The sequence below is a fragment of the Neobacillus novalis NBRC 102450 genome (genome assembly GCF_001591805.1).
Taxonomy (GTDB): Bacteria; Bacillota; Bacilli; order Bacillales; family Cytobacillaceae; genus Neobacillus; species Neobacillus novalis.
In genome coordinates this window covers 1-57,671 of record NZ_BCVP01000026.1, presented here as the reverse complement: position 1 = coordinate 57,671, position 57,671 = coordinate 1, and the positions used below count along the sequence as shown (strand labels likewise).

At 37.2% G+C, this 57,671-nt stretch carries 55 protein-coding genes, 7 pseudogenes and 1 riboswitch (1 of these 63 running past the window's edge); of the genes and pseudogenes, 38 read left to right on the top strand and 24 right to left on the bottom strand.

The features are described 5' to 3' along the window. Positions 1–2,594, top strand: the 3' end of a protein-coding gene (locus tag BANVL01_RS18925; RefSeq protein WP_066086777.1) for a carboxypeptidase regulatory-like domain-containing protein. It extends 6,526 nt beyond the left edge of the window; only the last 2,594 of its 9,120 coding nucleotides appear in the window; its start codon lies beyond the left edge, outside the window; the stop codon is at positions 2,592–2,594. Between the two features lie 374 nt (positions 2,595–2,968). After that, the gene (locus tag BANVL01_RS18920; RefSeq protein ID WP_066086780.1) at positions 2,969–3,250 is read left to right on the top strand and encodes a hypothetical protein; all 282 of its coding nucleotides are present in this window, start codon (positions 2,969–2,971) and stop codon (positions 3,248–3,250) included. Between the two features lie 211 nt (positions 3,251–3,461). Here the strand turns inward: BANVL01_RS18920 and BANVL01_RS18915 are convergent, their stop codons facing one another. Then, positions 3,462–4,055 (bottom strand): LysE family translocator, encoded by a 594-nt coding sequence (locus BANVL01_RS18915; RefSeq protein ID WP_066086784.1) that lies wholly within the window; start codon positions 4,053–4,055, stop codon positions 3,462–3,464. Between the two features lie 111 nt (positions 4,056–4,166). Here BANVL01_RS18915 and BANVL01_RS18910 point away from each other — a divergent pair, with 111 nt between their 5' ends. Further along, the gene (locus BANVL01_RS18910; RefSeq protein ID WP_066086786.1) at positions 4,167–4,724 is read left to right on the top strand and encodes a helix-turn-helix domain-containing protein; all 558 of its coding nucleotides are present in this window, start codon (positions 4,167–4,169) and stop codon (positions 4,722–4,724) included. A 202-nt stretch (positions 4,725–4,926) separates the two neighbouring features. Here BANVL01_RS18910 and BANVL01_RS18905 read toward each other — a convergent pair whose 3' ends face one another. Further along, on the bottom strand, positions 4,927–6,156 hold the full coding sequence (locus tag BANVL01_RS18905; protein WP_425311863.1) for an MFS transporter: 1,230 nt from the start codon (positions 6,154–6,156) through the stop codon (positions 4,927–4,929). Between the two features lie 462 nt (positions 6,157–6,618). On the opposite strand from BANVL01_RS18905, the gene BANVL01_RS18900 reads away from it, so the two are divergent. Then, a complete protein-coding gene (locus BANVL01_RS18900; RefSeq protein ID WP_066086793.1) occupies positions 6,619–7,200 on the top strand; it encodes a TetR/AcrR family transcriptional regulator in 582 nt (193 codons plus the stop codon). 90 nt (positions 7,201–7,290) lie between these two features. After that, on the top strand, positions 7,291–7,566 hold the full coding sequence (locus BANVL01_RS18895; protein WP_066086798.1) for a hypothetical protein: 276 nt from the start codon (positions 7,291–7,293) through the stop codon (positions 7,564–7,566). Positions 7,567–7,729: 163 nt separating this feature from the next. On the opposite strand, the gene BANVL01_RS18890 is transcribed toward BANVL01_RS18895, so the two are convergent. The 7 genes from BANVL01_RS18890 to BANVL01_RS18860 all read right to left on the bottom strand — a co-directional run bounded on the left by BANVL01_RS18890 (position 7,730) and on the right by BANVL01_RS18860 (position 14,110). Next, on the bottom strand, positions 7,730–8,728 hold the full coding sequence (locus BANVL01_RS18890) for a histidinol phosphate phosphatase domain-containing protein (protein WP_066086801.1): 999 nt from the start codon (positions 8,726–8,728) through the stop codon (positions 7,730–7,732). Then, a complete protein-coding gene (locus BANVL01_RS18885; protein ID WP_066086804.1) occupies positions 8,725–9,519 on the bottom strand; it encodes a DeoR/GlpR family DNA-binding transcription regulator in 795 nt (264 codons plus the stop codon). The genes BANVL01_RS18890 and BANVL01_RS18885 overlap by 4 nt, the downstream gene beginning before the upstream one ends. After that, a complete protein-coding gene (locus BANVL01_RS18880) occupies positions 9,516–10,523 on the bottom strand; it encodes an ABC transporter ATP-binding protein (protein WP_066086809.1) in 1,008 nt (335 codons plus the stop codon). Before BANVL01_RS18880 ends, BANVL01_RS18885 begins: the two co-directional genes overlap by 4 nt. Before the next feature lies 1 nt (position 10,524). Next, a complete protein-coding gene (locus BANVL01_RS18875) occupies positions 10,525–11,304 on the bottom strand; it encodes an ABC transporter permease (RefSeq protein WP_066086815.1) in 780 nt (259 codons plus the stop codon). Continuing rightward, entirely contained in the window at positions 11,301–12,059 is a 759-nt protein-coding gene (locus BANVL01_RS18870) for an ABC transporter permease (RefSeq protein WP_082805070.1), read from the bottom strand. The genes BANVL01_RS18875 and BANVL01_RS18870 overlap by 4 nt, the downstream gene beginning before the upstream one ends. A 124-nt stretch (positions 12,060–12,183) precedes the next feature. Beyond that, on the bottom strand, positions 12,184–13,017 hold the full coding sequence (locus BANVL01_RS18865; RefSeq protein WP_066086823.1) for an alkaline phosphatase family protein: 834 nt from the start codon (positions 13,015–13,017) through the stop codon (positions 12,184–12,186). Then, on the bottom strand, positions 13,007–14,110 hold the full coding sequence (locus BANVL01_RS18860) for an ABC transporter substrate-binding protein (RefSeq protein WP_066086828.1): 1,104 nt from the start codon (positions 14,108–14,110) through the stop codon (positions 13,007–13,009). The genes BANVL01_RS18865 and BANVL01_RS18860 overlap by 11 nt, the downstream gene beginning before the upstream one ends. 398 nt (positions 14,111–14,508) lie before the next feature. Between BANVL01_RS18860 and BANVL01_RS18855 the strand changes: the two genes are divergently transcribed. Further along, the gene (locus BANVL01_RS18855; RefSeq protein WP_066086832.1) at positions 14,509–15,102 is read left to right on the top strand and encodes an NADPH-dependent FMN reductase; all 594 of its coding nucleotides are present in this window, start codon (positions 14,509–14,511) and stop codon (positions 15,100–15,102) included. 625 nt (positions 15,103–15,727) lie between these two features. On the opposite strand, the pseudogene BANVL01_RS18850 reads toward BANVL01_RS18855, so the two are convergent. Next, positions 15,728–16,941, bottom strand: a pseudogene (locus BANVL01_RS18850) (MFS transporter). Positions 16,942–17,499: 558 nt separating this feature from the next. Between BANVL01_RS18850 and BANVL01_RS18845 the strand changes: the two are divergent. Further along, a complete protein-coding gene (locus tag BANVL01_RS18845) occupies positions 17,500–17,946 on the top strand; it encodes an Lrp/AsnC family transcriptional regulator (RefSeq protein WP_066086836.1) in 447 nt (148 codons plus the stop codon). 104 nt (positions 17,947–18,050) lie between these two features. On the opposite strand, the gene BANVL01_RS18840 is transcribed toward BANVL01_RS18845, so the two are convergent. Then, positions 18,051–18,908: a LysR family transcriptional regulator gene (locus BANVL01_RS18840; protein WP_066086838.1), complete on the bottom strand. Its 858-nt coding sequence runs from the start codon at positions 18,906–18,908 to the stop codon at positions 18,051–18,053. Between the two features lie 126 nt (positions 18,909–19,034). On the opposite strand from BANVL01_RS18840, the gene BANVL01_RS18835 reads away from it, so the two are divergent. Beyond that, positions 19,035–20,177 carry a Gfo/Idh/MocA family protein gene (locus BANVL01_RS18835; RefSeq protein WP_066086841.1) on the top strand — a complete coding sequence of 381 codons (1,143 nt, stop codon included), beginning with the start codon at positions 19,035–19,037 and terminating at the stop codon, positions 20,175–20,177. A 131-nt stretch (positions 20,178–20,308) separates the two neighbouring features. Here the strand turns inward: BANVL01_RS18835 and BANVL01_RS18830 are convergent, their stop codons facing one another. Beyond that, the gene (locus BANVL01_RS18830; protein WP_066086844.1) at positions 20,309–21,184 is read right to left on the bottom strand and encodes a LysR family transcriptional regulator; all 876 of its coding nucleotides are present in this window, start codon (positions 21,182–21,184) and stop codon (positions 20,309–20,311) included. 96 nt (positions 21,185–21,280) lie between these two features. Between BANVL01_RS18830 and BANVL01_RS18825 the strand changes: the two genes are divergently transcribed. Both BANVL01_RS18825 and BANVL01_RS18820 read left to right on the top strand, forming a co-directional pair. Continuing rightward, a complete protein-coding gene (locus BANVL01_RS18825; RefSeq protein WP_066086847.1) occupies positions 21,281–22,459 on the top strand; it encodes an MFS transporter in 1,179 nt (392 codons plus the stop codon). A 23-nt stretch (positions 22,460–22,482) separates the two neighbouring features. Next, positions 22,483–23,643: an MFS transporter gene (locus tag BANVL01_RS18820; protein WP_066086850.1), complete on the top strand. Its 1,161-nt coding sequence runs from the start codon at positions 22,483–22,485 to the stop codon at positions 23,641–23,643. A gap of 160 nt (positions 23,644–23,803) precedes the next feature. Here BANVL01_RS18820 and BANVL01_RS18815 read toward each other — a convergent pair whose 3' ends face one another. Next, on the bottom strand, positions 23,804–25,144 hold the full coding sequence (locus BANVL01_RS18815; RefSeq protein WP_066086853.1) for an aminotransferase-like domain-containing protein: 1,341 nt from the start codon (positions 25,142–25,144) through the stop codon (positions 23,804–23,806). 119 nt (positions 25,145–25,263) lie between these two features. On the opposite strand from BANVL01_RS18815, the gene BANVL01_RS18810 reads away from it, so the two are divergent. From BANVL01_RS18810 to BANVL01_RS18785, 6 genes are all read left to right on the top strand, one after another. Continuing rightward, the gene (locus BANVL01_RS18810) at positions 25,264–26,184 is read left to right on the top strand and encodes a DMT family transporter (protein WP_066086855.1); all 921 of its coding nucleotides are present in this window, start codon (positions 25,264–25,266) and stop codon (positions 26,182–26,184) included. Beyond that, on the top strand, positions 26,171–27,055 hold the full coding sequence (locus BANVL01_RS18805; RefSeq protein ID WP_066086859.1) for a DMT family transporter: 885 nt from the start codon (positions 26,171–26,173) through the stop codon (positions 27,053–27,055). Before BANVL01_RS18810 ends, BANVL01_RS18805 begins: the two co-directional genes overlap by 14 nt. Positions 27,056–27,591: 536 nt before the next feature. Further along, a complete protein-coding gene (locus BANVL01_RS18800) occupies positions 27,592–28,227 on the top strand; it encodes a YjgB family protein (protein WP_235845661.1) in 636 nt (211 codons plus the stop codon). A gap of 316 nt (positions 28,228–28,543) precedes the next feature. After that, the gene (locus BANVL01_RS18795) at positions 28,544–30,577 is read left to right on the top strand and encodes an EndoU domain-containing protein (protein WP_066086865.1); all 2,034 of its coding nucleotides are present in this window, start codon (positions 28,544–28,546) and stop codon (positions 30,575–30,577) included. A gap of 22 nt (positions 30,578–30,599) precedes the next feature. Continuing rightward, positions 30,600–30,962: a ribonuclease toxin immunity protein CdiI gene (gene cdiI / locus BANVL01_RS18790; protein WP_066086866.1), complete on the top strand. Its 363-nt coding sequence runs from the start codon at positions 30,600–30,602 to the stop codon at positions 30,960–30,962. A 428-nt stretch (positions 30,963–31,390) separates the two neighbouring features. Next, a complete protein-coding gene (locus BANVL01_RS18785) occupies positions 31,391–31,783 on the top strand; it encodes a hypothetical protein (protein ID WP_066086869.1) in 393 nt (130 codons plus the stop codon). Between the two features lie 311 nt (positions 31,784–32,094). On the opposite strand, the gene BANVL01_RS18780 is transcribed toward BANVL01_RS18785, so the two are convergent. Next, positions 32,095–33,060, bottom strand: a complete 966-nt coding sequence (locus tag BANVL01_RS18780; protein ID WP_066086871.1) for an LCP family protein — start codon at positions 33,058–33,060, stop codon at positions 32,095–32,097. Between the two features lie 319 nt (positions 33,061–33,379). Between BANVL01_RS18780 and BANVL01_RS18775 the strand changes: the two genes are divergently transcribed. After that, positions 33,380–33,772 carry a hypothetical protein gene (locus BANVL01_RS18775; protein ID WP_066086873.1) on the top strand — a complete coding sequence of 131 codons (393 nt, stop codon included), beginning with the start codon at positions 33,380–33,382 and terminating at the stop codon, positions 33,770–33,772. Positions 33,773–34,220: 448 nt separating this feature from the next. On the opposite strand, the gene BANVL01_RS28330 is transcribed toward BANVL01_RS18775, so the two are convergent. Beyond that, on the bottom strand, positions 34,221–34,475 hold the full coding sequence (locus tag BANVL01_RS28330; protein WP_280513641.1) for an ATP-binding protein: 255 nt from the start codon (positions 34,473–34,475) through the stop codon (positions 34,221–34,223). Further along, complete coding sequence (locus tag BANVL01_RS28325; RefSeq protein ID WP_066148040.1) at positions 34,405–34,668, bottom strand: P-loop NTPase family protein; 264 nt, start codon at positions 34,666–34,668, stop codon at positions 34,405–34,407. The genes BANVL01_RS28330 and BANVL01_RS28325 overlap by 71 nt, the downstream gene beginning before the upstream one ends. Positions 34,669–34,716: 48 nt before the next feature. On the opposite strand from BANVL01_RS28325, the gene BANVL01_RS18765 reads away from it, so the two are divergent. The 6 genes and pseudogenes from BANVL01_RS18765 to BANVL01_RS26890 all read left to right on the top strand — a co-directional run. Further along, complete coding sequence (locus tag BANVL01_RS18765) at positions 34,717–35,973, top strand: GerAB/ArcD/ProY family transporter (RefSeq protein ID WP_235845652.1); 1,257 nt, start codon at positions 34,717–34,719, stop codon at positions 35,971–35,973. A 135-nt stretch (positions 35,974–36,108) separates the two neighbouring features. Further along, positions 36,109–37,647 (top strand): spore germination protein, encoded by a 1,539-nt coding sequence (locus tag BANVL01_RS18760; RefSeq protein ID WP_066086883.1) that lies wholly within the window; start codon positions 36,109–36,111, stop codon positions 37,645–37,647. Positions 37,648–37,686: 39 nt separating this feature from the next. After that, complete coding sequence (locus BANVL01_RS18755; RefSeq protein WP_066148036.1) at positions 37,687–38,859, top strand: Ger(x)C family spore germination protein; 1,173 nt, start codon at positions 37,687–37,689, stop codon at positions 38,857–38,859. A 20-nt stretch (positions 38,860–38,879) separates the two neighbouring features. Beyond that, positions 38,880–39,104: a hypothetical protein gene (locus tag BANVL01_RS18750; protein WP_066086886.1), complete on the top strand. Its 225-nt coding sequence runs from the start codon at positions 38,880–38,882 to the stop codon at positions 39,102–39,104. A 54-nt stretch (positions 39,105–39,158) separates the two neighbouring features. Next, the gene (locus BANVL01_RS27870) at positions 39,159–39,314 is read left to right on the top strand and encodes a hypothetical protein (protein ID WP_156487436.1); all 156 of its coding nucleotides are present in this window, start codon (positions 39,159–39,161) and stop codon (positions 39,312–39,314) included. Positions 39,315–39,377: 63 nt separating this feature from the next. Next, positions 39,378–39,953: pseudogene (locus BANVL01_RS26890) on the top strand (L-dopachrome tautomerase-related protein); the annotation flags it as partial. A 21-nt stretch (positions 39,954–39,974) separates the two neighbouring features. On the opposite strand, the pseudogene BANVL01_RS28320 reads toward BANVL01_RS26890, so the two are convergent. Continuing rightward, a pseudogene (locus tag BANVL01_RS28320) lies at positions 39,975–40,187 on the bottom strand (reverse transcriptase domain-containing protein); the annotation flags it as partial. Positions 40,188–40,849: 662 nt separating this feature from the next. Here BANVL01_RS28320 and BANVL01_RS18745 point away from each other — a divergent pair. After that, positions 40,850–41,080, top strand: a pseudogene (locus BANVL01_RS18745) (DUF4111 domain-containing protein); the annotation flags it as partial. A gap of 129 nt (positions 41,081–41,209) precedes the next feature. Here the strand turns inward: BANVL01_RS18745 and BANVL01_RS26880 are convergent. Further along, a pseudogene (locus tag BANVL01_RS26880) lies at positions 41,210–41,359 on the bottom strand (HU family DNA-binding protein); the annotation flags it as partial. Positions 41,360–41,478: 119 nt separating this feature from the next. Next, positions 41,479–41,563: riboswitch (cyclic di-GMP riboswitch) on the top strand. 119 nt (positions 41,564–41,682) lie between these two features. Between BANVL01_RS26880 and BANVL01_RS18740 the strand changes: the two are divergent. The 3 genes and pseudogenes from BANVL01_RS18740 (at position 41,683) to BANVL01_RS18735 (ending at position 42,585) form a co-directional block, all read left to right on the top strand. Next, entirely contained in the window at positions 41,683–41,925 is a 243-nt protein-coding gene (locus tag BANVL01_RS18740) for a hypothetical protein (protein WP_066086889.1), read from the top strand. 263 nt (positions 41,926–42,188) lie between these two features. Continuing rightward, positions 42,189–42,317 (top strand): annotated as a pseudogene (locus BANVL01_RS27435) (DinB family protein); the annotation flags it as partial. 40 nt (positions 42,318–42,357) lie between these two features. Then, positions 42,358–42,585 carry a YczO family protein gene (locus BANVL01_RS18735; RefSeq protein ID WP_066086893.1) on the top strand — a complete coding sequence of 76 codons (228 nt, stop codon included), beginning with the start codon at positions 42,358–42,360 and terminating at the stop codon, positions 42,583–42,585. A gap of 79 nt (positions 42,586–42,664) precedes the next feature. On the opposite strand, the gene BANVL01_RS18730 is transcribed toward BANVL01_RS18735, so the two are convergent. After that, complete coding sequence (locus BANVL01_RS18730) at positions 42,665–42,967, bottom strand: hypothetical protein (protein ID WP_066148033.1); 303 nt, start codon at positions 42,965–42,967, stop codon at positions 42,665–42,667. 163 nt (positions 42,968–43,130) lie between these two features. On the opposite strand from BANVL01_RS18730, the gene BANVL01_RS27430 reads away from it, so the two are divergent. The 6 genes from BANVL01_RS27430 (at position 43,131) to BANVL01_RS18710 (ending at position 46,586) form a co-directional block, all read left to right on the top strand. Then, positions 43,131–43,364, top strand: a complete 234-nt coding sequence (locus tag BANVL01_RS27430) for an HAD hydrolase family protein (RefSeq protein WP_156482363.1) — start codon at positions 43,131–43,133, stop codon at positions 43,362–43,364. 182 nt (positions 43,365–43,546) lie between these two features. Then, on the top strand, positions 43,547–43,852 hold the full coding sequence (locus BANVL01_RS18725; RefSeq protein ID WP_066086897.1) for a hypothetical protein: 306 nt from the start codon (positions 43,547–43,549) through the stop codon (positions 43,850–43,852). Positions 43,853–44,095: 243 nt separating this feature from the next. Continuing rightward, on the top strand, positions 44,096–44,440 hold the full coding sequence (locus tag BANVL01_RS18720) for an ArsR/SmtB family transcription factor (protein WP_066086900.1): 345 nt from the start codon (positions 44,096–44,098) through the stop codon (positions 44,438–44,440). Positions 44,441–44,469: 29 nt separating this feature from the next. Continuing rightward, a complete protein-coding gene (locus tag BANVL01_RS18715) occupies positions 44,470–44,985 on the top strand; it encodes an SRPBCC family protein (RefSeq protein WP_066086902.1) in 516 nt (171 codons plus the stop codon). A gap of 496 nt (positions 44,986–45,481) precedes the next feature. Continuing rightward, entirely contained in the window at positions 45,482–45,688 is a 207-nt protein-coding gene (locus BANVL01_RS27425; RefSeq protein WP_156482362.1) for a hypothetical protein, read from the top strand. Positions 45,689–46,037: 349 nt separating this feature from the next. Continuing rightward, positions 46,038–46,586: a GNAT family N-acetyltransferase gene (locus tag BANVL01_RS18710; protein ID WP_066086905.1), complete on the top strand. Its 549-nt coding sequence runs from the start codon at positions 46,038–46,040 to the stop codon at positions 46,584–46,586. A 647-nt stretch (positions 46,587–47,233) separates the two neighbouring features. On the opposite strand, the gene BANVL01_RS18705 is transcribed toward BANVL01_RS18710, so the two are convergent. Next, positions 47,234–48,454: an MFS transporter gene (locus BANVL01_RS18705; protein ID WP_082805067.1), complete on the bottom strand. Its 1,221-nt coding sequence runs from the start codon at positions 48,452–48,454 to the stop codon at positions 47,234–47,236. A gap of 80 nt (positions 48,455–48,534) precedes the next feature. Here BANVL01_RS18705 and yeiL point away from each other — a divergent pair, with 80 nt between their 5' ends. Beyond that, positions 48,535–49,206: a transcriptional regulator YeiL gene (gene yeiL / locus BANVL01_RS18700; RefSeq protein ID WP_066086908.1), complete on the top strand. Its 672-nt coding sequence runs from the start codon at positions 48,535–48,537 to the stop codon at positions 49,204–49,206. Positions 49,207–49,280: 74 nt separating this feature from the next. Here yeiL and BANVL01_RS18695 read toward each other — a convergent pair whose 3' ends face one another. After that, a complete protein-coding gene (locus tag BANVL01_RS18695; protein WP_066086911.1) occupies positions 49,281–49,850 on the bottom strand; it encodes an undecaprenyl-diphosphatase in 570 nt (189 codons plus the stop codon). A gap of 224 nt (positions 49,851–50,074) precedes the next feature. Between BANVL01_RS18695 and BANVL01_RS18690 the strand changes: the two genes are divergently transcribed. From BANVL01_RS18690 to BANVL01_RS18680, 3 genes are read left to right on the top strand one after another with little or no spacing between them, the layout of a single operon-like run. Continuing rightward, a complete protein-coding gene (locus BANVL01_RS18690) occupies positions 50,075–50,392 on the top strand; it encodes a PadR family transcriptional regulator (protein ID WP_066086914.1) in 318 nt (105 codons plus the stop codon). Further along, positions 50,392–50,946 (top strand): HAAS signaling domain-containing protein, encoded by a 555-nt coding sequence (locus BANVL01_RS18685; RefSeq protein WP_066086919.1) that lies wholly within the window; start codon positions 50,392–50,394, stop codon positions 50,944–50,946. Before BANVL01_RS18690 ends, BANVL01_RS18685 begins: the two co-directional genes overlap by 1 nt. Before the next feature lies 1 nt (position 50,947). Continuing rightward, a complete protein-coding gene (locus BANVL01_RS18680; RefSeq protein ID WP_066086922.1) occupies positions 50,948–51,784 on the top strand; it encodes a DUF4097 family beta strand repeat-containing protein in 837 nt (278 codons plus the stop codon). Between the two features lie 246 nt (positions 51,785–52,030). Here BANVL01_RS18680 and BANVL01_RS18675 read toward each other — a convergent pair whose 3' ends face one another. Together BANVL01_RS18675 and BANVL01_RS18670 are read right to left on the bottom strand one after the other, a co-directional pair. Next, positions 52,031–55,063 carry an efflux RND transporter permease subunit gene (locus BANVL01_RS18675; RefSeq protein WP_066086928.1) on the bottom strand — a complete coding sequence of 1,011 codons (3,033 nt, stop codon included), beginning with the start codon at positions 55,061–55,063 and terminating at the stop codon, positions 52,031–52,033. Between the two features lie 242 nt (positions 55,064–55,305). Then, a complete protein-coding gene (locus tag BANVL01_RS18670; protein ID WP_066086931.1) occupies positions 55,306–56,067 on the bottom strand; it encodes a cell wall hydrolase in 762 nt (253 codons plus the stop codon). 437 nt (positions 56,068–56,504) lie between these two features. Here BANVL01_RS18670 and BANVL01_RS18665 point away from each other — a divergent pair, with 437 nt between their 5' ends. After that, complete coding sequence (locus BANVL01_RS18665; RefSeq protein WP_066086934.1) at positions 56,505–56,810, top strand: hypothetical protein; 306 nt, start codon at positions 56,505–56,507, stop codon at positions 56,808–56,810. A 637-nt stretch (positions 56,811–57,447) separates the two neighbouring features. Here the strand turns inward: BANVL01_RS18665 and BANVL01_RS18660 are convergent. Further along, a pseudogene (locus tag BANVL01_RS18660) lies at positions 57,448–57,671 on the bottom strand (hypothetical protein); the annotation flags it as partial.

Here is a 57,671-nt window from a genome sequence, read left to right as displayed (position 1 = left end):
GGGAAAAACTGCTTATGAACGCCATTGAATGGGCTCTTGCCGAGAAGGCCCCACTTGTAGGAGAACTGCACGGAATCATCCAGAACGAAAAGGGCATCAAGGTAAAAGGAGAGGCGATTATTAAAGAAACGGGCAAAAAGCTGATCTCCGATGAACAGGGAACATTCTTTACAGCGCTTGAAACTGGAACCTACACGGTTTCGGTAAAGGCTTTCGGCCATCACGAAAAAGAATTTACTGTTTCCATAAAGAATGGCCAGGTGTTGAATGAAGCCTTCACGATTCAATCTCAAAATGCCGGCATACTGAAGGGGAAAATCAGCGATGCCGTAACGAAGAATGTGATTGCCGGCGCTGCCGTTGAAGTCCTGGGAACTCCTGCCGTGGTGAAAACCAGTGCTGCAGGGGAATACGAGTTAACGTTGCAGAATGGCTCATATGAGGTTCGCATCAGTGCATCAGGCTACAAGCCAATATTTGAAACAGTTCAGATTGTCGAGGGGCAAACAGCAACACTCAATGTATCGATGGTTGCTTCCCAGAAAATTGCTATCCTTGCCAATCCGTATAATGAAGCGAAAATTGTTCCATTCATAAAGGCGTACGGCTATGACTTTGAATTTTATCCGTACACCGATTTTGAAACGCTGATTGAGAAGATTGGAGATTACAAGCTGATCATTGCCAATGACATCTCAAGTACAATGAAGGACCGTTTTAAGGTATTGGTCGAAAAAGCAAACGAACATCAGACCAGCATGATTTTCCCAGGCCAATACGGTTTCGGTTCCATAAGTGAGCTTTCAAAGGCCTATGGCGACCCGGAAAAAACAACGTCCAATTATGTCGATAAAGAACTCAACATCCGAGTCGACGAGAACCATCCGATTTTCCGTGGCTTTGAGGCTGGTAAGGAGTTTCCACTCCTGCAAAATATTAAGGGAGCCGTCCAATATTCCAGCTTTGAAAATTACAGCGGCACGACGCTTGGAACCTTGACCAATCCGGCAAAGGGACCTGCCGGCGCATCTGTCGCCGTGAAGTTCAGTTCGCCAAATAGCGTACACATTCTGTTGTCGGCACTGCATATCGGCAACTACGGCGACCCTGAGGAACGCTGGACAGAAAATGCGGTGCAGCTATACCTGAATGCCATCGATTATGCGTTGATTGCAAGCCAGGGTGAAATCAAAGGAGTGGTGACAGATGCCCAGGGCAAGCCGATTGCCAATGCGCTTGTCTCAATCCCGGGCACGAACGTCAAAACCACAACGAATTCTGCAGGAAGCTACCGGATTGGCATTGGAACCGGCAAATACGATGTGAAGGTTCAGGCACGAGGCTTTACTGAACAGACCGGCCAAGTAGAAATTATGAAAACCGGGAGCAGCTTTGAATTGAATTTTGTACTGAAAGCAATTGAGGGCTCCAACCTGAAGGGAATGGTTGTCGACAAAAAGACTGGTACGCCGGTCGCAGGTGCTTCTGTGACGCTTATTCCAAAGGATGATCCGGATTTCAAAGGGAACGCAGCGAGCAGTTCTGACGGATCATTTGTATTCGAAAACCTGCTCCCGGGTGAATACATGATCGAAGTGGTCCAAGATGGCTATCTGCCGGCCAAGACTGAAGTCAAGGTCGGGGAAGAGGATCTGACCGTGAAGCTTGAACTGAATGCCATCGAAGTGGCAGTCCTCGGCGACCTGAACGGCGAGATAAGCAAGTTCTTGAACGACCAAGGGATTTTTGCGGAAGAAAAAGGCTGGGATCTCCTTGGCCAGTTAAACAAATACGAAGCTGTGGTGGTCAACACGAACACCGGCACGAAGGAACAGGTTGACCAGTTGATCAAGAAAAGCGATGAGCATAAAGTCAGCTTAATCTTTACCGGTACATGGGGGATGAAAGACGGCTCGATCCAGCTGCTGAAGCAGGCTCTAGGAGTGCCGGAACAAGATCAGCAGGGCTACAATGAAGGGGCTGTTTATCTGAAAAGCTTGGCGGACCATCCGCTGTTTGCAGGCCTTAAAGCGGATGAAAATGGTTTGATCAAAATCCATCCGGAAAAGAGCCCATATGCCACATTCAAAAATTATAGCGGAACCTCATTGGCAGGATTGAACGTCGACGGTGAGGACAAAGGAAATGCGATTGCGTATGAATTCAGGGGCATAGACCATATGCACCTGCTGCTGTCCTCGTTCACTGCAACCAATATCATCGGTCCGGAACACGGCTGGACGGCAGACGGCAAACGACTGTTTGCCAATGCGGTACGCTGGTCGATGAATGCGGAACAGCAGCTTCCAAATGCACCGGTCTGGGATGTTGACAATCAGAAGGTAAAAAGTGAACCGGCCATTGTTACAGGAAAAGCCGATGCCGGAACAACCGTTCATGTGTATGAACAAGCGGGCAATAAGATTAACCTCCTCGGCACTGTGAAAGCGGCCATAGACGGAACGTTCTCAATCGAGCTGAACCTTCCTAACGGTCAACATACGCTCATTGCTGAGGCGGAAAACTTTGCTGGAAAAGCCAAGTCCACTTCCACCATGAAGCTGATTGTCACCGGAAAACCAGAGAAGAAATAGAGAGAATTAGCATCGTCTTTTTGGGCTTCCCTTAATGGGGAGCCTTTTTTGTGCAAGGGCAGTTCCACTTTTGCTTTAAACAAGCATGAATTTAATGTTACAGGTTGGGTCATGTTACTTCGGTAATAACAGACCCCGAATCCTGGAAGGTATAATCTCTCGGAGGTGCAAGTCCTCCCGTAGGAATATTAGTATAACCTACGAAGACTAAAACCGGCCTATTCTTTTTGTTTTTCATAAAAACATGCATTTATAATAGGTTAAAAGAAAATACTTGGAAGGGAACCTGGAATTGTCTTCATTTCCACAATGATGAAGCATTAAAGAAGAACCGGGAAGACAATAAATTTTCAAAAAGTGGAGGAAATAGATCAATGTATTGTTCAATAGCTGGATTTATCGAGGATTGGAATCAAGAAGCTGCGTTAACTCAAAGCCTAATGGATGTATTACAGAATGGTACTTTGCGGCAACAAGTTTCATCGGACGACCGGACATTAGGGAGAATTGCCTGGCATATTGTAACCAGTACACCCGGAATGTTAATCGAGTTTGGCATCAAGGTCCCTCTAGTCGAAAACGCTAAAACCGTTCCAGAATCAGCGAAGGAAATAGCAGGGGCATTTCGAAGAGTAAGCACCGAGCTTTCGACTTAAGAAATAGGAGCTATCCGATGAAAAGGAAAGCTCCTGATTTTTATTCAATAAAGTGATGCTTCTACTGCTACTTTCTTTTTACTATATGATCTTGGATATGGTTTAGGCTCTTATTTCATGAGCTTCACTGCAACCATCAGTAGTTATCGAATGATGTATGTATTTGCGGCTGTTATTTCACTAGTCTCAGTAGTAATTTATTTCTTTTTCATCACATCCCAGAAAAAAATAAAATCGTAGCCGCAGTATAAACAAGTAACAAAGCCATGATGATATTGAAAACCGTCTGATATTTAGCAATCAACTTCTTGAATAATGACCCAAAGAAGCTCCAACTGAATGTCCCTAAGAATCCAATCACAGCTAACAAGATTACAAATAGAAACTGAGTCAAATAATGGTGATAAAAGGGTGTCACGAATGTGGCTGTGACTGTAATGGCATAAATAGTTGCTTTAGGATTGATGAATTGCAACATAGCGCCTGACTTTATATTGTTATATCGATTATTAAATTGTTGTTCTTTACCAAGTTTGCTCGTAATTATTTTATAAGCTAGATAAAGTAAATAGAGACAACCAAATAATTTCATAATTAACTCGACTTCTGGAAGAACGGTATTTAATGCAACACTAAAATAATTAGCGAATAATAATATTATAAAAAATCCAAAACCAACCCCTATGCAAAATCTGAAAGTCTGTTTCAAACCAAATTTATTAGCGTAATACAACGACATAATATTATTAGGCCCCGGTGTGAAACTTGCGACAAATGCATAAACCAATAGTGACAACATTGACATGATGACTTCACCCCTTGTATGTTATAATGTACAAAAATGCGTTATGTTGATATGTGCTTTAAATTGTACATTATATACGTTATATTGTAAATAAGAAATGGGGGATACGATGTGAAGGAAATACATATGGTGGTTGCTGAAAATATGAAGGTATACCGAAAGGCTAATAAATTAAGTCTGGATAAAGTTTCAGAATTAACAGGTGTCAGTAAAACAATGTTAGGCCAAATAGAACGTGGAGACTCTATTCCAACGATAACGACCATGTGGAAAATTGCTAATGGATTAAAGGTTTCTTTCACTTCACTAATTAAGGAATCAACGAATGATATAACGATCATATCAAAAAACGATTTATTGGAATTGCCAGAGAATGATGGGAAATATAAAGTGTATCCATATTTTCCGTTCGAAGATGATAAGCAGTTTGAAATATACATGGTAGAAATTGAACCGGGGGGGTATTTAGAAGCAGATCCTCATCATGATGGCACAGAGGAATACATTACTGTATTTGATGGGCAGCTCGAATTAACGATATTAGGGCAAACCTTTTTACTCGAAAAAGATCACGCAATCAGATTCAAAGCTAACTGTAAACATGCGTACCACAATCCAAGCAATGAATTGACAAGATTAAATATGACAATTAATTATCCATCCATGTAGATCAGACCATATGTAAAAATTCCAATGGTTTCTCACCCCATTTAATTGAATATGGAAATTGATAATCTTCTTTTAAAAATAAAAAGGTTAGAAAAAAAGGTAAAATAAATGAACGTAAGTTTCTGAAATTAAGTAAAAAGGAGATAGAATTAATTTCTATCCCCTTTTGCATAATTTTTAAAAAATATCATCTACTACGAAATTACTTCTGCGTAATCTCCTTATAGAAACGGTAGGTAGCCATCCAAAATACAAGAGCCAAAGCACTGACAGCGACACCGAATAAACATACCCCTTTCCAGCCATAATTTGCGTATATGTTGGTTGAAATTATGGAACCCGTGGCACTGCCAACAGAATAAAAAACCATGTATGCAGCAGTAAGCCGACTTCTTGCTTCAGGACGGACTGTAAAAATCAAACTCTGATTGGTGACATGAACTGTTTGTACAGCAAGGTCAAGAAGGATTATGCCAATAACTAATAAGAGAATTGAATAGTTAATAAAGTTAATAAAGAACCATGATGCTATTAGTAACACTAATGCTATAACCGTTGTAAGTTGTCCTAATCCTCTGTCAGCTAGTCGCCCAGCCCGTGCTGCAGCTAATGCTCCAGAAACTCCAGCCAGACCAAATGCTCCAATAGCAGTATGTGAAAATGAGTAAGGTGGAGAACTTAACGGTAACACCAATGAAGTCCAAAAAGTACTAAAAACAGTAAAAATCAAAAGTGCCAATATCCCACGAATAAGCAGAATCCTTTCTTGAACAAATAACATGAGAACAGAATGTAACAACTTTGGGTAGGATAGAGATGGACGCTTGTAAACCGTACCCGGAAGTTTTTTGTGTAGTAAGCCAATCAAAATTAGTATTAATATAGCTGAAGAAAGGTAGACAGAACGCCAACCTCCAAGATCAGCCATTATGCCAGCAAACGTCCTTGCCAGTAAGATGCCAATGACAACTCCACTTGTAATGAAACCAACTACTCGTCCACGCTCAGCAGGAACAGCCAACGTTGATGCATATGCGACTAGAGTTTGTGTAACAGTGGCAAGCAAACCTATCACTGAAATTCCAATGAAAAACACTATACTGGTAGGAGCTATACCAACAACAACTAAAGCAACAACTAACAGTAACATTTGACCAATAATCACATGTCGTTGACTTAATAAATCACCCAGAGGGACCAAAAACAGCAGTCCTAATGCATAACAAATCTGAGTAATTGTAATGACGATTCCAATGGTCGAGGGATAAATACTGAATTCAGTAGCTATTGAGTCGAGTAATGGATGGGCGAAATAGATGTTAGCAACAGCCATACCACAAGCTATTGCTAATAATAGTTCTGTATATCGAGACATGGTTGAACTGGATGCGAATTGTAACTCATCCGTTTTTGTAGCAAAATCATCAGCCAATTTTATATTTTTTTCTTTACTAGCCAATTTATTACATCTCCTTTTTATTAATTTTACTGTTCAGTATAATATACTGGTCAGTATAAAATGGTACTTTATAAATATAATCTTAGCTTGTTTAGGTGTCAAGTTAGTTTTGAATGTTATCTATTGTTCATCAAAGAATTTGGTCATTAACATATGAGATTATAAGCACATCCTTAATCATTTCAATTGGAGAGTTTAAATGAAAAAACCACCCAATATTGACAGAAAGGATATAAATGAATAAAATCAAAATATACTGATTGGTATAATATGAGGAGGTTTTAATATGAATGGAAAAGGAAAATTTTATAGGGACGTAGCAAGAATATTGGATTCAAGTGGACAAACTTGGAGTCATTGAACAGATAAAACGAAATCAAAAATAAGATTGCTATCAGTAGAGAAATTCAGTTTTTTTGTGAAGGAGGATTTATCATGGTTCGACAACGTGAATTTGATAAGGAAAAAGCATTGGATAAAGCTATGGAACTTTTTTGGGAGAAGGGATACGCTGCCACATCGATTAGTGATTTAACAGCCATTATGGGAATACAACGACCCAGTTTATACGCAACGTTTGGAGATAAAGAGAAATTGTTTGAAGCTGCTTTGCGTAAATATACAAATTTGCATGCCTCCCTCATTAGAACAAAACTACAAAGCACTACATCTGTGAAGGAAGCATTTCGTAATCTATTTGAAGAATTGATAGAAGAAGAGTACAAGAACAAAGTAAGTAAGGGCTGTTTTTGTATTAATACAATTGTAGAGCTTGCTCCCCACGATGAAAAATTTGAAATCCTTACGAGGGAGCATGAAATGTATCTTTCAGTCATATTTCAAGAAACCCTTCTAAAAGGTATTAAATCAGGTGAGTTAGAAAGCAACCTAGATGTTAAAGCCTTAGCTCAGACATTAGTTGTTGCATTAATTGGAATTACTGTTTTATTGAAATCTCTTCCGGAGCGATCATTCGTAGATAAATCTGTAAATTTAATATTATCGTTAATAAAATAAATTGAAGAAAGTTCGGATTAATGGGGTTATATCTTTAATAAGCATTTTTTCCAAAGCCTCTCGCATAAGAAACGTGTAAAGTTAGCTTTAGTGGCCTCATTTAAAGGAAAGGGAACCTTTCGCCAAAATATAGAGCCTTTTAAGGATTGGTTTACGAAGGTTGAGAGAAAGAAGCTTTGCTTACTGGGAGTTATTTTAAAATTATCACAAAGTTTAAATATTACAGAACGTAATATTGACCATGATTTAAAGATTACACCTCATAAGGATTGCTGGGTAATGGCGATACAAGCTCAAAATTATTACGCACCTGAGCAGTATCAATTGGAAAAGCAAAAAAGCATTTTGAAAAACTATTGGAAATAACGCTGGTTCCTGAATTTCAATTAATTAAATGATAGATAAGTTCGATTTTTTCATGTTTTTTCTAGATATAACGTGACACAGAAACAAGCACCAAAACGACTAAGGACAATATTTTTAGCCGTTTTGGTGCTTTTAAAAATTGGAGGGTTAGCTCTCTGTTTGTTTACCCCAATGACTTCATGATTCGCTTTCTTTTTTCGAATGAAGCGATTTCTGTTATGCCATTTTTCATTAGAGTTTCTGAGTTTTGGTCAATAAATGCTCCGATGTCGTCAGGGTAATGAGAATCGGAGGATGTGGTAAATTTGACATCATTTTTGATTAACACATTTAAAAAGGTAGGACTTGGGCACATTTCTTTTACTGGGTAACGATAAAATAAGCCTGCGTTTATTTCAGTAGCGGTATCTGTTTCCACTAATGCTTTTGCGATTTTTTCATAAAAGGGAATGAGGCGACTTTCTTCTGGCCGGTAGTTGAAAACCTTTAAGTTATCCAAATGGGCAACGAACTGAAACAATTTACTGCGGATTGCCTGTTCAACAAGAGTGAAAAAATCACCATATAGCTCTTCTAAATCATAGTTTGAAAAGAGATTCTGTGTCTCCGGATTATCAAATCCCCAGCCATAGATATAATGAACCGAGCCGATAACATAATCCCATTCAAAACTACCAAGGAGCTCTGTTAATTCCTGTTCGCCCCCTGGAAAATAATCTGCTTCGATCCCAAGACGGAGGGTAACCCCTTCGGATGCCCAACGTTCCTTGGCTACTTTAATTGCTTGAACAAAATCACCCATGGATTCTGTCATAACTTGGTTTAACCAGTTCCGTTGTTTATTGCCAAGTTCGGTATTGCCTATATCTAAGTATTTTTCAAAATAGGCACGGGTTTCTTTAAAACGATATAAATGATCAACAATGCCAACTTCAGTTAAGCCCTTTTTCTTCGCTTCGATTAAGTATAAATCAAGCCACGAAGAATCATACGCCCCTTTTTTGATACGTGTATTTAATCGTTCCATACTTTTATTTAACCACTCAAGAGAGTGCTTGTTTTCGCTGATTGGATGAAAATGGTCTAAAGCCTTATTTGTCCGGTCAAGCCAGCGTAGTGAATACGGGCCTTCCTCTAGATGTAAATGATAATCAACCTTCAATTTGATCCACCCTTTGCTGTAATCCATTGTAACATTGTGTCTAACTGTTGTTGTCTCCATGCTGATGGTATTTCTTTATCCGAAATAATGTAATCGACTGTCGGTAATGGACACATTTTGTAAAAGGATTCGTTATTGATTTTAGAAGAATCCGCCAAGAGCAATACTTGATTCGACCGCTCGATCATCTTAGTGGATACCATGCATTCTTCAAAGTCGTAATCACTGACATAATCAGTCGTGACGCCCCCGCAAGAAAGGAAACATTTATCAAACCTGAACGCATCGAGCATATTACACGTCATCGCTCCGATGATAGATTTTTGTGATGGATTCGTTAATCCACCCAAAATAATGATTTTGCCATCAAATTCTTGATTTTCTAAGCGATTATTCAATTCTTCGGCAACGGCAAGAGAATTGGTCACCACTGTTATTCCTTTTACCCCTGAAATGGCTCTGGCTAAATGGATGGTCGTTGTTCCAACATCAATCATAATCGTATCGCCATCCTGAATGAATGCTGCTGCTTTTTTCCCAATAGCCACTTTTGCCTCAGCGTGAAAATTCATCTTCTTGACAAAATGTGGTTCATTATTGGTTTGATGATATTTCACTGCACCACCATGAACCCGCTTTAATTTTCGATCATTTTCTAATGCATCTAAATCACGCCTGATGGTTTCCGGTGCGACTCCCAAGTCCTGAGCAAGCGAGGCTACTAAGACTTTCTTTTCTTTGTCTAATTGATCTAAGATGTACTGGTGACGCTCCTCTAACAATACGGTCATGATAATGGAATCACATCCTTACGGTTGAGATAAAGTTTTTTAAATTGACCTACTTGTGAATTGTCTTCACCTTTGTTTATTTGCTCGGCTGTGAATCGAACGTTGTCAGCAGAAAAAAGTTCATAGCGAGTAATATTTCCGAGCATCATGATATCACTGATTTGACCTGATAGTTCAAAGCCTCCTGGAACAGGTTCGACACTGAAGGCCTCTGGTCGTATCGCATAAACATCATGGGTAAATGATTCTTCCTTTCCAAGTAATTGTGATAATTGCCGGGAGTTTAACACATTGTAATTCCCGATAAAATTAGCGACAAACTCGGTTGCAGGCTGCGTATAAATTTCGGAAGGTGTGCCGCTTTGGACAATGTGTCCTTCATTCAAAATATAGACATAGTCACTCACAGCCCATGCTTCTTCTTGATCATGGGTTACCAGAATGGTTGTCATATTGAGTTCTTGCTGAATCTTGCGAATTTGCTTTTGCAAGTTTTTTCGAATTTGGGCATCGAGCGCACTTAATGGTTCGTCAAGTAATAAAACCTTAGGTTCTGTTACGAGTGAGCGTGCCAAGGCAACACGCTGTTGCTGTCCTCCTGAAAGTTCGCGGGGATAGGAAGCTTCCTTTCCCGTTAATTCTACTAGTTCGATCATCCGGGCTACTTTTTGTTTGATTGTTTCTTTATCAAGCTTTTTCATCTTTAAGCCGAATTCTATGTTTTCTTGAACGGTCATATTAGGGAATAGGGCATATGCTTGGAATACCATGCCCACTTGCCGATCTTTCGGCTTTAACCGTGTGACATTTTTCCCGTCAATCTGAATGACCCCATCCTCAGGGGTGATTAAACCTGCGATTGCACGTAAAAGAGTACTTTTTCCACAACCGCTGGGACCTAATAATGTGACAAATTCTCCTTCATTAAAAGAGAGAGTTAAATGGTGTAACACCGTTTCATTCTGAAAGGACTTTTCTAAGTTCTCAATTTTTACAAAGCTCATTTTAAACGCTCCCCTCTTTTTTTCGGGTGGCTTTTACCATAATCGCAGTGAGAATGGCAACTAATACAAAGTAGCAAGCAACAACTGCACTGGCAATATGCCCACTCTGATTTAATTTTTGATATAAATAAACCTGTACGGTTTCAAAACTGCCGCCTACCAATAAATTCACTAAAACAAATTCCCCGAATAGAATCGAAAAAGAAAGCAAGGCTGAAACAAGAATACCGGACATGATGCTTGGTACGATTACTTTTAGAAAGGCAATGAAGCGGCTGGCTCCTAATATTTCAGCAGCTTCCATTAAGGAATCAGCATGAATGTTTCTTAAGGAATTTCGTGTACCTTGATACATATAGGGGAGAATTCCAACAAAATAGGCACCAATTGTCACGAGAATCATTGAAACGCCACTACCGGCGTAGGCCCGGATTAACCCTACCGCAAGAATAATTCCTGGCATTGCATAGGTCATGACAATAATAGATTGGATTAATTTCTCCCATTTCGGTGCGTAAAGAACGATGGAAAAGATCGCTGGAACCATAATCACAAGTGATAAAAGGGTGGCGCTTAATGACATAATCAGCGATCGGCCTAATGAGAGCAGAAACCTGCTATCTCCAAATAATTCCATGTACCATTTTATCGTCAATCCTTCAGGCAAAATGGTTTTATGCCAATTGGTGGCAAATGAATAAAGAAACGAACCCAATAATGGAACCAATAAGTACAAGAGTACGATTCCAATGGTTAGATAATGAAGAAATGGTTTTTTCATGATAAATCCCTCCGAATTTTGCGGGATAACCATTCATTAATCAACAGGGCAACGACTAACGTTAACCCTAAAAGGCAGGCAATGGCGCTTCCAAGCTCAGGCTTGGCAAAAATATCACCTGATGTAAGGGCCCCGATTCGGATGGTGACAAGGTTATAGGTGCTTCCTGTCAGGGCATAGGCAGAAGCGTATGCTCCCATCGCATTGGCAAACAGAATACTGAACGTACCTGCGATACTTGGCATGATGACGGGGAGCCCAATTCGAAGCCAAAACTGAAACGTTGTGGCCCCAAGAAGGGAGGCAGCCTCTTTCCATTGTGTTTGAATCCCTTGATACACTGGGAAGAGAAGCATAACAGCTAATGGCAATTGAAAATATATATAGATGAGCACCAAGCCCGACCAAGAATATAAATGGAAAGAGCTTAGTGTTTCCCAGCCAAAATGCTTAAATAATAATGTAAATAAGCCACTGTTTCCTAATAAAACAATAAAGGCAAACGCTAAAGGGATGCCAGCAAAATTAGAAGTTAGGTTCGCAAATACCAAGATTCGATCTTGAATTTTTTTTGAAAACTGGGTAATCGAATAAGTGGCAAAGACAGCGAGCACAATGGCGATTATACTGGAGAAAAAGGAAATCAAGATACTGTTTTTAAATGCCTGATGGTAATAAGCATTTTGAAATACTTCTTTATACTGATCAAAAGTAAAGCCTATACCCCCATTGCCTTGAAAACTGCCAAAGATCATAAAAACCAATGGAACAATCAAGAATAGGAAAACTAATAGAAAGAACGGGATCGTACTCGCGATAAGCAATCCATTTCCACGTTTTCGCAATGATAAAACCCCTTTCTAAATAGAGAAGCACCTTCTAAATAGAAGGCGCCCCTTTTAATATCTGAATGGATAGCTGTTGCATCGCAGCGGCTGGCTTGATATTCAACAGCTCACATGCTAAAGGCGCAATCTGTAGTTGTGGAATTTCCTCTTCATGGATTCCTGGTTTTACCTGATCACTGATGAGAAACAATGGAACATCACGATCAGCAGTGGTTGTACCGCCATGTTGTCCATCATCGTTCATCCCATGATCTGCGGTTAGCAGGATTTGATAACCAGCATCCATCCATTGCGGAAGGACACTTGCCAAAAGGATATCGACGGCTATCGCACGGTTTCGATACTCTTTTGAATCTGCTGTGAATTTATGCCCATCATCGTCAATGTTCATCGAATGAACATATAAAAAATCCGGTTCATACGTTTGGAGAAGATAATTCGCGTCTGCAAATAGGTGTGTATCCGGGTAATGGTCCTCCCAGTAAAAAATGCCTCTTTCAATAGTGTTGTTTGGATTTAATTGAATGCGGTCTGTCATCGGATTAAACGGAGCTGAATTATAGAGCTCGCTTACCCAATAATAAGAAGCTGTTGCATTTGTTAATCCATTTTTCTTCGTTAGATGGAATAAACTTTCTTCTTTTGATAACCGGACCGTTTGATTGGTGGTAATTCCGTTTTGATAAACGGGCGTACCTGTTAGCAATACCTCATAAAGAGGACGGGAAAGGCTTGGCAGCTCAGACTTCACTTTATAGCGAGCTGCTTTCCCTTGTTCAATTAAATGGTGCATGTATCCCATCTGGCTGACGGCTGTATCGTATCGAAGTCCATCAAGCATGATGAAAATGAGCTTATTTGACATTGATTAACACCTGACTTTGCCATAAATCAAGCAATTGTTGAGTAGTTTGTCCCCATGCTATTTGATCGTTTACTGGTTTTACATTTTTGTACATGTCATTTGGAAGCAGTTTTGCTTGTGCATCTTCTGGCAGTTTTACATTTGTGCGAATTGGACGTGCATAGCCGCGTGCTAGGTTTGCTTGGCCTTCATCAGATAAAATATATTCTCTTGCAAGCTTGGCTGCATTTGGATTCTTTGCGTATTTGTTGATAACCGTTGCATAACCAGACATAACAGATACTTCTTTTGGAATCACAACGTCAAACCGGTTTTTATCAATTTGATCACGATAGCCAAGACCATTAAAATCCCAAACAATCGCAACGTCCACTTCGCCTTTTTCTAAAGAAGTTAAGGATGGGTCAGTGGTAACTAAACGTCCTTGTTTTGCTAATTTTTGGAAGAGATCCACTCCCGGTTGGATATTTTTTTCATCCCCGCCGTTTGCCATTGCTGCCGCTAAGACGCCAAATTGGGCTTGGTTTGCTTTTAAAACATCGCCAATGGTGACTTTATAATTTCCGTTCTCAAGATCTTTCCATGAGGTTGGCGTATTTTTTACATTATTTTTATCGGTGATGAATGCGATCGTCCCAGTATATCCAACCATCCAATCGCCTGAATCATCCTTTGCCCAGTCTGGAACATCATTCCAATAGGAAGTTTTATAAGGTAGTGTTAACCCTTTTTCCTTTGCCAGTGGTCCGAAGGCAATCCCTACATCACCGATATCAGCTGTTGCATTATTTTTTTCAGATTCAAATTTTGCTAGTTCCTCTGCACTCGACATATCGGTATCCGTATGTTTAATGCTGTATTTCGTTTGGAGGTCATCCCATGTTCCTTTCCAGTTTGCCCATGAATCCGGCATACCTACGGAAGTTACGACGCCTTCTGCTTTTGCGTTTTTCGTTAATTCTTCGATGGATACAGTGTTACTTGCAGCATCTTTTTTGGTATCTGTGGCTGTAGAACTACTCGAACATCCTGCAAGCAATGAAGCCGATAGGATCCCAATTGAAGCGATTTTGAGCAGTGAATTTTTTCTCATAAAAGCGTTCCTCCAATATTTGTTTTTGTTTATTTTGTTTTGTTTTACAGGTTAATAGTATAGAAACAAAGTAAAGGAGATATTAAACAAACATTAAGAGTTTGTAATTAAATTGTATGAGATTGTAAACCTTGTTTTACGACCACTGTCTGTTGTTTTTGCTAACCCAAAATTACTGTAAGCGGAACAAGGGGTTGGTACCGGCAGCCCCTTGTTCCGCTGTATTGATTACATTTATCATGTCTGTAGGACTTTCAAATTCGCGTTCAGAACAGTATTAAAAGAAGTAACTATAAATAATTAAGAAAAATACGTGGCTGAGTTAATAAAGTTTGCTTGATTAGACAATAATAAGAACGTAAAAATTTTAAAAGAACAGAAAATAGGTGGGTGCTACAATGGGCTTTTTATCCACATTATTTGGAAAATCAATCAAGGAGGAAGAAATAATGACAAATGGAAAACTAAAAATTGGAATAATATTAGGAAGTACACGCCAAGGGCGAGTTAGCCCCCAAGTCGGAGAATGGGTAAAAGGAATTGCTGACAAACGTGGGGACGCAGATTATGAGCTTATAGATATTGCAACCTTCAACTTACCCTTCGTCGGTACAGGTTCTAGCGAAGAGGTAAAACCTTGGGTAGAAAAGGTTGCAAGCTTTGATGGTTATGTATTCATTACCCCTGAATATAACCATAGTGTTACCGGGGTACTAAAAAATGCACTTGATTCAGCATATGCTGAATGGAACAATAAGGCAGCGGGTATTGTTAGCTATGGATCGACGGGCGGTGCTCGTGCAGCAGAACATTTACGTGGAATCCTAGCTGAATTGCAAGTTGCCAGTGTTCGTACACATCCAACATTGTCCTTATTTACAGATTTTGAAAACATGACTACTTTCAAACCAGCAGATTTACATGTTGCTAATGTCAATTCTATGCTAGACCAAGTAAAAGCGTGGAGCGGAGCATTAAAAACTTTGCGATAATTCAATTACAAATTAAAATATATAAAGGAATGATAAGCATGCAAAAATTTGATTTCACAGATAAAGTTGCTATTGTTACAGGAGGCGGAGGAGGAATTGGTCGTGCAGCTTCTTTGGCACTTTGTGAAATTGTGCCAGAGTGGTAGTGGTTGACCTTTCTGAGGAAGCTGGCATGGTATCAGTAAACAAAATCAAAGAAAAAAATGGTGATGCAATATTTAGTATTTGAAAAATTACCTAAAAAAGCCCAAAAACAGATTATTGCAAAGTAGTTATTAGGCCAAAATGGAATACTATGTGCTGTTTCAGCAGTCCGTTTTCATAGCCTTTATTCAATTAAAAGGCGCGTTTCTTAAAATAGAAAGGCAATCTTTTTCGCATAAGCGACTAATAATTAAATCAGCAGGATTATGAATACATAAGATTAGAATGTTTTTTTTTATGAGTTTTTCAATTAATAAAAACTAGATGGTTGTCTTATAAAAGTACCCCTTTAGAAGGGTTTATCTAAAGGGGTATGACTGTGGTAGCTTATTTATTATGATAATATCCTTGTTTTAAAATAGTATACCATAAATATAAATTCCATTATATCATCCTATATTTATAATAAGGTATATCGTGGTTAATAATTGGATTTTTTTGAAGGAAATCCATAAACATTTGCAAGCCATGCAACTAGGAATCCGAGAAGAAGTAATATGAACATTGCCCAGGGGAATGAACTTACACCAAATGTTTCCATGAGAATTGCTCCAACCACACTTCCACTACCGATAGCTAGATTCCATGCAGTAACCAACATAGATTGGGCAATATCCGCACTTTTTCCAGCAGCATCAGCTATTGCAGTTTGAGTAAGTGTTGCTGCTCCTCCAAAAGTTAGCCCCCATACAGCTACTGCAAGATAGATGATAATGGGCTGACTAATTCCAATACCTAATGCCAAAGATGCCAACCCGAATCCAGCTAGGCTAATTAGAACTAACGTACGTAGTATACGATCAATTAATACACCTATAACCCAGATTCCAACTAAAGCTGCTATCCCGAAAATAAGTAAAACCATGTCAACACGTGGAGTAAGACCTGCCTCGGAAAGGTATGGTGCAATATAAGTATAAAGAATGTTATGGGAAAGTATCCATGCTAAAACAACAAACAATATCGGGCGTACCCTGGGGTAACGAAAACTTTGAGAAGAGTTATTCGCTTTTCAGCTGTTTGCCCAGGAAAGTCCGGAAGTTTCCAAAGAACCCATATAATCAACACCAATGCCAAGAGTGACATTATTCCGAAGACAGATCGCCAGCCAACAAGGGAACCGAGAAATGTCCCAACAGGAACACCAAAAGCTAGTGCAAGAGGGGTTCCGACCATCGCAACCGCCATAGCTTTACCCTTGAGTGAGTCCGGTGCCATTAGTCGTGCGTATCCAGCAGTCATCCCCCACAATACGCCTGCAGTTACTCCGGCAAAGAAGCGAGCAATTAACGTCAAGGTATAATAAGAAGAGAAAGCTGTAATCGTATTAAATACAAGAAAACCGCTAATACATAAAAGTAACAAAGGTTTCCTGTGCCATCCTTGTGTCGCAGTGGTTAAGGGAATAGCAGCAATTAGTGAGCCAAGAGCATACGCAGTAACAAGTTGACCTGCGAGAGATTCTGAAACACCAAGGCTACTACTAATCTGAATCAATAAACCAGCTGGAATGGTTTCTGTAAGTATACAGATAAAACCTGACATAGCTAGAGCAATTAAACCGGCCCATGGAAGGCGATCTGAATTGGGCGTGCTATTATCTTTGGGTGTAGTTAAATTGACATTTTGATTCATTTAAAAGCACCTCTTATCAAGAGAATTTAATAGATTAACAGATGTAGAATATTAAGTCTATATTCCAGAAATTTCATATTTTAATATGATTGCATAGAAGAATATATAGGCATTTCTTCTAAAAGAAGAAGTGCCTATAATTAAATTTGAATAAAATAGGAAATAATTTTATTTACCAGAAAACGCATTTTTGTTATTTTCAATCGCTTTGTCTATTACTAAATCAACTCTATTGTTTAATTCCATAATTTCTTTATCTGTTGCTAACATTATTCTTCACATCCTTTTCTATTTTTGAGAACATCTTAATTTTAATAAAATAAAAATCATTTTTACATAGAAGAAACACGGTATATTAATAAAATTAATTATAAAATCAATTATTTTTTTATATTTTACACTGGAATTATAAGTTCAATTAAATGAAACGCTTCCGTATTTATAAATTATAATCAAAAAATAGATATATTCATGAAAAATATATATAATTGAATATATTGCTTTTAAAAATAATGTATCTTTATAAAAGAACTGTGATTTTGAAAAGGGAGTGTTTTTATGGATAGCGTGGATAAAGATATTATCATACATCTACAAGAAGACGCACGGTTGTCGATGACTTCTATTGGCAAACTCATAGGGTTATCTCAACCTGCAATAACTGAAAGGGTAAAAAGATTAGAAGAACAAGGAGTAATAAAAAGGTATAGAGCTGTTGTCTCGAATGAAAAGGTTGGAAAATCAACGGTAGCTTTTATACTTTTCCGTACTACACAGTGCCTTAACTTTGTTGATTATTGCGAGAATTCCCCACAAGTAGTAGAGTGTCATCGGATTAGCGGAGAACATAATTACTTGATTAAAGTAGTAGTTGAATCAACAAAGGAACTCGAATTATTTGAAAATGAAAGTATGATGTATGGAAATTTTACTACTTTAATCACTTTATCATCACCTATAGAACATAAACCATTGCTGCCATCGGATAAAATAACTAAAGAATGAAAGATAAAAGCTGATTTTAAATAACTTAATTTCGGGTGCCAGGCACCAACTCAATTCTGAATAGTTTGCGTGACTGGCACCATATCTGCAAATAAGTATAATTATTAAATATTGTTCATAAGGGAGTTATTTAACTCAATAAACTGTTTTTCTAATGGTGTTAATTCATGGTTTAGACGAGTAATTAGATAAAAGTCGATGTATTTATACAATGATGGGACTTCTAAATAATTATTAATTTTATAACGGTTTGCTATGCGCTTGGATACTAAGGATATTCCCATACCCATCAATGCGAATTGCACTAAAGTTTCAAGTTCGCCCACTTCAATGATTTCACCGTGTTTAATATCTAAGTCTGTAAAAATATTACTTAATATGGAGAGATACAAACACCTATCAGATAATACAAGTATGTTTTTCCCACTTACATACTCATCAAATTTTGTGTTTGGATCTATAGCATTACCTATTATAACCATTTCTTCAAGTCCTGCTTTTTTATAGTTTATTTGCTTATTGTTTAGAGAGCCAATCGTATAAGCAATATCAATATTTCCATGAAGGACTTGTTCTTCAATATATTCTGTTGAACCAGTTTTTAAGGTTACTGATAAATCAGGGTATGTTTCAAATAATTTATTTAACGCACTTGAGAATTGCATCCCACCGACTGATATCATCGTGCCAATACGGAGTTTTTCCTCCTGCTTTTTCATCTTATTTTCCGTTTCTTCCCAAAGAAAAAGTATTTTCTTAAATTGATGATATAATTTTTCCCCATATCTTGTTAATTTTACTCCCTTTGAATTCCTGATGAACAGTTCTTGATTATAATGAGATTCAATCTTTTTTATTTTTGCAGTCATATTGGATTGAAGGTGATTTAGTTCAATTGCAGCTGCTGAAATACTTTTTAACTCCGCCACTGTAATAAATGCTTTCATGTTTTCTATGTCCACTTTATTATCTTCTCCCATCAAAAAAAGTGATATGAACATCAAAAATTAACATTATTAATGATACTATATTTTAATTATACTAAGTTTGGAGATAATGACTACTATAAAATTTTGGAGGGATAATTGATGAAGGATGAAGTAATTAATGTAGGCATTATAGGTGGGTCTTTAAATAATCAGTGGGCTAGTAAAACACATATTCCAGTACTTATAGAAAATCCTTCTTATAGAATCACAGCTATTGGAACCTCTAAAATGGAAACCGCAAAAAAAAGTGCGATAAAGGTTAATGCTAACTCGGCTTTTACAGATCATAAGGAATTAGCTAAATCTAAAGATGTTGACTTGGTAGTAGTTAGTATAAAAGTTCCTTTACACTACGAAGCTTGTATAGCTGCGATTGAGGAAAATAAACATCTCTACTGTGAATGGCCTTTAGGTGTAGATACTGTACAGGCTAAAAAATTGGCGGATTTAGCTAATCAAGCGAATATTCACCATGCTATTGGCTTACAAGCTAGGCAATCCCCAGAAGTTAATTATTTGAAGCAAGCGATAGAAAAGGGGGAAATAGGGAAAGTACTTTCCTGCACTATGCAAGTAGCTACTCAATCTAAGGGGAGAATAACTGACCAAAGTAGTGCGTATCTATTAAAAAAAGAGAATGGGGCTAATTTACTCACCATTCATGGAGGGCATTCTCTCGATGTTCTTTGCTATATTCTAGGTGATTTTAAAGAATTAACAGCTACTATGAATATAAATTATACAGAAGCGATTATAAATGAAACTGGAACTAAAACACCTAAAAATACAGCTGATCAAATATTAATACATGGAACACTCGTTGATGGTACTTCAGCATCTGTTCATATTCAAGCCGGAGTATATCCAGATTTTAATTTAGAAATTAGAGGGGAAAAGGGTATTTTTCGTTTAACACAAAATAATTCTTCAGGTCATGTTCAATTTGGTAATCTCAAAGTCGAAAAGATTACACATCCTAATTATGCATCCTTAAATACTGAAACAGATGATGTTTACTCTGAAGAAGTAAAAGTATCTTCAGTAAAAGATGGTGGTCCAGCAAGATATGTTGAACATGCTTATAATATTCTGGCGAAAGACATATTTGAACATAGACGTCAAATTCCTAATTTTAATGACGCTGTTAAACTACATCAGTTGTTAGATGCAGTTAGAGGATCTGCAAAGAGAGGTAAAAAAATTGTCTTAAATTTTGGGTGCCAGGAAGCGACACAATTCTGAATAGTTTGTGTGCACCATACACTAGATGGAAACACAAAAGCAGATGGAGAAAAACAAGTCGTTTTTCTCCATCTGCTTTATTTTAGGGACTTATTGGACAGCCCCATATATAACAATAAATTAAAGTGAAATTATGAATGACTATAAACCTCGGTTGCTACTTTTAAAAAGGATTGAACTGCAGGGGTTGTGGCTTGTTTTGACATACAAGCTAATGCAACTTTCCTTAAATTTTCTAATGGTAACCTTTTTGTGTGAATGTTTGGCTGCGTTTTTAGAAATAGTTCTGATCCAACTGTGACCCCAAGACCTTCATTCACCATACTTGCAATTGTATTACAATCCTGTACTTCAAAACGTACACTAGGTTGTACCTTCGCCTTCTGAAAAATTTCCTCTATATATGACTGATACATTCCTTTTGGCATTATTAACGGTTCATCTTTCAAATCCTTTACTCGAATAACGTCTTTTTCTAAGAACCTGTGATTTTCTGGAAATGCAACGGCTATTGTATCTTCAAGAAGTGGGATGGTATAAAATTCACAGTCCAAATCATGCTCAATAATAAAACCAACATCAATTGCTCCTGTCTTAAGCCATTCCATAATTTCCTCATAGAATCCCTCAAACAACTTTAATTCAATTTTTGGATATTTTTTATGAAACTTTGAAATGATTTTTGGTAAAAGACATGCGGATGCACTTGTAAAACTTCCAATACGAATTGTTCCTATTTCCAAATTCGCTTGTAATGCTATCTCCTGATTGATATGTTCTATCCTCTTTAGAATTTCACGGACCTGTATTAAAATTTTATATCCTATCTCAGTTAGTACGAGATCCTTCCCTTTTTCTCTAATTAAAAGAGTGACCCCCCATTCATTCTCTAGACTAGCAATTGAGTGGCTAACAGCCGACTGCGTCATGTGGAGGGCTTCTGCTGCTTTTGTGAAACTGCCAAGTTTGATAACTTCAGAAAAAACTTCGAAACGTGGAATGGTCATGAGCTATTACTCATCTCCTATATCTAAAAAAGTAATTTTACTCATGATAGCATTTGTTTTAGACTAGGTAAAGAAAAGTTAGGAGATGAAATGATTATGAATAAATTGATCATATATAATTTAGCATTTGGTGCGTTCTTAACAGGAACGGCGGAATTTGTTGTTTCTGGTATTTTAGAAATTATTGCGAATGATTTGGATGTTTCAATATCAGTGGCGGGACAGTTAATTTCTGTTTATTCCATATCTTATGCATTGGGTGCGTTTTTCTTAGTTCTATTAACTGCAAAATTGGAAAGAAAAGTTGTGCTATTAAGTTCGTTGTTTCTCTTTTTTATTGGAAATATAGTAGCATTTTTTAGTTACGACTTTATTTTTGCAATGTTATCACGGATTATATTGGCTATGAGTGGAGGATTGTTTACTGTTGTAGCTACAAACTATGCGGCTAACTTAGCGGTTCCTAACAAAAAAGGAAAAGCGATGGCCGCAGTTACTACAGGTTTTACGATTTCACTAGCATTTGGAGTACCTATTGGGACATTAACTGCTGCGTATATAGATTGGCATTATATTTATATAATTATCGCAGGGTTTACGCTTTTAAATCTTTTCTTATTAAATAAATTAGTCCCAAAATTAGAAGCAGAAAGCTCAGTATCACTGAAGAAACAGTTATCAGTAATTAAAGATAGGAAGGTTGTAACAGGCCTTTTAACAACTTTATTTTGGATTCTTGGATATACTTTAGTCTTCGCCTACATTTCGCCAATTTTGAGTCAAGGTGCGAATTTTACAATTGAGATGATTAGTACGACATTATTAGTATTGGGTATTTTTGCTTTTATAGGTACTCAGGTAGGTGGGACAATGGCAGACAAGTGGGGGTCATCTAAAGTCATTACCTGTAGTTTAATCGTTCATGGCATATCTTTATTTTTAATGAAACCATTTTTAAGCTCAACAATAACTATTTTGCTTGTAATAATGATTTGGGCCTTGGCTACTTGGACAACCACACCAGCAATGCAGGTTTACTTGATTTCATTGAGACCAAACACATCAGAAATTTTATTAAGTTTTAATACAACAGTGATGAACATTGGTATGTCTATAGCAGCAGGGTTGGGAGGACTAGTAATTGAATACACATCAACATTTAATCTAAGTTGGATTGGTGGAGTGATGATTATACTCGCATTAGCAATCGTGTCTTATTCGTTTGTATTAAATAGAAATGAGCATAAAACGAAAGGCGATTTGTATAATAGTTGATTTATAAAAATGGAGATGTGATCATGAAAAACGTTCTACTTTTAACCATAGGTACGTTTGCTCTTGGATTCGATGCCTATGTGATAGCAGGTTTGCTACCTGAAATAAGTACGACATTTAACATTACTGACTCTCAAGGAGGGCAGTCAGTAACTGTTTTTACTCTTTGTTATGCATTAGCTGCTCCCATATTTGCAACATTGGTTGCTGGTAAATCAATTCGAATTATTTTAGTTATAGCACTTGCAGTTTTCTCCATAGCAAATGGGGCAAGTGCTTTAGTTACTAATTTTTCTTTATTTCTTATTGCACGAGCGATGGCAGGAATTGGAGCTGGGCTTTTTTCTCCTTTGGCATCTGTTGCAGCTTCATCCCTTGTCTCTGAACAAAAACGTGGCCGCGCTCTAGGTTTGACGTTAGGTGGTTTGAGTATGGGGACCGCTCTAGGGGTACCATTAGGGTTAATTATTGCTGAACAAATCGGTTGGAAGGGGACTCTTTGGGTGATTGCGATTATTGGCTTAATGGCCATGATTGGAATACTGTTTTTCTTTCCTAATCTTTCAGCTGAAACTCCACCATCATTACGTCATCGGATTGCAATGATAGCAAATAAGCATGTGTTAGCCATTGTTGGTATCACATTTTTGACAAGCATTGCAAGTATAGGTCTCTATACTTATATTGCATCAATCTTACAAAGTATTAAAGGAATTCATTTGATTACCCCATATGTGTGGGCTTGGGGAATTGGTGGAGTTGTAGGAAGTTTCTCAATTGGACCGCTGATCGACCGAACGGGACGTCCTGCGTTACTCACAGCTGGTCTTTTGGCAGTATTAGCACTCGTCATGATAAGCCTTCCATTCATATTCCATTTTCCTGTATTTGTATTTATTTTGATTTTCCTTTGGGGAGTAATGGCCTGGGCTTTTCAAGCACCCCAACAGCATAGACTTATTCAATTACAATCTAATCATGCTGAAGCTGTTGTTGCACTGAACAGTTCTGCAAATTATTTAGGAGGTGCAGTCGGATCGATGATTGGAGGGGTTGCCTTGTTTGCGGGATTAAGTTCGTCTCAACTTCCTATTGCTTCGGGTTGTCTTTTATTCATAGCTTTCCTGGGGCAATTATTAATCATGTTATCCAATAACAAAGTAAGGAAATTAAAAATTGGTTAATAATAAGACATATAAAGGACGATTTAATTGAATTTGTTATTCTAATTTCCTACTTTTAGAGAAAGTAATTTAATCGATTTCAGTATGAAAGATTAGGTTATACTTTATATCTATTATAAAATCAGCTTCTGTAACGTGCTTTCGGTCAATGTGTAGGCGTTTATATAAAATAGTTTTGCGGGTTCTTTAATGCGCTTGCAACCCTCTTAATGCCTTCTTCAATTAGATGCTCGTCAACATTTGAAACATTCAACTTTAAAATCCTTTCATGGTAAAAGTCATTTAAATAATTTCTTTCAACAGAATCCAAATTGATACGCTGTTTATGCAAATGTTGAATGAATGATTTCATATTTACTTGCTTGGGTAGAACAATATGACCGTGCATAATAATTTCTGATGATGATTCGTACATAGATAAATGATCCTGTATTGATTGATGAAGGATTTTCGCACGTGCTTGATAGATGTTACTAACTTTCGTTTTATTATGTTCAAACATACCATTTTTCAAATAGAGATATAATGCGGCTTGTGAAATCATAGAGCTGTCAATATCCGTTGTCATTTTGAACTTTTGAAAGGTATTAATGAGCGTATGCGGAAGAACCGCTAGACCAACTCTTAATCCTGGAAACATAATTTTTGAAAAACTTTTTAAATAGATGACTTGTTCGTGGAAATCCTCTGCAAAAATAGGATCGTTCTTCGAATTGTATTCAAAATCTGCTAAATAGTCATCTTCTATAATAAACACATTATATTTGTGGGCTAACTGTAAAATTGCCTCTTTTTCTTTTTGGCTGTATGAAGACCCTAAAGGATTATGAAAGCGAGGCATTGTATAAAAAAATTTAATATCTTCTTCATGAAATATTTGTTCTAGTTGATTTAAATCAATCCCTTTAGCTGTACGTTGAATGCCTACTGCTGGCAGTCCATATGTTTTCAGCATATCCATATATAAATGATAGCTTGGTTGTTCAACTAAAATGGTGGAACGATTATTTGGAAAGGGCAAAATACTTAGTAAGGAAAGCGCCTGTTGAACACCTGTAGTAATGAAAATCTGTTCGGAATTTGTGAATACTTGATAAGATTCTAAGAGTTTTTTAGCTTCTGCAATTAGTATGGGCAAACCTTTTGGTGTACCATAACGAAATAAGTCTTCTTGATATGTATCAATTGCTTTATTAATGCAATGTTGAAAGTCTTTATATGGAAAAGCGTGCCATGTTGGAGAAGATGTGGCAAAATCAATGCTGTCAGTGAAAGATGGTGTTTTGAAGACTTGATTTTCTACAACATAATAGCCGCTTTTTGGTATGGAATAAATAATATGTTGTTCCTCTAATCTGTTTAGGGCGGCCAATATGGTGCTTTTACTACAAGAATAAAGCTGTGATAAATTACGAATTGATGGCAGTTTTGTACCTGTCGGAAAATCTCCAGCTTGAATTTGCAGAAGAAGTGATTGATAGATCCATTCATATTTGAGCATACTATGCCTCCAAATACACATCTGTATCGGTACAGATGTGTATTATTTATATCGTTAAAATTGCTAATTTCTCGTACGATAGTGATACCGGCCGGATAAATATAAAGGGAGTTACCAAGATGATTGAAATAAGAAAAGCATATATTGCTGCAACTATCTATGCAATAATTATCGGATTATCTTTTATGTTTGTCAAAGTGACATTAACGGTAGCGATACCACTAGATACATTGGCTCATCGGTTTACAATTGCATGGATCGCTGCCACAGTGTTAATGGTGTTTAAAAAAGAATCAATAAAAGTAACAAAAAAGGATGTACTGCTAATTGTCTTGTTAGCCATCTTATATCCTACACTATTCTTTGCGTTTCAAGTATTTGGACTAGTGCATACGTCATCATCTGAAGCTGGGATTATTCAAGCAACAATCCCAATTTTCACGTTAGTTTTTGCAAGTATCTTCTTAAAAGAAACATCCACACGTGGTCAAAAAATAGCTATTAGCTTATCGGTACTCGGTGTGATGTATATTATGTACATGAACGGGGTAGGGGACAAAAATATAAGTCTACTTGGGAGTGGTTTAATCTTACTTTCAGCACTTACAGCCTCACTATACAATGTATTTGCCAGAAAGTTAACACAACGCTATTCGTTATTCACCATCACATATATAATGACCTTGTTTGGGTTTATTGCATTTAATGGACTAGCACTGACAAACCATTTGATAAATGGTACAGTCCATCAATTTATGCAGCCTTTTGGGCACCTAGATTTTGTGGTTGCCATTTTATATTTAGGTGTACTATCGTCTTTAGGAACGTCATATCTCTCCAACTTTGCATTATCAAAAATAGATGCGTCTAAAATGAGCGTTTTCAGTAATTTTGCTACGCTCATTACAATTTTAGCAGGTGTAATTTTTTTGAAGGAAGAATTTCATCTATACCACCTAGTTGGAACAAATGTTATCATTATAGGAGTCGTTGGTACAAATTACTTTGGTGCAAGGGGCAGATACAATGAAAAAGTATAGCCTCTTACTAGTAATAAGTTGCATTTGGGGTTCTCAATTTTTCTTCATAGAATTAGTAACGAATGATTTAGGTTCGATTACATTGTCCGCTTTGAAAGCACTCATTGGTGCAATTTATTTAACAGTTATTAGTCTGTTCCTACCAAAAGAAAACAACAACACAGATAATTTTAAAAAATATTTTTGGATTGCACTTTTTGAAGTAGTGTTGCCTTTTATTCTCATTGCGCAAGGTCAAAAATATGTTTCAAGCAGTATTGCATCAATGCTCATCGCAATGGTTCCAATCTTCACTTTAGTATTTTTGGCATTGTTCTTCAAAAAGAAAGTAAGGAAGTTAGAAATAGTTAGCATCATTCTAGGATTTATAGGAATTGTTATCTTATCGTGGCCAACTCAAGGTAAGATGAATGTTTCAGGGAATATATTTGGAAATGTGTTACTCATTCTTGCTGCTATGAGTTTTGCGGTGTCTTTGATTCTAATGGAAAAATTGGAAGGTGGTTCTCCTGTCCTCCATATGAGAAACGTTTTGTGGATTGCAAGTATAGTCTTATTACCATTGGCATTTCTTTTTGAACAGCCGTTACAAATGAACATAAATAATACACAAATATTATATATTATCATTCTGGGTATGTTCCACGCAGGAATCGTCTACATGTTGTATAATCTTTTGATTCAAGTAGAGGGAGTGCTATTTGCATCTTTCAGCAATTATATTGTCCCAGTTATTGGCGTAATTTTAGGCTATTTCATTTTAAATGAACCATTACTTTTGAAACATAAGGTTGGCATACTTATCATTCTTTTAGCTGTTTTATTTTCGAATAAGGATATTTTTAGAAAACGGGCTATAAAAGATCATTAAATGGCGAATCTCTTTTCATAAAGAGATTTTAGAGGTTGAAAAAGTTTGGTTACTTTTTTTAGCGTTAAAAATTGCTAGGGTATTAATTCATATTTGTTTTTTTTTCCCTTTAATGATGGTTCAAATCATTAGTCATGTTATTCCAATAAAGGGCGCGATTGTGGAAGATCATAAGCCTAATTCCTAGCTAAAAATCCAGAGGGATTAGGCTCTTTTATCTTTCAAAATCCTTAAAGTTGTAATTCTGCCTTTTTGCTAAATTTACAGATTATCAGTTGAGGCGATTCCCGAAAAGAATTTTGTAATTTATGTAACAATGGATGTCCTCAATTCGTTTTAAATAAATGAAAGGGGGTATATTTATAAGACAATGTTACGTAACTTTCTTCAATGGATTCATTGAATATCCTGGCACTTTCAAGAGGAACTTCATTATATAAAGAAGGTTGAGAGATGAATGATCCGTTTTACTGTTTAAATAAAGTTCTTTAATAATATTACTAAATTGATAGAAAGGATGTAAAACATTGAAAAGAGTGGTAAAAGCTTGTTTTGTTCCATGTCTATTCATGCTTCTAGTTGGCTGTACTAGTAATAAAGAAAGCCAATCTGCAACAACTTCTCCTCCAAAGCAGGATACGCCTAGTCCAAGTCCTAGTACTCCTAATCAAAATCAACAAAATAATGATCCAAAAAATCCTGCCAATAAACAATCAAATCCACAACAAAACACGGTCGTTAATAAAAATGCGACATTGATACACGAAATTGTCTCACTTGCGAAAGTTGGAACGGTCAAAAATTGTAGTTTTCCTGCCGATACGACGGTTATTGATCAGGTAGTTTCAAAGTGGGGAAAAGCGGATCAACAGGATTTTGTTGCAGGAAATCGATATTTCACCTATACCAGTCATGGAATTGTATTCGGTGTAAATAAGGGAGAACAAATCTTTGATGTACGCTCTTATTCAAAAGAGATCCAACAAATCTCATTTGACGAAGTAAAGGCAGTACTCGGCAAACCAAATGAAGTTCACTACAATGGCGCGGACAAAATTTGGGTGTATAACGTGAATGAGAAATACCAACTAAAATTCGTAGGTTCAAAACCATTCATCGACCATATTTCAGTCTTTTGTCCGGCAGATGCAAAAAATCAAATGGCAGGATAATTAAAATCTAATAAACTATTTTTATAAAAGAATACTTCAATTTAATATATTAAGAGCGTGTTTTGATCAAACTTTTTTTCAAAACACGCTCTTTTTTTTACACTTCAAAAGCGTAATAAAACATTTTGTTTAATGTACTTTTCTTTGATCACGACATAGGAATAACGACACTGTCGTTAAAACTATTTGGAAAATTTGACCTATTCAAATTATCAGTGAGTTGGGGTATAGTATGAAACTGTAAGCTGCGGTGATCATCATAAATTTTATTTACATCATGCTGGAATGAAAAAATAATGCATCGGAGTGGTGCAATATGACGAGTCATGTTGAAAAATTTAGAGTAAGCCTAAGGCAGAAGCTCGAGTCGATCTTTCTTGTTTGGAGTGAGTGGATTCGGGCACATCCATTCATTTTACGGGTCTATACGATTTTTTCTTGGATATCGCTATGTGCCTTTGTACTTAGTTTAATTTTTTTGGAAGACTCCAGAAAAATGTTCGTCCAGTTTTTGTGGTCATTTTACGTCCTTTTGCAATTTTGGCTGCTCTGCCGCAGCAAAACTTTATCTTGGAAGAAATATACTTATTTCTTTATGGCGGGGGCATGGTTCATAGTACCATTGACTTCGTTTATTGTCAGTGCCATTACGGCTATTTTCGGTGGGGTGGAACAAGATGTATGGAGTCAAGCATTTTTAACCCCAATTGCTGAAGAAGTGTTAAAACTGATCCCTCTTGGAGCTTATCTATTTTTATCACGACGTGCTTCCACATTGAGTTTAGGCGATTATGCCCTTATTGGGGCGGCAACGGGGGCAGGTTTTCAATTTTTAGAGGAAACCACTCGTCGATTAGTTTCTCGAGGTATTTTCGATTATGGTGTGACATTATTTGAAGGGAAAGTGATCCATTGGGATTTAATCACACTATTTCCTGGATACTTTGAGAAGGGATTTTTGCCTGACAAAATGACTGCTGGACATCCGTTGCTAACTGCTATGGTAGCGTTAGGAATCGGGCTGGCAGTAAGGTTTAAACATAAATTAACGCGGCCTACTTATATTTTTCCTACCATCCTTTTGGTTTGGGCCATTTTTGATCACGCTATATGGAATGCCAGTTACCGGGCTCCGAAATGGTTAACCGGAATTCATGATGTATTAGGAAGCGGCTATGCGGCAAAACCTTTATTTTTAATGATGATCGGTGCTGCATTAATCATCGATTATTGGGAATTGAACCGAGTACGAGAGAAGATTCCCATGCTGGTAGGGGAAACCATTATCAATCCTGTATCCGAATTGTGGAATCTAACCAAAAGTGTTTTTGAGGAAAGACAGCGTTTTGGCTGCTTGCAGCAGTTTTATCGAGAACGGAGAGAACTTGGTTTTACATTGTTACATGGTAAAACAGAAGCTAGGGTACTTTTATCCACCTTAGAAGCAAATGTTCAGAAGTACTACAAAGCATTAATCATCGTCTTTATTGCTTTATTCTCCACTATGTTTCTATCTGACTGGGGAACTACAGCTGGTGGCTCCGAGGCTTGTTTTGCCTGTTTATTTGATAATCTCCAAAACTGGTGGAATGGTTTGTCCACTTCGGAAAAAGGGTTGGTTGTACTGGGTGCTTTTGCTTTAATGTTTCCGTTATTAGGATTCTGGTCGGCAATAGGCGCCGTATCGACTGGAATCGGAATTGCAGCAGATGGCAAGCAGATTGCAGACATCATCCGTAATCCTAAAAAACTTCTGTCACCGGAAACGGTTTTAGCACTTGGAGTTGGTGTATTATTAAGACGAATTCCTTTTGGGAAAGGCCTTGTAAAGCTAAGTGACTCACTTTTACCAAAAATAAAACCATATATAAAAAAAATCTTGAAATCGTTCATTAGAAAGAAAAGAAATTTTAAACCGGGATATGAAAAACATTTAGTGGAAGTAGAAGACATTGTAAGGAAAAAAGGGAAGGGGGTAGTTGGAGGACATAATCTCAATAATTTCGAAAAGGCATTTAAAGAGAGAGGCTGGGACGTAGATGACTGTATTATTTCAAAAAGAAAACACCCATCCATCGACGGAGTGTATGAAATAGAATATCGCTTACCTAAACAAGACATGGCGGGAAAAACACTACCTGGTGAGTTTAAGAAGGTTACACATCCAAAGACAGTTTACGATCCTAACATCATATCAGACGAACAGATATTAAAATGGGGAGAAGAAGCTATGAAAAAAGGTACAGTCGTTGGGAGAAATATTTCAGGACGTTCCTCTAACGGACTAAAATTTCAAGGTTTTGTTGATGATACAGGAAAAATAACTAATTTCTTCCCTACCCTAGATTAATAATTAAGGAGTTGGAAGCATCGTGGAAGATAAGAATAGAAAATTGATAAAATACTTCTATCACCATATGGGAGACGGCAAATTTTTAAGAATCTTAAGTAGTTATGCGAACGGTGAAGGATATGGTACCGAATATGCGAGGTTTGTGTTTGCCGACTATTATGAAAAGTGGGAAGAAGATTATTTTGGTAAAGAAGGAATAGCCTATTATATTGATCGGCCTGCAGTAGAGGAGGATGAAGAAATAATTTTAGATTACCCAACTTTCTATCGATATTTAAAAGAAGATTGTGCTAGTTATCTTGAAAATCATCCCCAAGATAAATCAGCAGTAGAAGAACAATTGAAAAGGATTAGAGAAAGATTTACTATTCAAGAACCTTGATTAGCTTTTGTGCCTTTCAAGGTTTTTTTATGCTTTATTAATCCTGTCTGAATAGCTCCCATAACCGAAGAAAATTATGAACAACCATGAGAGCTGTCCTTGCGGAGCCTTTCTAAAAATAAAACGCTAGGTCCAACTAAAGTTTACGCTTCAAAAGCGTAATAAAACATTTTGTTTTATGTACTTTTCTTTGATTATGGCATAGGAATAACGACACTGTAGTTAAAAAGTACTTTGAAAATTTGACCTATTCAAATTATCTGTGAGTTGGGGTATAGTATGAAACTGTAAGCTGGGGAGTCAACATAAATTTTATTTACATCAAGCTGGAATGAAAAAATACTACATCGAATTTAAGATAAATCCGGTTTGTTGGCGATACTCGATTTTTGCTCAATGGGATTAATGCAGAGAGTGGAGGGGTATTGATGAAAAGAAGAGTAAGAACGATCGCTGCAATATTTGCTGTTTCTTTGCTGGTTGGTTGTAATGATGCAAAAAAAACGGAATCCGTAGAGTTGAAATTAGAGGGGAGCTGGAAGCTTGTCGCTGATTCCCAATCGTCAGCGTGCTTTGCCGAGATGAAATTTCTTGAAAATCCTACTTCTGATAGGGACCCCTTATCCGTTCATGAAACGACGGGTAACTTTACCAAAATATGGATCGGGGAATACGAGAAGGAAGGAAACGATATTCGGGTTATATTGCACGAGCCCAAAGCGGATCCATTCATTATGGCCGCCGACCGCAGCGGAAATGAATTAAAGCTTCAATACGAATGGAAATCGGAAGAATTAGTCTGCTCATACCAGCGCGATTAACAAGGAAGGCAAAGTACAGAGGCGTTGACCTGCACAACAGCAGTAAAGGGTTCCCCTTGTTATGAAAAAGAAGATTAATGAATTTGGAAAGTTTATACTAAAGGGTGGGTGAGCACATCAACATTAGATTTTTTTGTTGTAGTAAATGAGGTCATTTGTAGTACAAAAAAGGATAGATAGAGCATATTTTATTCTGCTCATCTATCCTTTTTAATGTCGGACATTAAATAAGAATTCAATGTTTTTAATGCTTTTAAGAAATACCTTGATTTTTTATAAAACAAATCCAAGCGTTATTTTTATTAACTTATTTATTCTTTTTGTTCTTCATGTTGAGCCACATCTTTTTCTTCTAAAAAATTATCTAAAGCCTCTATATTTTGCTCGAAGTCCACTTCTAATACATCACCAAGCTCTTCATCCCGCTTATTTTCAAAACTGCCATCTTCAGGGATACGCATGGTTTCTATATCTCTACTTTTCTTCGATAACATATCTTTTCCTATCGTCAAAAGGGTGGAACCATCAATATTTGTATCGATGTATTTATTTGTGAGACCTAATAGCTTAGGGAGTTTTACAATACTATGTAGACTTACAGCTTCATCTGTTAATTTTGAAATCACTTCTTGCTGTCTTTGAATTCGTCCGAAGTCACTTAAACGATCATGGCGAAAGCGGACATACCCTAACAACTCTTTCCCATGCAGTTGTTGTTTCCCTTTTTCTAACGTTGTATCTATACCATATGACATCTCATAGGGTATATCTACTTCAATGCCATTTGGTACAAGGAGATCGACCGCTTTTTCGAATCCTTTAAAGTCTACCATCGCATAAGAATGAATATCGAGCCCGAAATTTTCTTTAATCGTTTCCCTTAGTAATTCAGGACCACCAAACGAGTAAGCAGCATTTAATTTTTGCTGTCCATGTTCTGGTACAGAGACCAACATATCACGCATAAGCGAGATAAGTTTTATTTTATGGGTTTGTGGATCATAATGTGCAACCATGATCGTGTCCGTTCGAGCTTGTTTTTCTCCCCGTGAGTCACTTCCTAATAAGAGAACATTGACTGCATCTAGTTTATTTTTCTCCCCGTGAAATGTTTGTTTTCCTTCCACCTTTTTAAGTGGCGGGTTGACAGCTTTTATTGTTCCTCCAATGTATTGAAATAGTTGAAAAAGACCAACTAGAAGAATACTTAAAAGAAGTAAGGCTCCAAAAACTCTCCTCCATCTAACTCGTTTGCTATTCTTTATTGACCGTGTCAAATCTTACATCACCTCTGCAGAATAATCTTTCCAATTTATCATAAAAATGGAGAGGGGGTTTTCTATTCCTCCCCTTGAATTAGTGATTATCCCATACTTAGGTTTCATCCCTTTTAATATCAGATTACATTTTCCTGAATTTCTGATTACATTGTCATCTTTTGCTGTCATTTATCTAGCATTGTAGAAAAGCTGGAATAATTCTTATTAGATTGCTAATATAAAGATAATTCAATAATTAAAGGAACAGATAGTCGAAGTAATTATAAGGTTTTACATAACTAAAACAGTTGCTCAAAAAATTAACAAGGGGGATTGGATGAAAGAGTTTAGGTATACCAAAAGTTTAGGTACAATCATTGGGGTATTGACTATTGTGGGGGCATTCGGATTTGGAATCCTCGCATTCATAGGGTTGGGGTTATCAAAGGCATTAAATAGTGGACATAACACCTCTTCAGAAGAAGCAACAGCAATCATCCTCTTTATCTGTCTAGTTCTAATTGGGTTCATCTCTTTAATGGTTCCGTTAAGGGTTAAAAGGAAAGCGGGGCAAATATTCTATATTGGATTTTGTTTCATTCTTGGCATTGGATTAGTGTCCACTTTTTTGATTTCGTTCGGAGCACTTGGAACTAAAACAGAGATTTTCCTATTGTGTGTGGGCGTTTTATATCTTGGTGTAGGATATTTGGCAAAAAGAAAAAAATAGGTGCAAATTTTTAAAAAAGAGGGGAATGATTTTTTATTAGAATAATAAACGAAAAGAAGGAGGGCCCTCAAACTTAGTAATTCTAAAACTCGTAATATTTATAAATTTTATTAGTACCAATCATGCTAGTTGTATTAAAGTTGCAAATGATAATAAAACAAAATATTAATTTTAAGGTAATAAAAATGAACCAATGGGATATTCGTTTTGAAACTGATCAATTTGTTTATGGAAAAGAACCAAATGCCTTTTTAAAAGATTTTCAAGTAAAGCTCTCATTACCAATCATTCATTACCCATAATTGATAATGGAATTACTATAAAGAAAGTATTAGCACAATAAAAAAACGATTTTATCTTAGTAAAACCATTCATCACTTTGATACGGTTTGCAGTTTCAAATGTTATGGTGAGGGGCAAAATACCCTAAACTCCTCGTGCGCCAGGCCTACTGGTCGCTGGCTTCCCTTTGTTTCATGCTTTGTCTAAATCGATATGATTCTCCATTAAGGAGGAGGATATGAGCCATATGGGTTAGTCGATCTAGAAGAACTGAGGTCATCTTTTCATCTCCGAATATAGAGGTCCATTCTGTAAATTCAAGATTCGAAGTTATCATGACGCTAGCTCGTTCATAACGACCGGCAAAGAATTGGAACAGGAGCTCTGATCCAATTTTCGTGAACGAGTGTTTTCTGGACAAAAAAAGCAGCTTGTTTAAGCCTTCTTTGTCTTTGATTTTCTTCTCTAGACTCTGCTTCTAGTAATGCCAATAGGAATTCCTCATATCTTAAGTTACGATCCTCAGCATCTCTTGCGAGAGAACGATATTGTACAGCAATAGTCGGAATCCGTAGTTGTTTAGTTAAGTGACCTAAAAGTAGTTCAGTTGTCACCTCCGCGTGCCTCCTGTCAAATTGTTTAATGGTACAAAGCGTGAGATCTTGATTTTTCCCATTGTCAGTTCATTTTTTACAGCAATTGCAGCGCCTTGTTATTTTCATCTAATTAGTTTTTTACAGCCTGCATTTTTTATTTTTTTAAAGAGATACTATATAAAAATAAATAAAGAGGTAAGAATTATGCACGATAAAGGGAAGATTACAGCCTATCAAATGGCACTGATGATATATCCAACGATTTACGCCACAGCTGTTCTAATGGTTCCAGAAATTACAGGCCAATATGTGGGACGCGATAGTTGGGCAGCACCCATTTTAGGTTCCTTAAATGGATTTTTTACTGCTTATGTCCTTTATAAATTACATAAGATGTATCCAAATGAATCACTTATTCAATATAGTAAACATATTATTGGGCCCTTTCTAAGTAAAATACTTGGATTATTCTACCTGTTCTTTTTCTTGTATATGTGTGGGTTCATTTTAAAGGAGTATTCTTTTTTCATTGGAATTTCCCTTTTGCCAAAAACTCCAATGATTGCAATTATAGGAAGCGTTGTTATTATGGCATCCCTCGCTATAACTGGAGGAGTAGAGATCCTGGGGAGAGCTTCCCAACTATTCGTTCCTATTTTCATTCTCCCTATACCCATATTTACAATCATGCTTCTTAAAGACTTGGATCCTAAGAATGTTCTACCGATCTTGGAACATGGTTTGTTACCTTTGCTTCAAGGTTCCGCTGCCCCCCAGGCTTGGTTTAGTGAGGTATTCCTTATATCTATGTTTCTCCCCTTTTTAAAAGATCCTGAAAAAGGATTGAAATGGAGTTTTATCTCATTATTTGCGGTTTTGCTTAGTCTTGTTAGTTTAAATTTACTGACTACTTTCCTATTTGGAGAGATGACTGCTAGTTACACTTTTCCTGTTTTCAAGGCTGTACGTATTATCAGTCTTTCTGATTTTTTTGAACATTTAGAAGCGGGAATTATCACTATTTGGATTTTAGGTGCGTATATCAAAATTACAGTCTTCTATTATGCGTTAGTTTTGGGTACCGCACAATGGTTGAACCTTTCAGACTTCAAGCCAATCGTTTTACCATTCGGTTTATTAATATCTCTATTTGCTATTTGGGAATTCGCTAATTTACAGGAACAGTTTGAATTTTCAAAGTTCATCTTCCCGTTTTATGTTCCATTTATGTTAACTGTTCTACCAACAATATTATTGATTATTGCTAAGATACGGACAAGAAATACTATGAAGAAAGAGCCACCACGTATATCAAATTATTAGAAAAGGTTGTTTTTCAAACATTTTATCTCAGGCCCTTCCTTTTCCGTTTGATCTTTTTGATTGAAAATCAATCAGTCTAATAAAAATGATGTTTTAGTAAATAGGAAATTCGCTAACAGAAAGGACTTGTTCAACTTGTTTCGAATTTTAAAAAAACGTCCTCAAAAACAACATCCTTATGAAGGGAGGAGTAACCGAAATCTTCCTCTGTCATCAGAGTTGGATAAAAATCTTCAAATTCTAAAATCCATTTATATGGGTTGCATCGATGTAATCTATCATCCTTTTTTAATTGCTGGAAAAACAAAAGCCCTCCTTGTATATATTGATGGCTTATCTGATACAGAACAAATAGATTCTAGCGTCCTTGCTCCTTTAATGTCTAAAACAATTGATAAATCGATTACCCTTCAAGGTACATGTGAAAAGATACAATTATCAAATATACGAGTTGTCAAGACATATGATGATTGTATAATGAATATTTCTAATGGAAACCCCATCCTTTTAATGGAACATGAGGAACAAGGAGCGGCTTTAGGACTAGCCAAATGGGAAAAAAGGTCCATTAAAGAACCTGAATCCGAAAGCGTAATCCGGGGACCAAGAGAAGGATTTGTGGAAACTTTGGGAGTCAATATTTCCATGCTTCGGCGAAAAATCAGAAGTCCCAACCTTAAAATGAAAAAAATGAATATCGGGAGTTATTCTAATACAAGTGTAATCATTGCTTATATAGAGGGAATTGCTAATCAGTCATTAATAGATGAGGTTCAAAACCGACTACAGAAAGTCGAAATCGACAGTGTTTTGGAAAGCGGATATATCGAGGAATTGATAGAGGATAATGTTTTTTCACCGTTTCCGCAGTTACTTGATACGGAACGACCAGATGTCGCCTCAGCTAACCTAATGGAAGGACGTGTCGTCATATTAGTAGATGGTACTCCTTTCGTTCTAATTGCTCCTGTAAGCTTTTTTTCTTTTTTTCAGGCACCTGATGACTATTACCAGCGGTATTTGATTAGTTCTGTTATAAGAATAATGCGTCTTTTCTTTATGTTAATTTCTGTATTCTTACCTTCGCTTTATGTCGCAGTTTCCAGCTTCCATCAGGAGATGGTACCTACAATCTTGCTATTAAGTATGGCATCGTTACGGGAAAGTGTCCCATTTACTGCCTTGATAGAGGCATTAATAATGGAGATTGTTTTCGAAGCGCTTCGTGAAGCAGGGCTCCGTCTACCTAAACAAGTCGGAGCTGCAGTAAGCATTGTAGGGGCATTAGTTATCGGGCAAGCTGCTGTTCAAGCAGGGCTTGTTTCTCCTCTCATGGTAATTGTTGTGGCGATTACAGGCATTGCTTCTTTTATGGTTCCTCGCTACTCAGAAGGAATTGCTTTAAGATTGATTCGCTTTCCCATCATGATGCTTGCTGGAACGATGGGGCTACATGGATTAGTGCTTGGTTTTATTGGGATAGCCATCCATTTATGTAAATTACGCTCTTTCGGTGTTCCATATCTTTCACCAATAGCCCCAACAATAGGAAGAGAAATGAAGGATGCTTTTATACGTTCTCCTTGGTGGATGTTAAATACACGACCACATTTAACCGGAAGATTTAATAAGTACAGACAGGCTCCCAATCAGCAACCAAAACCAAAAAAGTAGATCAAATTTTCTGGAATTTAAAGGAAGGGACTTGAAAGAATGAATGAAACTTTGTTTCGAATAATGAAAGCTCTTCTTGCCTTCTTACTTGTTCTTTCACAGTGTCTTTTGCTAACTGGTTGCTGGGATAATAAGGAACTAAATCAATTAGCCATCATAGTAGGAGCAGCCATCGATAAAGAAAAAAATAATAAAATTAAATTAACTGTTCAAGTCTTCCTTCCTCAATCACAAAGTGGTGGGCAACAAAGTGGTTCTGGTAAGGCCCAAGTAGAGATCAAATCAGCTGTTGGAACAAACATGGCTGATGCTGCATCCAATCTTCAACGGGAATATTCACGCAGACTTTTTTGGGGACATTGTAAAACATATATCTTTGGCCAATCCCTCTCTGAAATAGGGAACCTTGAAAGACAAATTGACTTCATAGACCGTCACCCAGAGCCTCGCGAGGACTCTCGATTATATGTCAGTGATGGAAAGGCATCTGACATTTTACAGCTATCACCTTCATTAGAAAAATATGTAGGAGATGTGCTTCGAAAGATGTCGGAAATGCATGTTGGTGCAAATATTACATTGAAAGATTTTGAACTGATGGTTACAAGTGAAGGAGGAGGTGCAATATTACCGCTTATTAAAATCAAGCATCAAAATAATGATGATAGGAAAATGAATGTCTCTCCCATCATTGGTGGCACAGCTATTTTTATGAGAGGTAAAATGATTGGGAGAATTAATGAAGTTGAATCAAAAGGATTATTATGGGTGAGAAATCAAAATGAATTACCTGAAATAACAGGGTATCCCAAAAAAGGGCAAACCATTTCACTATATCTGAAAAGAACAAAGACAAAGCTGATTCCAAAAATTGAAAAAGGAAAATGGAGTATCACTATATATATATCAAAGGAAGGGATGATTGTTCAAAATGGAAGCAAAATAAATATTATGACTAAGAAAAATACAAAAAGAGTAGAAAATTATATAGAAAAAGACGTTTCTAATTCCATAGAGAAAGCCCTTAATCAGGTGAAAGATGGAATGAAGGTGGATCCCTTTGGCTTTGCTACTGCTTTTCATCGTAAATACCCAAAAGAATGGGAAAAGGTAAAAGATCACTGGGAAGTTGTTCTTCCAGATATCTATGTAGAAACGAAAGTTAAGGTACATGTACTCGAGCCTGGGTTGTCGACCACTACTTTGGAGTGAAATGAAAAAGGAGCAAATAAATGAAGATATTTGAGCTTATAGGAATATCCATATTAGTTTTTCTAATCCTTTTACTTGAATGGCGGAAGTTATATCCTAATCAAAAAAAAGAAAAAAGATTACTTGTGACCTTAACAGCAATAAGCTTGCTACTTGCTATCTTACTTCTTTACTTTCCAGAAATTCCGGGTCCAACACAAATGATTAGTTCCCTCTTTTTCCCGCTTGGGAAGATGCTTAAATAAAATATCAATCACTAGAATTTCAATCTACCCAATCAGCCAAGTATTATTAAAAATATGAATGATTCCGGTAAACGGAAGGTTCCAGAAGGAGCTCCTCTTGGTTTTGTCTCTAATCGGTGGCAGAAACATGTATACGACGATGATGGAAGTATTAATCGTCATTATTATGAAATGGCAGCATTAACTGAATTACGAAATCATAGAGTATAAAGCATAGAGAAGGGAAAATTTCGTATTGACCGCCTAGAGAAGGATACACCCGAAGATGTCAAAATGTTGGTGGTACCCCCTATTGAAAAATTTTTCGGTAAGTTAGAACTCATTTTTGAATTTTATGGGGCTATGCCCACATACGTTAGTGTTTCATAAACCGAGCGTATTTTCATTTGTTTTCCGAAATGGGGAGAAGAGGTTAATTTTACGGTGGCGGAAATTATTGAGGATAAATTGTAACCATATCCGAGTTTAGATCCGAATTTGGTTAACCATGATAATATTACAAAGTCTTTCATCAGCGTCCAAAGGGTAGTTGCTGATGGAAGGGGAACGCTCTGGGTTTTAGATACAGCTGCACCAAATTTTTTAGAACCTATTAATTGGGGGGGATTAGTCGCTGTTGATTTAAAAAACCAATACAAGAAAAGTATATACCTTTATAGAAGATGATGTTCTACCAACAACTTATCTAAATGATGTCTGATTGGATTTTCGTGTAGGAAAATCAAGGTATGCACATATAACAGATTCTTCTTACAAAGGTCCAGGAGGTATTATTGTCGTAGATTTAGAAAATGGAATTGCGTTTAGACGTTAATTGGCGCAAAGTCAACTTCACCTGACCCCTATTTTTTTAAAGATCTAAGTTTTTCGAAAATATTTTTTGATTAATTTTGGGTAACTTACATTGTCAAAGAAACCTTGTATATCAATGTCTACTACATGATGTAATTTACCATTATTGACTAAGAACTGACATCTAGCCATTACATGATGAGTTGACCTATTTGATCTAAATCGTATGAATGGTGATAAAATTTGGCCTCACAAATTGGCACTAAATATTTGTTTGAACATCTGTTGAATTTATCGTTCCGATTAACCTAGCTTCACATATATCCGTAGGTGCTTACTTTGAGCCTGTCAACTCTATATCCTCATTTGTTATATATCCCGAGGTTCCTATATACTACTCGTACTTTTCGGTGTTTGCTACTGCGTTTACAGCATGCGTCTTTCGAGCGTGTCAATTTCTAGACCCGTACTTTCGCAAGTTCGTCAGTCCATCTGGACATTCTCACCTTAGATATTTTGTAGCATCCCGGCCTATCATGAACCATATTCCGTTTAAGAACAGGTTCATTTCAGCCAACTTCACTTAGCTTTATACACGTTCGGGCTACTACCATTCCATGCATTTAGGAGTATCAGTTAACTCGTTTTAGCTCAACATGACGGCTTTCATTCCAGTACATTTCTTCACAAAGTTGAAAAAGCAAGTTATCCCAATTTTATTTATAACAGCTTGACGTTGATTCGGGAATATTGAACTTTGCTGCCCGCTAATTGAATTCTACTTCATCTGGAGACCTTTAAATTAAAATGTTTCCTTTCTTCTGACAGACTTATAAAATTTCGAAAACAATCAATTCAATCATCCTTTCGTATAGAAAAACTTATTAAGAAACATGCACTAGAAAAAATATAAATCATATATAGGAGATATCCCGTTTAAATGCTTGAGGAGGATATCCGTTCCGATGACAGATATTCGAAGAGCGATTAAGGAGTCTTTGCCTGTGTTGCTTGAGGATATCAAAGGTGATGAGCATAATGTAATTTTAACCCTGGCTCGAATGTGGCAGACAGTGTCTATCGGTGAAATTTCTCCAAAAGATGTGGCTACAAAATGGGCTTTACCTCGGTTGACCAAAGAAACTTCGACTTTACTCAACTTAGCCAGAAAAGCATATCGAGGTGCATGATCTTATTTTCAAAATGATTTACATTCCCTTGTGGTACCATATATTGTTCGTATTAAGAAGGAAATTAGGCTAACGGCAGCATTCCTGTAAGGATATTACTTTTTTGTACGTAGGAACAGTAACTTATTTACCAGCCACAACATCCTTTAATTGCTTTCCAGACTTAAATGCAGGTACTTTTCCACCTTGGATTTTAATTTCTTCTGCGGTTTGTGGGCTACGTCCTTTACGCGCTGCGCGTTCATCAACCTCAAAATTCCCGAAACCAATTAGTAAAAGCAGTGTGAGAATATTTACTTGAATTTCACATGACTTAGGTCCTGATTAATTTGTGGAAATTTGGCGAAATATATTGAAATATTCCTGGTTAGATTTTACTATTAAGGTATAAAAAATGAAAAAGGCAAACTTTTTGAAAGAAAAGGACGCAAAGCCACGAGTCTAAGGTCTTATGACTATGATAGTCGGGTTGCCAAAAAGAACGGATACCAATGTTTGAATTAAACTATTTAACATGATTGGTTAGTTAGTCCACCTCTTTTTGGAGGCTTTTTTATTTATTAAAATAAAAACTTAGAGAAGAGTGGGTGTAAGGATTGAAAGTGGTATTTGGTTCAATTGAATATTTTGAAAGAGAAATGATGAGCTTTGCAAAAAGGAAAAGTTTAATAACTTTGTCATCGAATCAAGTTATGGAAATTCACGCCGAAATCAAAGATGAATTAATGAATGATTTCATTTGCGATGTAGAAATAAAAAAAGAATGTGTAAATAATCTTAACCTTGCAAGTGAAAGGCTTCTAAATAAATATAAGACCCAGTTATGCCAGGTAAGATAAGGTTTTGGAGTTTCTTTTTTTTGAAGAATTCAATTTTTAACAGAAGATTTAACAAAAAGGATATCAATCAATGAAAGCGAACTAATTAAGAATTTTACATACATAAAAGAAATCTTATAACGAATGAAAGATCTGTCATACATTTATAATCAAGTAAAAGGAAACGCTTGGAAGAGGAGCCTGGAAGTATCTTTCATCGATCTGGATGAGAATTAAAGCTGAATTGGGAATTCAATCAATTTTAAAAAGTGGAGGAATTAGATCATCTCGGGCAAATGACAATTCTCATGCGTCAGGCCGGAGTAAGAGTCCCAGGGATTTATGGACCCGCAAGAGAAGACTGGGCGCATTTGGGAATGCATGCTCCGACAATTTTAAGAATAAGTTTTTAATCTGCAGAATAGGGTATTGAAAATACCGAGGTGAGAGGATATGGAAAAAAATAAAAGAAAACCGGATTTTCATCATTTCCAAGGGAAGATGGACAACCCTGAACAATATTCAACTGAGAATGAGAGCTTATTTGATAAATTTAAGAGTGAGCAAACAGTTGACCCAATACCAGTAGAGGATTTAAAAGAAGAACAACTTGAAGAAAAAGCGAAGCGCGATTCAAAAGATACATCCTCAAGTGAAAAAAAGTATAGAACGGGAATGTAAGGGTCCATGGGGACGGTTCTTATGGCCGCTACTAAAATTACTAAAAACCAAGAGAGCCGTCCCTGTGGCATTTGAAAAATTAATCAAAGCGTACTCGATCTTCTCCTTCAATGATTAACTCCAATTCTGTTAAAAAGTTGAGTTCAAGCGGTGCTGGTAAGCGGTCAATCATTTCTCTAATTTCGCTAAGATTTTCTGCTTCTTCGATCGTTGATGGCGGTTGATTTAAATGCTGATACCAGAGCTTCAATTCGTCAATAAACTTATAAAAATTCATTTCAAAGCGTTCAGCGCATTCTTCGCTTTCACTTTCTGCAGCATTTTTCATCATTTCCCAATCTTCAAGAGCAGTTTCCAATTTTTCTTTCACCCGATTTATCACATCATCACTCCTTGGTTTTTGGTTTCATATAGTCTTCATTTGTATAATACTAAATGAAAAGTCCGATACGTTAAGAGCGTATCATACTACCTGTATTTTTTCCCATAATATGTTGTCTTCATAGTTATTTCATTCTTAGAAAGCAGTGTAAACCCCTAATGTAATGGCTGATCCGACTTCTCATACTGTAACTAAAATCCCAAAAATCATCGAGGCAATTACAGAAAAACCAATGCCGCTTTGTTCCGCAATGCCGATTTGTGCCATAATTGGTGGTATTGCCGCCATGGGAAATGCGCCAGAGGAAATCAAGAATTCCTGTCAGGAAGTAACACTGACGAATATCGATGATGGAGTGGCTCATTTTATATACTCTTTACTAAGGGACCCTTTGTAATTTTCAACTATAGAGTGCTTTTATTGAGTAGCAAAAAAATCCTAATTTCTTACTATTAATGCCGAGAAATGAACGACAGACTGTTTATCAATTCATTTCTACAGTGTATGATTAAGATTATAAACCATAGTTTTTAGAATCAAGCTAGGTAATCTGATTAAAAACTGAAAGGAGATTCTAACATGGGATTAATCATGGCAATTGCGCCTGTTGTAATTGTGGGAGGAATTGTAGTATATGTAATTGAACGGCTTAAACATAAATATAACCAAGGTAATCTAGGTAAGAAAAAATCGAAAGGCGCTCAAGATTTATTAAATAGTTTAATACCAATGGGAATGCTTTTTGGTTGTGCTATCGGTGTAATTTTTGGCATGTTTTTCTCAATCTCTCTAGTATTTACAGTTAGTTTAGGAGCTGGAATAGGCTATTTATTTGGATTTTTTGCTTATGAAATTTATTGCAATAAAGGAAACACTTATTCATAAATGGCTATCTTCCAGAAATGGGCGCTTTCCTGAAAAAAGGATCAGCGCTCATTTTTCATTTTAGGTCCATTTAGTGGAACAACACCTTTACTGTAAATTCGGCACTGATCCAGTATCACTTTCCTTTTGAATATTCCCTGACGTGAATATTCCCTTTTGGGTATAATCAATTCAACACGGCGAATACTAGTGATGTTGTAGATGTGCTTTAACCGGAGACGATCACATGAGGAGGTGAGCAACATGTCAGGGAAGCTTCCGGGGGTAAACATGACGACACTGAGCGCTTTGTCTGAACCAAATCGTATGAATATCGTCGAACTCTTACGCCATGGTCCCCTGACCGTGGGGGAAATAGCCGACCAGCTGGGACTCCGGCAGCCCCAGACTTCAAAGCATTTAAAAGTTCTTAGCGACAACGGGATTGTGGAAGTGCAGGCAGAAGCTAACCGCCGCATCTACAAGCTCCGGCCCGAACCCTTCCAAGCGCTGGATACTTGGATACAGTCCTTCCGGCGAGTAATGCAAGAAAGGTTCGACAATCTAGATGATTATTTGAAGGAATTGCAGAACAAGGAAAAATCATAAAATCAATTCATGATTAAGGAGGAATTACAATGACAAACCATCAAATGGTATCGAGAGTAGAGAACGATCGGGTACTGGTACTGGAGCGTGTTTTCGATGCTCCACGTGATCTCGTATTTAAGATGTTTAAAGAGTCGGAGCATTTGAAACGCTGGTGGGGGCCGAGGGGCTGGGAGATTCCGGTCTGCACCGTCGATTTCCGTCCGGGAGGCGTTTGGCACTACTGTATGAAGTGTGTGGATCAGAATCTTGGTCAATTTTTTGGTATGGAAGCCTGGGGCAAAGGGATTTATAAGGAGATTATCGAGCCGGAGAAGATTTCCTACACCGATTACTTTTCGGATGCCGAAGGCAATTTGAATGACTCCATGCCGAAGACCGAGATGACATTGGAATTCATCGATTTGGGTGGAAAGACAAAGCTGATAAACCGTGCTGAATATGTTTCCGAAGAGGCCCTTAAGACCGTCATGGATATGGGTATGCTGCAGGGTATCACCGAAACTTGGGACCGTTTGAACGAGCTAATGGAGTCGCTGAAGTAGATTTACCATATCTCTGTTTTCAGTGTTAGTAAGGTTAGGAGCTTTTAGTTTAGTAATTACTTTTAAGCCTAATTCCTCGCTAAAAATACGGAGGGATTAGGCTTTTCTATCTTTGTTCGCCACTAGATTTACCAATTATCGTCAATGCATTCAACAATGGGAAACGTCAGGAATCCGAATTTACAACGTAAAGGATTTTGAAGCTGGTAAAAAACATGACAGAAGTGACTATTTTTTTATAAAAAAATAAATTTTCTGAAGAGAATTTTGTAAATTATGTAACGATGAATGTCCACATTTCGTTATAAATAAGTGAAAGGGGGTATATTTATTAGACAATATTACGTAACCTTCTTCAATGGATTACTTGAAAATCCTGGCACTTTCGAGATGGACTTCATAATATAAGGAGGGATTGAGCGTGGTATAATCCATTTTACTGATTAAATAAAGTTCTTCAATTATATTAATAAATTGATCGAAAGGAGTTAAAAAATTGAAAAGAGTTGTAACAGCTTGTTTTATTCCATGTCTATTCGCGCTTCTAGTTTGCTGTACTAGTAATCAAGATAGCCAATCTGCAACAAAGTCTCCTCCAAGGCAGTCTACGCCTAGTCCAGATCCTAATCCTAGTACTTCCAATCAAAATCAACAAAATAATGAGCCAAAAAATCCTGCCAATAATCAATCTAATCCACAATAATAATACCTATTAGGAAAAGGGCCCCGAACAATCGCCCCCACCTTACTCTTCTTCGATTCTAATTCAAACGTGTCAAATTTTGCACCATCTAGGCTGAATATTCTTTAACTTTGATATAATATTTAAAGGTAACCTATTAGGTTATTATTTTCTGATAAAGTAAAAAATGAAGAAGGAGTTTCGCTTTTTTATCAACCCCTTGAAGTAGTGATTATCCCATACTTAGGTTTCAGCTTTTTTTAAAATCAGGTTACATTTTTCTGAAGATCTGATTACATTGTTATTTTTTGCTGTCACATATCTAGTATCTTTAAAGATGGAAATTAATAGTTTAGGGAGTGTAGAAACTATGGATATACGTTTATTTCATTCATTAGAAAGTGTAAATATCTACTTTAAATCACTAAGTACAAACGATGCCAAAGAGATCCATAATTATGCATCTGATGAGGAGGTTTCACGTTTCATTGGCTGGAGTTTGATGAACGATTTGAATGAAACGAGCGAATACATTGAAACGATGGTAAAGCGTGAGGTCGAGGGTACTCATTTATATGCGTCGATTGTTCGAAAATTAACGCAAGAAATTATTGGGACAGCCATGATTTTCAATTTTGACAAGGAAGCCAACCAAGCAGAAATTGGTTATGTTTTTCATCGAGACCATTGGGGGAAGGGTTATGGAACAGAATGTGTTGCTTTGATGAGTGATTTCGCATTTGAAACACTTCATCTTCACAAACTCCATGCTAGTGTTGTTGATGCAAATAGGGGCTCTGCCCGGATCTTAGAAAAGAATGGGTATGTGTTAGAGGGAGAATTAAAAGACCACTATTATATCGAAGAAAAATATTATAACGCTTTACATTACGGAAAAATTCAAACCAAAATAGATTAATTCTTAAAGCAGAGATATGGATATTCATTTAAATTGAAAGGGATTGACAAGCGCATTTCTGCTAAAAATGCGCTTGTCTCGTTCAGCATTAACCATGCGTTATTTGGTTTAGGTTTCAGGTACGAATCATGCAGCCAAATTCCATAAACATTCGGTAAAGCCACGGATACGATTGTGAATCAGCTAGAGTTGATAAATAAGCGGAGAAATTTCTTTTATTTAGGCAATAGCACTGAAAATAGCTTAAATAGACGGAAAGATTCCGACTATTGACTCGAAAAACGTGAAAATGGGTAATTTTGCTTTGCTTAATCGGAAAACCTCCGCTTATATACCCCAAACCGAGCTCTATTCTGCGGTTTAACCGGAAAATTTCCGCTTATTTTAAATATCACTGGTTACTCAATTAAGGATAAGACTTCTTCTTAACATATATATCCAATTGTGCAGCGTTTTTGTAAGACAAACTGTAGGGGTACAAATTGGGGTGCATTTCAAAAAAATTTTTTTGTTATTTCCACTATTGGCTTTACCCCAATAAAAAATGAGTGTCAAATTTCATATGCAAATTGGCACTCATTTTAACTTACATTTTTAATGTTTGTGATAAGAAACGGAACCCGTGACCTATGGTCATTGGTCTTTTTTTATTCAACTCCAAGGGGGCTGTATCCATGGTTTACTTGATTAGAAGAACCGTCTCCGTGGTCTTCAGGCACCTTTGCCGCTAATTTCCGATAGAAAATCGCAAGCAACATAGATGGGATCGTACAAATGATCATCCCGATAAAGGCGTATCTTGGCTCAATTTCATATAAATATCCGCCGAAGAATGTGAACACCGCTGTGCTCCAGCTTAGTGCCAGTGCTGAATACATCCCTTGGGCATTCGGAATCTGTTCTTGTGGAATATGCTTGGTTAAATACTTCATAAAGGCATAATGTCCCATCGCAAATGAGCAGGCATGCAAGGTTTGCGCGATACAGAAAACAATAATATTTGGAAAGAAAAATATGAGAATCCATCTTACTGTTGAGCCAAATGCCGCAAGTGTCAGTAAGGAGCCTACTGAAAATTTACGAAATCTTCGGTCTGCGATTAAAAAGAAAATGATTTCTGCAGCCACTGCAATATTAAGAATCATGCCAATTAAATATTTGGGTGCATGGATTTCTTGTAAAAAAATATAGCCATAGCTGTAATAGGAGGCGTGTGCCGCTTGCAGTAAAATAACAATAACTAGCACAAGGCCAAAGTGTTTAAGCCGAAATAATTGCAGCATTCCGTCTTTTTTCATTTTAGTGGCTTGTGGTTTTTCCATTAAAACAACAGGGGCAGGCAAGACACTAAGAACGATGAATACGAATATGCCAAGTAACAACGCCCATAAAATTACTTTATCCCCAAACGCTCCTGTAAAGACCGTTAACATCATCCCGGATACGACAAAGCCAATGGACCCCCACGAGCGGCTCTTCCCGTAATCTCTTAATTGCTGTTTTTGCAAAAGGACGCCTGCTGCGCTATCCAATGCCGGCATCAAGCTCGGGTAAAAGAAATGCAACAGTAAGGTGACAACTAATAAGCTTACATAAGAATTCGCTGGAATACTGCAAAGAAGGGAAATGAACGTACCGATTGCCATCCCATTTAGTAGGGTTCTACTGCTAAATTTCCCCGATAAATAAGGAAATACAAATAATGTAGAAAGGCCGCGGACAACTAGTCCTAAACTCATAATCAAACTAGCTTGTGAAACCGTCATTCCTTTTGTATGAATCATCCACCCTGTCCAATAGGGTAGAAAAACACCCCAGGTGATAAAAAAACTAAAAAATTGTCTGTTCATCCAACGTTGTGAATTCATTCTTTACCCCTCCAATGTTTGCATCATATCATGGAGAAACGTACAATTATATGAGATATCTCATATTATGGAGGAGATTAATGGAAATTTATAAAAATGAGAAAAGGCAGCGCTATTTGGAGGAATATTCGATTGGGTATTTATTTGCTTTTCCGATTGAAGAATTTCTAGAAGTGCATGAATATAAACGTGATGAATGGATTATTCAAGAGGGCACGCGTCCGGATTTCTTATTTTATGTCATTGAAGGAAAAGCGAAAATTTATGTGACGCATCAAAATGGAAAGGTTTCCTTAATTAATTTTATCAATGAGGAAGATTTTTTCGGGGAAATGGAATTATTAAATCCGATTTATTATACGAAAGGGGTTCAAGCCTCTACCAAAACCGTTTGTTTTGCGATTCCTTTTCATCGCTGCCGCGCCAGAATGCTAGAAGATGCTACCTTTCTCCGTGAACTTGCGAAGTTCTTAAGTGTAAAATCCACACAAATGGCGGCAAAATATACGCAAAGTCTCTCCTTCCCGCTAGAAAATCGGCTTGCTGATTTTATTTTGCAATCTGCAGATGGAGAGGTCTATAAGGAGAAACACGTTACCGTTTGTGATTTTTTAGGCGTCTCCTACCGCCACTTATTATATGTGTTTGCACAATTTTGCGATAAAGGATATTTGCAAAAGGAAGGACGTCACTATCGCATCCTACAGCCCAAAGAACTAAATGGACTTGCCAGGGTGTTGATGAATGAATGATGCCAGTAATTCAGGGGTTTATCAATAAAATTTTGAAGGGATGATCCAAGTAAAGCTAGACCATCCCTACATTCCTATTGCAATTCTCGGTAAGTAGAACGAAATTGGGTAAACGAATGGAAGATACGATTAACAAAAGGCTTCCAATACTGCTCAGTAAGCTTAACGACAAGGGCTGTTCCATTTCCAAGGATGGCGCTACCGATGATATCAGATGGATAATGCTGTCCCATCCAGATCCGCGAAATGCCTACCAGGATTGATAGCAGCCACAAGCTCCAGCCTGCTATTCGGTGATAAACCATCACAGATGCGGCCAAGGTAAAGGCAAGAGCACTATGTTTACTTGGAAACGATGAATCTTTTTTAGATGGGACCGGCGGCAATAAATGAACGCTATGCTTCAAGAACGGCCTCGGTTTATAAAATAATAGCTTAATCATCGTACAGAGCAAATACGTCACACTGACTGAAACTCCAGTATATAATGTCATTTTTTTATAAGAATCGTGGCGAAACCAGAGAACGATTACCACGAGAAGATAGATAAACTGAGCTCTTTTTGAAATGGTGACCATAAGGAAATCTACAATCCGATTATGCCCGGCCAATTGATTAATTACCTTAAACATTCCATAGTTCATAAAAGTCACCCTTAATTTTTGTTATAAGATTAAGGGTATTATTTCCTTCCGATATACAAATATGTATTACATCATAACAATAAAAAAACTACAACTAAATAAATTTTAGTACCTTGCATTAATTAGTAGTAGATGATATAGTATTCCTGTGATGGTAATTTTTTCATATTTTACTACTGTGTATTATTCAGTAGTAATCATTACTTTATAGGCAGGTGAATCACATGAATGTTCAATTTAAGAAGGGTGCACTGGAATTATGTGTTTTGGTCTTTACATTGAAAAAGGACCGGTATGGATATGAGTTGGTTCACAGCATCTCTGATAAAATCCAAATTGCGGAAGGAACCGTCTATCCTTTATTACGACGATTAACGAATGAAGGCTATTTCGCTACTTATTTAGCGGAATCTAATGAGGGCCCGCCAAGAAAATACTATCAATTGACGAAAGCCGGACGAGAATATCTTGAACAGTTGGTACAAGAATGGCAGCAATTTTCTGCCAGTGTGAATGAGATTATTGAGGAGGGGATGGACTGATGACCAAGCAGCAATTTTTAAACGAACTTAACCGACTATTGGGACAGATACCTGAAGGGGAACGAAAGGATATTCTTAGTGATTACGAAGCACATATTGATTCGGCTATCGAAAATGGGAAAACCGAGGAGGAGGCTGTTGCAGATTTAGGCTCCCCAAAAACGATTGCAGATGAATTAGGTGTATTTGTAGCTACTGACAAACTAAGTGGTTCAAAAAAGGAAACCACTACAAATGTTGGACCTAACATTTTTGCATTTTTGGGCATGCTGTTGTTTAATCTAATTTTCATCCTAGGGCCCGTTGTAGGGGTTGCTGGTGCTTTTATTGGTCTGTATGCTGCTGCGTTCGCTTGTCTTATTACTCCCGTTGCATTTATCATTAATTTATTTACGCACGATACACCAATACTTCTTGCGTTCTTCTTAATCCTTGCCACTTTTTCATTTGGGTATCTATTTTTACTAGTGACAAATTTTCTTGCAAAGTGGTTTTTAAAGTTAATCCACTGGTACTGGAAACTCAACGTAAAAATCGTGAAAGGGAGTAATTAATTTGAAGAAATTTTCTATCGTTGCAGCTATTTTAGGCTTGGTAATTGGGGTAATCGGAGTTGTAGCCTATGGATATACTCATGACAATTTTTCTACTGTCACAATAGACGAAACAAAAACGATCAATGCAAAAGACATTAATAAAATCGAGTTGGAATCTCGCTTATCCAGTGTGCATTTTTACCCTACAAACTCTGATGTAATCACGGTTCATCTCCATGGTGAGACATCGAAAAAGAATATTGTGCTTTCAGTAAGTACGAGCGGAGAAACTGCTAAAATTGATATTGAACCAAAAAATGATTCTCTTTTTCAATTTTCTCCTTTTGAATTCATGACCAAACAACTTCAAGCCGATGTTGAAATACCACAAAAAATGTACAGTGAACTGAAAGGTCATGCATCAGCAGGCAGTATTACCATCGAACAAATTTCAGCCAACCACTTTGATTTGGACTCTTCCGCAGGTAGCATAAAGGCAAATGACTTAAAAGGTGATGTAACTGCTCATTCTTCCGCAGGTAGTATGAAGTTAACCAACATTGAAGGAAAGTTGGATTTAACTGATAGTGCAGGTTCGATTGATGTCAAGTTAAAGGCGATTACTCATGACATTTACGCAAGCATCAGTGCTGGTTCCGTTCGGATTGTGACCGAACAGCAACCAGAGTCTCTTCAAATGGACCTCCGGACATCTGCTGGTCATGTGGATGTAAATTTGGCAAACGTTTCGTACAGCACAAAGGAACGTGACCGTGTCATCGCTTTTATTGGTTCAGGTGGTCCAAAGCTCAAGCTAGAATCAAGTGCCGGTTCCGTATCAATCAATAAAAAATAGAATTTGATCATACTCATTCACCTATTCAAATACAAGTGAGCCTTCCACAATACCCTGTCTACGACAGAGTCATAATGTAATAGTTTTTGAAAATAAGAGGAATACACCAAGTGAATAAGCTTCACTTGATATAGATAAATATACATCAGCTCTTCCTAATGACCTAGGAAATCCAGAAGTGCCAGGTATCATCCAATTTCAGGATGGTGCACTGGCACTTTTTTAGAACTCTTTCTGATTTGGGAATTATTGACCTAATGTTTCTGTTACTTGGCTAGTTTGCAGCCTTTGTTTTTTTGCTTTCCGGAAATGGAATAATTCATAGAATGTTGGGATGATAATCAGCGTCAAAAGGGTGGATATGATGAGTCCAAAAATGACTACGACAGCGAGTCCCTTTGAAACAAGATTTAAACTCATGGCCGATTCATGTGTAACTAGAAGCGGCACCATGGCAAAGACTGTGGCAAGTGCTGTCATAAGAATCGGGCGTAGACGGACGATTCCTGCCTCCATAATCGCTTCCCGAATGGTCATGGTTTCTTCATTGTGACGAATTCGGTCAACCAGCACAATGGCATTGGTTACCACAATCCCAACGAGCATCAGCATTCCGATACCCGAAGAAATATTGATACTTGAGTTGGTAATCACGAGTCCTAATAGTGAACCGATCGCTGCAAGCGGTAATGTAATCAAGATCGCGATGCTTGCCCGGAACGACTTTAATGTCACGAGTAAAATCATAAACACGATTCCAATTGATAACATAGACAGTTTAGCGAGTTCCCCTAATTGATCGGAGGACTGCATGGAAGAACCGGTAAGTTCTGCACTGGTTCCTTTGGCAAATGTTTCATCTTTGTTCCACGTTAGGAGCTGCTGCTGAATTTTTCCGGTAACGTCTACCATTTTGTCCGGATTTACTTGAGTCGTTACCTGTAGATAATGATGGCCGTCTTTTGTAAAGATTGTCCCTAGCTCATTGCTTTCTTCCACCTTTGCAATGCTTGATAAAGCAACAGGCCCGTCTGGGGTCATCAGCTGTAGATTTTTTAAATCGTCCACCGTTTGAATCTCTTTTAGTGCTCCCAATTGGACTGCGGTGGTCCGTCCATCAATCTTAATGTTTCCAATCACAGCAGGCTTTATCATCGCATAAATAGATTGGGAAACTTCCTGTGCATTCGATAATTTGGAATCCACCTGAATGGTAACGGTTGGTTTTGTATTTTGATCGTTGCTTTCTACTTTTTCCACACCATCGATGCTGCTTATTTCTTTCTTAACCATATCAGCTGCTTTTTTGATGTCGTCGTCGTTCTTTCCGATGACATCAATGGAAACAGTCGTCGTATTGGATCCGAGCAAACCTGCTGTCTCAGCTGTCATCTCCGCATTTGGAAACTGGTCTTTTGATTTTCGGATGTCTTTTACAAATTTGGCAGAGTCGGTCCCTTCTTTAGTAAAAATCATCAATCGAACTACGTTGGCTTCTTGCAGGTTGCCATATTGTGCAGCATCCTCATTGACACCTGCCACTGTAATGTAGGTTTTTACCCCTTCTTTTTCTGAAAGAATGCCCTCCATTTTCGCAACACCGTCTTTTATTTCGCTAAATGGTGTTCCGTTATCATAGCGAAGACCGATTGCTATGTAGGCGGAATCTTGCTGATCGACAGAACCTTTGGGCATGGTCAAAAATAAGCCGACGGACCCGACTACGACGAGAATCGCTATCGTGATGGGAAGCCATTTATGATTAAGGGACCATTTCAACAAAGGGGGGTAGAATGATTTCGCCTTGTGTTCCTTCATCTTTACCTTTTTCATCATACGGGCGCTGAGTGCTGGGACCACTGTCAGTGAAACAATCAGTGAAGATAGCAATGAACAAGTGATCGTAATCGCAAACGGAGCAACTATATCTCTTAATCCTCCCGAAACAATCAGCATTGGCAGGAATACTGCTACAGTTGTGAGAGTGGATGACGTGATCGCTGATCCCACTTCTTTAACTGATTCTATAAGAAAGGCAGGGGTTAATTCATTATTTTGCTTTCTTCGGTAAATATTCTCCACTACGACAATACTGTCATCCACAAGCCGTCCGACAGATACTGCAATTCCTCCAAGCGTGAGGATGTTTAAGGTAACGCCAAAGAAGGAAAGTAGAATCATCGTCATGCATAGGGACAATGGTATGCTGATAATCGTGATCAGGGTCATTCGGAAACTGCGAAGGAATAACCAGATAATAAGAGTAGCAAATAATGCTCCGGTCAATACTTCTCTTGTCATCGAATTGATGGAATCAAGAACGGTATCTCCTAAATTCATCACAATCGTTGCTTGAAGGGTTCCCTTGTAATCCTTATTGATTTTTTTTACTGCATCTTCTACCTGTTTTCCAAGCGTTACGGCATTTGAGGTGGAATCCTTCTGAATGACAACGTCAATAAAGCTCTTTCCATTCAAATGGATGATGTTTTCGGTATCTTCTTGCAAGGTAATTCCAGCAACATCCTGTAGTTTGGTCTTACTTGTTAACTGGATGTTTTTAAGGTCATCGAGGGTTTCTAATTTTCCTGTTACGATAATGCTTGTTGCTTCGTTGTTCATCGTTTGTTCGCCCACCGCAACGGAAGCCGTTTTCCCTTGAAGGAGCGTATATAGCTTTTCAAGCGGGAAATGAGCTGCCGCTAATTTAGCAGGATCAACTTTAATCATCACTTGTTGATTTCTTCCGCCATTGGTGATGACATTGCCGACACCTTTTAAGTCTTTGAACATCGGCATAATCTCGTTTTCTACGATATTTAGTTCATTATTGCCAATTTCCTTATCAAAGGTGAGACCTAATTCAACAATCGGAATTTCAGATGTGTTGAGGTTGATGACATATGGCTTCATGACCCCATTGGGGAGATAGACCATTGAAATTCTTTCTTCAATTTGCTGTTTAGCTTCTTTTACATCAATTTTAGATTCAAATGTGACGGTCAACTGGCTAAAGTTATTTCCTGTTTGTGCAACAACACTTTGTTTTCCTCTGACGCCGTTCAATGCCTTTTCAATTGGCTGCGTTACTTGTTCATCCATGCTTACAGCATCCATACCGTTTCCAACTGTTGATATGGTTACGTACGGCTGATCGGCTGATGGCATCAGTTCCATTGGAATCGTGGTGTAACTGAAAATGCCGAAAATCATCGAGGCAATTACAGCGAAAGCCAATGCCGCTTTGTTTCGCAATGCCCATTTGGTAAACCAAGTCATTAAAGAACCCCCTAGTCCTAAAGTCATGAAAACAGGTAAATTATACCTCTTATAGGGCGGATTTACCAGATGTTTTTTCTTAATTTTACAAAAAATTAATTTATACAAAACAAAACACCAACCTGTTGGATGGTGTTATACAAAATTCATATTACTCCGTTTGGCGTTTCTTTCGCTAATCTTTAAAAAAAGGCGTGCCCTGGCTTTTGTCAGTTTGGCACGCTATTTTTATGATCATCCTTCTATTTCGCAAACACGTGATTTCCAATTGTCTCTACAGTTTCACGAGATCGAATCCAATTATCTGTTGCAATTTCAGGATTGTAGAAAAAAATGGAATCATTTAATGTATCTTCTCTATTTAAAGCTTCTTTCACTGCTTGGGTTGACTCTTCTGATGCCGGTTTATTAATTTCACCATTTTGAACAGGTGAAAAGGCATAAGCATGACCGACTACTTCATTAATCACTTCTGTCACCGTATCAGGAAACTGAGGGGATTCCACTCGATTTAATACGACGGTTGCAACGGCTACTTTTCCTTCATAGGACTCGCCTTTTGCCTCCGCTTCAACTAATCTGGCAAATAAGTCTTTTTCTTTATCTGAAATAGAAACCGCAGGTGTTGCTGGCACTTTAACTGGAGCTTCAACTTCTGGTTCATTTGGTTTAGCGGCTTTTTCTGCTGCCTCTGTCAAATCATTAGAAGTCCCAGCCGCAGGTTTTGATGGATCTGCTAGTAACTCAACTGCTTTCGTTGCCACATTTATCATAGGTTTTGCTAAATGAATGGTTAAGCTCTGAGGGTGTAAGATTTCTCCAATAGATATATCTTGTATTACCTCTTTATTTCCAATGGTTAAACTATTTTGCATTCCAGATACCGGAAGGCTGTGTTTAGTTTGAATGAATGATTCGGTGATGGCCATCGCCGTATTAGTGTGTACGATTAAGGCAATTGTAGCTACACCAGCTACAACTAATGATTTAAAAGAATTTCTCATGCTGTGTGCCACCTCCTGTAAAATTCTCATGTTATTAACCTAACATGACGTATGATTCATTTACAGAACGATAGCATTACAATTCTTTATAATTTGATTAACAGCATTACAGAAAATGATATTTCATGACGAAATTCCTATAAAAATGTAATAAACTAGGCAATAAAACGAAACATAGGAATAAATTACCCAGTAATTCGGTACTGTAGCCATTGTAAACATTCCTAAAAACCACGAGAACTCTCCCTGTGGCATCTGAAAAAGCGAATGGCAACAAAATACACCGTATTTTTATAAAGATTAATGAGCAATTTAGGTAAAGACGTTGTAGAATTAAGTTTATATAGGGGAAATATGGAATTAGTAACGTAGTGGGCAATTCTTTATGATGACAACTGAAATATATTTAGAATATTTTTGACAAGGTGGCGATTTTTATGAGCCGTAAAAACAATTGGACAGTAATTTTTATTTACAATTTGATGTTATTTTTTATCTTTAAAATTTCATTTAAAACATTAGTGGAAATCGCTGTAGCAGCGGAAACCTTTCCAAATTCGAACTATTTAATGGTATTATTATCAACTATCATTGGAATTGGGTTATTAGCTATTGGTGTTAGAAGATACATTTTTATATCATCAAAAGATGAAAAAGAACGTCATAAACTTAGAAATATATTTCTTTTTACAACACCAGTACCTTTTATTATTTATATGGGGTTGATGATTAATACCTGGTAAAATGACAAATGCTTTACTTTAAGTTCAGGCTGCCATAATTGGCTTTTATTTCTAGTGTGGGCATTACTTCAATTATGAGGTAATGCCATTTTCTTATTCAAGTAACGCGTTAGCTTAATAAGAAAGTCATAAATTTGACAAAACATTCCACAGGTATTTTGTAGTAAAGATAGAAAATGGTACATAGGTGAACATTTAATTTTGTTTTTCGGTTAACGGATGAGGTTAACTTAAAGAAAATACAAAGAAATAGGGGGTAATTTAAACGAAACTTATTGCTGGTTCTATTTTTATTTCAACATCTTTATTTATGTTTTTTATCAATGGAATTGTTAAAAATGTTGCTAAATATTATTTGGAATTCTATGAATATCCGTTGTTATATTCCATTGTCCCTTGGGTTCCTTGGTTAACATTGATTATTGGTCTTTACTTCTTTTTTAAATATATTTTCGAGAAAAAGGAAAATTATTAATTTAACAAACGGGTGCAATCTTTGAATGAGCAAGGGTTGTTCTTTTACTTATTGAAGTAGAGGGCAGAATGAGTATCCCCATAGCTAAAGCTAGGGGTTTCGAAAGAATAGGCTAAAAGCCCCATTGTCTTTACGTGGGCTACCACAAGTCCCGCTAATACATCAGGCCGAAGCCTTCAGCTTTGCTTTTTTCTTACTTTTCACGATGATGATTTTCTTAGGAGATTGAAGGAATTGTTTCCTATCAAGACCTTCAAAGGCACCCCCAACATGTTTCCGAACAATATTGAAAGCCCCATTTACGTCGGCGTGTATTTGAATATTAGACCCTGTGATTTTGTAAAAAGCTCTTTTCACTCGCTGTCCGCTAAAAGTTGTTTGGTGTT

Excerpts from the sequence above, each read along its gene's own strand:
- BANVL01_RS18665 (WP_066086934.1), top strand. The coding sequence starts at position 56,505 with ATGAGCCGTAAAAACAATTGGACAGTAATTTTTATTTACAATTTGATG.
- BANVL01_RS18670 (WP_066086931.1), bottom strand. The coding sequence starts at position 56,067 with ATGAGAAATTCTTTTAAATCATTAGTTGTAGCTGGTGTAGCTACAATT.
- BANVL01_RS18875 (WP_066086815.1), bottom strand. The coding sequence starts at position 11,304 with ATGAAAAAACCATTTCTTCATTATCTAACCATTGGAATCGTACTCTTG.
- BANVL01_RS18675 (WP_066086928.1), bottom strand. The coding sequence starts at position 55,063 with ATGACTTGGTTTACCAAATGGGCATTGCGAAACAAAGCGGCATTGGCT.
- BANVL01_RS18735 (WP_066086893.1), top strand. The coding sequence starts at position 42,358 with ATGGAAAAAAATAAAAGAAAACCGGATTTTCATCATTTCCAAGGGAAG.
- BANVL01_RS18705 (WP_082805067.1), bottom strand. The coding sequence starts at position 48,454 with ATGAATTCACAACGTTGGATGAACAGACAATTTTTTAGTTTTTTTATC.
- BANVL01_RS18720 (WP_066086900.1), top strand. The coding sequence starts at position 44,096 with ATGTCAGGGAAGCTTCCGGGGGTAAACATGACGACACTGAGCGCTTTG.
- BANVL01_RS18785 (WP_066086869.1), top strand. The coding sequence starts at position 31,391 with ATGAAAAGAAGAGTAAGAACGATCGCTGCAATATTTGCTGTTTCTTTG.
- BANVL01_RS27870 (WP_156487436.1), top strand. The coding sequence starts at position 39,159 with ATGAATGATTCCGGTAAACGGAAGGTTCCAGAAGGAGCTCCTCTTGGT.
- BANVL01_RS18920 (WP_066086780.1), top strand. The coding sequence starts at position 2,969 with ATGTATTGTTCAATAGCTGGATTTATCGAGGATTGGAATCAAGAAGCT.
- BANVL01_RS18715 (WP_066086902.1), top strand. The coding sequence starts at position 44,470 with ATGACAAACCATCAAATGGTATCGAGAGTAGAGAACGATCGGGTACTG.
- BANVL01_RS18845 (WP_066086836.1), top strand. The coding sequence starts at position 17,500 with ATGGATAGCGTGGATAAAGATATTATCATACATCTACAAGAAGACGCA.
- BANVL01_RS18795 (WP_066086865.1), top strand. The coding sequence starts at position 28,544 with ATGACGAGTCATGTTGAAAAATTTAGAGTAAGCCTAAGGCAGAAGCTC.
- BANVL01_RS18815 (WP_066086853.1), bottom strand. The coding sequence starts at position 25,144 with ATGCTCAAATATGAATGGATCTATCAATCACTTCTTCTGCAAATTCAA.
- BANVL01_RS18725 (WP_066086897.1), top strand. The coding sequence starts at position 43,547 with ATGGGATTAATCATGGCAATTGCGCCTGTTGTAATTGTGGGAGGAATT.
- BANVL01_RS18750 (WP_066086886.1), top strand. The coding sequence starts at position 38,880 with ATGAAGATATTTGAGCTTATAGGAATATCCATATTAGTTTTTCTAATC.
- BANVL01_RS18695 (WP_066086911.1), bottom strand. The coding sequence starts at position 49,850 with ATGAACTATGGAATGTTTAAGGTAATTAATCAATTGGCCGGGCATAAT.
- BANVL01_RS18690 (WP_066086914.1), top strand. The coding sequence starts at position 50,075 with ATGAATGTTCAATTTAAGAAGGGTGCACTGGAATTATGTGTTTTGGTC.
- BANVL01_RS18830 (WP_066086844.1), bottom strand. The coding sequence starts at position 21,184 with ATGACCATTCCACGTTTCGAAGTTTTTTCTGAAGTTATCAAACTTGGC.
- BANVL01_RS18805 (WP_066086859.1), top strand. The coding sequence starts at position 26,171 with ATGAAAAAGTATAGCCTCTTACTAGTAATAAGTTGCATTTGGGGTTCT.
- BANVL01_RS18835 (WP_066086841.1), top strand. The coding sequence starts at position 19,035 with ATGAAGGATGAAGTAATTAATGTAGGCATTATAGGTGGGTCTTTAAAT.
- BANVL01_RS18755 (WP_066148036.1), top strand. The coding sequence starts at position 37,687 with ATGAATGAAACTTTGTTTCGAATAATGAAAGCTCTTCTTGCCTTCTTA.
- BANVL01_RS18685 (WP_066086919.1), top strand. The coding sequence starts at position 50,392 with ATGACCAAGCAGCAATTTTTAAACGAACTTAACCGACTATTGGGACAG.
- BANVL01_RS27430 (WP_156482363.1), top strand. The coding sequence starts at position 43,131 with ATGGCTGATCCGACTTCTCATACTGTAACTAAAATCCCAAAAATCATC.
- BANVL01_RS18860 (WP_066086828.1), bottom strand. The coding sequence starts at position 14,110 with ATGAGAAAAAATTCACTGCTCAAAATCGCTTCAATTGGGATCCTATCG.
- BANVL01_RS18880 (WP_066086809.1), bottom strand. The coding sequence starts at position 10,523 with ATGAGCTTTGTAAAAATTGAGAACTTAGAAAAGTCCTTTCAGAATGAA.
- yeiL (WP_066086908.1), top strand. The coding sequence starts at position 48,535 with ATGGAAATTTATAAAAATGAGAAAAGGCAGCGCTATTTGGAGGAATAT.
- BANVL01_RS18810 (WP_066086855.1), top strand. The coding sequence starts at position 25,264 with ATGATTGAAATAAGAAAAGCATATATTGCTGCAACTATCTATGCAATA.
- BANVL01_RS18855 (WP_066086832.1), top strand. The coding sequence starts at position 14,509 with ATGGGCTTTTTATCCACATTATTTGGAAAATCAATCAAGGAGGAAGAA.
- BANVL01_RS18825 (WP_066086847.1), top strand. The coding sequence starts at position 21,281 with ATGAATAAATTGATCATATATAATTTAGCATTTGGTGCGTTCTTAACA.
- BANVL01_RS18865 (WP_066086823.1), bottom strand. The coding sequence starts at position 13,017 with ATGTCAAATAAGCTCATTTTCATCATGCTTGATGGACTTCGATACGAT.
- BANVL01_RS18710 (WP_066086905.1), top strand. The coding sequence starts at position 46,038 with ATGGATATACGTTTATTTCATTCATTAGAAAGTGTAAATATCTACTTT.
- BANVL01_RS18900 (WP_066086793.1), top strand. The coding sequence starts at position 6,619 with ATGGTTCGACAACGTGAATTTGATAAGGAAAAAGCATTGGATAAAGCT.
- BANVL01_RS18775 (WP_066086873.1), top strand. The coding sequence starts at position 33,380 with ATGAAAGAGTTTAGGTATACCAAAAGTTTAGGTACAATCATTGGGGTA.
- BANVL01_RS18820 (WP_066086850.1), top strand. The coding sequence starts at position 22,483 with ATGAAAAACGTTCTACTTTTAACCATAGGTACGTTTGCTCTTGGATTC.
- BANVL01_RS18870 (WP_082805070.1), bottom strand. The coding sequence starts at position 12,059 with ATGATCTTTGGCAGTTTTCAAGGCAATGGGGGTATAGGCTTTACTTTT.
- BANVL01_RS18915 (WP_066086784.1), bottom strand. The coding sequence starts at position 4,055 with ATGTCAATGTTGTCACTATTGGTTTATGCATTTGTCGCAAGTTTCACA.
- BANVL01_RS18885 (WP_066086804.1), bottom strand. The coding sequence starts at position 9,519 with ATGACCGTATTGTTAGAGGAGCGTCACCAGTACATCTTAGATCAATTA.